The sequence below is a fragment of the Eggerthella sinensis genome, from assembly GCF_003339815.1.
Taxonomy (GTDB): domain Bacteria; phylum Actinomycetota; class Coriobacteriia; order Coriobacteriales; family Eggerthellaceae; genus Eggerthella; species Eggerthella sinensis.
Map to the genome: position 1 here is coordinate 113,670 of NZ_PPTT01000002.1, position 57,671 is coordinate 171,340.

General features: G+C 65.1%; 46 protein-coding genes (1 of these 46 only partly in view). 21 read left to right on the forward strand and 25 right to left on the reverse strand.

The annotated features are described in order from the left end of the window. On the reverse strand, nt 1-1,678 hold the 5' portion of the coding sequence (locus C1876_RS01510) for an FAD-dependent oxidoreductase (RefSeq protein WP_158544532.1). The gene continues 107 nt to the left of window position 1, outside the view; 1,678 of the gene's 1,785 nt are visible here — the first part of the coding sequence; it begins with the start codon at nt 1,676-1,678; its stop codon lies beyond the left edge, outside the window. 251 nt (nt 1,679-1,929) lie between these two features. After that, nucleotides 1,930-3,381 carry a helix-turn-helix transcriptional regulator gene (locus tag C1876_RS01515; protein ID WP_114544963.1) on the reverse strand — a complete coding sequence of 484 codons (1,452 nt, stop codon included), beginning with the start codon at nt 3,379-3,381 and terminating at the stop codon, nt 1,930-1,932. Nucleotides 3,382-3,580: 199 nt separating this feature from the next. Between C1876_RS01515 and C1876_RS01520 the strand changes: the two genes are divergently transcribed. From C1876_RS01520 to C1876_RS01555, 9 genes are all read left to right on the forward strand, one after another. Next, a complete protein-coding gene (locus C1876_RS01520) occupies nt 3,581-5,296 on the forward strand; it encodes an FAD-dependent oxidoreductase (protein WP_114544964.1) in 1,716 nt (571 codons plus the stop codon). A 214-nt stretch (nt 5,297-5,510) separates the two neighbouring features. Next, complete coding sequence (locus C1876_RS01525) at nt 5,511-7,004, forward strand: aldehyde dehydrogenase family protein (RefSeq protein WP_114544965.1); 1,494 nt, start codon at nt 5,511-5,513, stop codon at nt 7,002-7,004. 147 nt (nt 7,005-7,151) lie between these two features. Further along, nucleotides 7,152-7,559, forward strand: coding sequence for a CheR family methyltransferase (locus C1876_RS18095; RefSeq protein WP_274542565.1), 408 nt, complete (start codon nt 7,152-7,154; stop codon nt 7,557-7,559). Beyond that, a complete protein-coding gene (locus C1876_RS18100) occupies nt 7,490-7,963 on the forward strand; it encodes a CheR family methyltransferase (RefSeq protein WP_274542564.1) in 474 nt (157 codons plus the stop codon). Before C1876_RS18095 ends, C1876_RS18100 begins: the two co-directional genes overlap by 70 nt. After that, entirely contained in the window at nt 7,960-9,675 is a 1,716-nt protein-coding gene (locus C1876_RS01535; protein WP_114544966.1) for a methyl-accepting chemotaxis protein, read from the forward strand. The genes C1876_RS18100 and C1876_RS01535 overlap by 4 nt, the downstream gene beginning before the upstream one ends. A 3-nt stretch (nt 9,676-9,678) precedes the next feature. Further along, nucleotides 9,679-10,308 carry a GGDEF domain-containing protein gene (locus tag C1876_RS01540; RefSeq protein WP_114544967.1) on the forward strand — a complete coding sequence of 210 codons (630 nt, stop codon included), beginning with the start codon at nt 9,679-9,681 and terminating at the stop codon, nt 10,306-10,308. A gap of 1 nt (nt 10,309) precedes the next feature. Beyond that, complete coding sequence (locus tag C1876_RS01545) at nt 10,310-11,821, forward strand: chemotaxis protein CheA (protein WP_114544968.1); 1,512 nt, start codon at nt 10,310-10,312, stop codon at nt 11,819-11,821. Then, complete coding sequence (locus C1876_RS01550; RefSeq protein WP_114544969.1) at nt 11,814-12,299, forward strand: hypothetical protein; 486 nt, start codon at nt 11,814-11,816, stop codon at nt 12,297-12,299. The genes C1876_RS01545 and C1876_RS01550 overlap by 8 nt, the downstream gene beginning before the upstream one ends. 56 nt (nt 12,300-12,355) lie before the next feature. Beyond that, the gene (locus C1876_RS01555; protein WP_114544970.1) at nt 12,356-13,177 is read left to right on the forward strand and encodes an alpha/beta hydrolase; all 822 of its coding nucleotides are present in this window, start codon (nt 12,356-12,358) and stop codon (nt 13,175-13,177) included. 44 nt (nt 13,178-13,221) lie between these two features. On the opposite strand, the gene C1876_RS01560 is transcribed toward C1876_RS01555, so the two are convergent. The 3 genes from C1876_RS01560 to C1876_RS01570 form a co-directional block, all read right to left on the reverse strand. Further along, on the reverse strand, nt 13,222-14,313 hold the full coding sequence (locus C1876_RS01560; protein WP_244909988.1) for an alpha/beta fold hydrolase: 1,092 nt from the start codon (nt 14,311-14,313) through the stop codon (nt 13,222-13,224). Between the two features lie 40 nt (nt 14,314-14,353). After that, nucleotides 14,354-14,776, reverse strand: coding sequence for a helix-turn-helix domain-containing protein (locus C1876_RS01565; RefSeq protein WP_114544972.1), 423 nt, complete (start codon nt 14,774-14,776; stop codon nt 14,354-14,356). 132 nt (nt 14,777-14,908) lie between these two features. After that, complete coding sequence (locus C1876_RS01570) at nt 14,909-16,372, reverse strand: DHA2 family efflux MFS transporter permease subunit (RefSeq protein ID WP_114544973.1); 1,464 nt, start codon at nt 16,370-16,372, stop codon at nt 14,909-14,911. Nucleotides 16,373-16,500: 128 nt separating this feature from the next. Here C1876_RS01570 and C1876_RS01575 point away from each other — a divergent pair, with 128 nt between their 5' ends. Together C1876_RS01575 and C1876_RS01580 are read left to right on the forward strand one after the other, a co-directional pair. Then, nucleotides 16,501-17,094 carry a TetR/AcrR family transcriptional regulator gene (locus C1876_RS01575; RefSeq protein ID WP_114544974.1) on the forward strand — a complete coding sequence of 198 codons (594 nt, stop codon included), beginning with the start codon at nt 16,501-16,503 and terminating at the stop codon, nt 17,092-17,094. An 86-nt stretch (nt 17,095-17,180) separates the two neighbouring features. Further along, nucleotides 17,181-17,480 carry a DUF2316 family protein gene (locus C1876_RS01580; RefSeq protein ID WP_114544975.1) on the forward strand — a complete coding sequence of 100 codons (300 nt, stop codon included), beginning with the start codon at nt 17,181-17,183 and terminating at the stop codon, nt 17,478-17,480. Nucleotides 17,481-17,534: 54 nt separating this feature from the next. Here C1876_RS01580 and C1876_RS01585 read toward each other — a convergent pair whose 3' ends face one another. The 3 genes from C1876_RS01585 to C1876_RS01595 form a co-directional block, all read right to left on the reverse strand. After that, nucleotides 17,535-18,152 (reverse strand): cytochrome c3 family protein, encoded by a 618-nt coding sequence (locus tag C1876_RS01585; RefSeq protein WP_114544976.1) that lies wholly within the window; start codon nt 18,150-18,152, stop codon nt 17,535-17,537. A gap of 141 nt (nt 18,153-18,293) precedes the next feature. Then, nucleotides 18,294-20,078, reverse strand: a complete 1,785-nt coding sequence (locus tag C1876_RS01590) for an FAD-dependent oxidoreductase (protein ID WP_114544977.1) — start codon at nt 20,076-20,078, stop codon at nt 18,294-18,296. Nucleotides 20,079-20,238: 160 nt separating this feature from the next. Then, nucleotides 20,239-20,463 carry a helix-turn-helix domain-containing protein gene (locus C1876_RS01595; RefSeq protein WP_114544978.1) on the reverse strand — a complete coding sequence of 75 codons (225 nt, stop codon included), beginning with the start codon at nt 20,461-20,463 and terminating at the stop codon, nt 20,239-20,241. A gap of 119 nt (nt 20,464-20,582) precedes the next feature. On the opposite strand from C1876_RS01595, the gene C1876_RS01600 reads away from it, so the two are divergent. Beyond that, nucleotides 20,583-21,506, forward strand: a complete 924-nt coding sequence (locus C1876_RS01600) for a LysR family transcriptional regulator (RefSeq protein ID WP_158544534.1) — start codon at nt 20,583-20,585, stop codon at nt 21,504-21,506. Between the two features lie 47 nt (nt 21,507-21,553). Here C1876_RS01600 and C1876_RS01605 read toward each other — a convergent pair whose 3' ends face one another. The 7 genes from C1876_RS01605 to ptcA form a co-directional block, all read right to left on the reverse strand. Beyond that, nucleotides 21,554-22,102, reverse strand: a complete 549-nt coding sequence (locus C1876_RS01605) for a glutathione peroxidase (RefSeq protein ID WP_114544980.1) — start codon at nt 22,100-22,102, stop codon at nt 21,554-21,556. 233 nt (nt 22,103-22,335) lie between these two features. Continuing rightward, nucleotides 22,336-22,854, reverse strand: a complete 519-nt coding sequence (locus tag C1876_RS01610; protein WP_114544981.1) for a LytR C-terminal domain-containing protein — start codon at nt 22,852-22,854, stop codon at nt 22,336-22,338. 109 nt (nt 22,855-22,963) lie between these two features. After that, a complete protein-coding gene (locus C1876_RS01615) occupies nt 22,964-27,670 on the reverse strand; it encodes a 2-hydroxyacyl-CoA dehydratase (protein ID WP_114544982.1) in 4,707 nt (1,568 codons plus the stop codon). Between the two features lie 39 nt (nt 27,671-27,709). Beyond that, a complete protein-coding gene (locus C1876_RS01620) occupies nt 27,710-28,333 on the reverse strand; it encodes a TetR/AcrR family transcriptional regulator (RefSeq protein WP_114544983.1) in 624 nt (207 codons plus the stop codon). Between the two features lie 173 nt (nt 28,334-28,506). Then, complete coding sequence (locus tag C1876_RS01625) at nt 28,507-29,829, reverse strand: MFS transporter (RefSeq protein ID WP_211309481.1); 1,323 nt, start codon at nt 29,827-29,829, stop codon at nt 28,507-28,509. A 32-nt stretch (nt 29,830-29,861) separates the two neighbouring features. Then, a complete protein-coding gene (locus tag C1876_RS01630; RefSeq protein ID WP_114544984.1) occupies nt 29,862-31,322 on the reverse strand; it encodes a Na+/H+ antiporter NhaC family protein in 1,461 nt (486 codons plus the stop codon). A gap of 43 nt (nt 31,323-31,365) precedes the next feature. After that, the gene (ptcA, locus tag C1876_RS01635) at nt 31,366-32,406 is read right to left on the reverse strand and encodes a putrescine carbamoyltransferase (RefSeq protein ID WP_114544985.1); all 1,041 of its coding nucleotides are present in this window, start codon (nt 32,404-32,406) and stop codon (nt 31,366-31,368) included. A gap of 323 nt (nt 32,407-32,729) precedes the next feature. On the opposite strand from ptcA, the gene C1876_RS01640 reads away from it, so the two are divergent. The 3 genes from C1876_RS01640 to C1876_RS01650 all read left to right on the forward strand — a co-directional run bounded on the left by C1876_RS01640 (nt 32,730) and on the right by C1876_RS01650 (nt 36,284). Beyond that, a complete protein-coding gene (locus tag C1876_RS01640) occupies nt 32,730-33,698 on the forward strand; it encodes a response regulator transcription factor (protein WP_158544536.1) in 969 nt (322 codons plus the stop codon). 103 nt (nt 33,699-33,801) lie between these two features. Then, nucleotides 33,802-34,746, forward strand: a complete 945-nt coding sequence (locus C1876_RS01645) for a biotin--[acetyl-CoA-carboxylase] ligase (RefSeq protein ID WP_244909989.1) — start codon at nt 33,802-33,804, stop codon at nt 34,744-34,746. A gap of 173 nt (nt 34,747-34,919) precedes the next feature. Continuing rightward, nucleotides 34,920-36,284, forward strand: a complete 1,365-nt coding sequence (locus C1876_RS01650) for a PFL family protein (RefSeq protein ID WP_114544988.1) — start codon at nt 34,920-34,922, stop codon at nt 36,282-36,284. 37 nt (nt 36,285-36,321) lie between these two features. On the opposite strand, the gene C1876_RS01655 is transcribed toward C1876_RS01650, so the two are convergent. After that, nucleotides 36,322-38,118 (reverse strand): ABC transporter ATP-binding protein, encoded by a 1,797-nt coding sequence (locus C1876_RS01655; protein ID WP_114545052.1) that lies wholly within the window; start codon nt 38,116-38,118, stop codon nt 36,322-36,324. Between the two features lie 265 nt (nt 38,119-38,383). Here C1876_RS01655 and C1876_RS01660 point away from each other — a divergent pair, with 265 nt between their 5' ends. Both C1876_RS01660 and C1876_RS01665 read left to right on the forward strand, forming a co-directional pair. Beyond that, the gene (locus C1876_RS01660; protein WP_158544548.1) at nt 38,384-40,225 is read left to right on the forward strand and encodes an FAD-binding protein; all 1,842 of its coding nucleotides are present in this window, start codon (nt 38,384-38,386) and stop codon (nt 40,223-40,225) included. A 153-nt stretch (nt 40,226-40,378) separates the two neighbouring features. Further along, nucleotides 40,379-41,752 carry a helix-turn-helix transcriptional regulator gene (locus C1876_RS01665; protein WP_114544990.1) on the forward strand — a complete coding sequence of 458 codons (1,374 nt, stop codon included), beginning with the start codon at nt 40,379-40,381 and terminating at the stop codon, nt 41,750-41,752. A gap of 39 nt (nt 41,753-41,791) precedes the next feature. Here C1876_RS01665 and C1876_RS01670 read toward each other — a convergent pair whose 3' ends face one another. After that, nucleotides 41,792-43,351, reverse strand: a complete 1,560-nt coding sequence (locus C1876_RS01670; RefSeq protein WP_114544991.1) for a response regulator transcription factor — start codon at nt 43,349-43,351, stop codon at nt 41,792-41,794. A gap of 192 nt (nt 43,352-43,543) precedes the next feature. On the opposite strand from C1876_RS01670, the gene C1876_RS01675 reads away from it, so the two are divergent. Next, the gene (locus tag C1876_RS01675; RefSeq protein WP_114544992.1) at nt 43,544-45,430 is read left to right on the forward strand and encodes an FAD-dependent oxidoreductase; all 1,887 of its coding nucleotides are present in this window, start codon (nt 43,544-43,546) and stop codon (nt 45,428-45,430) included. A 154-nt stretch (nt 45,431-45,584) separates the two neighbouring features. Here C1876_RS01675 and C1876_RS01680 read toward each other — a convergent pair whose 3' ends face one another. Together C1876_RS01680 and C1876_RS01685 are read right to left on the reverse strand one after the other, a co-directional pair. Then, nucleotides 45,585-45,950 (reverse strand): YccF domain-containing protein, encoded by a 366-nt coding sequence (locus C1876_RS01680; RefSeq protein ID WP_114544993.1) that lies wholly within the window; start codon nt 45,948-45,950, stop codon nt 45,585-45,587. Next, nucleotides 45,934-46,350 (reverse strand): transporter, encoded by a 417-nt coding sequence (locus C1876_RS01685; RefSeq protein ID WP_114544994.1) that lies wholly within the window; start codon nt 46,348-46,350, stop codon nt 45,934-45,936. The genes C1876_RS01680 and C1876_RS01685 overlap by 17 nt, the downstream gene beginning before the upstream one ends. A gap of 248 nt (nt 46,351-46,598) precedes the next feature. Between C1876_RS01685 and C1876_RS01690 the strand changes: the two genes are divergently transcribed. Further along, the gene (locus C1876_RS01690; RefSeq protein WP_114544995.1) at nt 46,599-48,248 is read left to right on the forward strand and encodes an FAD-binding protein; all 1,650 of its coding nucleotides are present in this window, start codon (nt 46,599-46,601) and stop codon (nt 48,246-48,248) included. Between the two features lie 95 nt (nt 48,249-48,343). Here C1876_RS01690 and C1876_RS01695 read toward each other — a convergent pair whose 3' ends face one another. The 4 genes from C1876_RS01695 to C1876_RS01710 form a co-directional block, all read right to left on the reverse strand. Continuing rightward, nucleotides 48,344-49,864, reverse strand: coding sequence for a helix-turn-helix transcriptional regulator (locus C1876_RS01695; RefSeq protein WP_114544996.1), 1,521 nt, complete (start codon nt 49,862-49,864; stop codon nt 48,344-48,346). Next, nucleotides 49,861-50,613, reverse strand: a complete 753-nt coding sequence (locus C1876_RS01700; protein ID WP_114544997.1) for a TlyA family RNA methyltransferase — start codon at nt 50,611-50,613, stop codon at nt 49,861-49,863. The genes C1876_RS01695 and C1876_RS01700 overlap by 4 nt, the downstream gene beginning before the upstream one ends. Before the next feature lie 28 nt (nt 50,614-50,641). Continuing rightward, nucleotides 50,642-51,226, reverse strand: coding sequence for a sugar O-acetyltransferase (locus tag C1876_RS01705; protein ID WP_114544998.1), 585 nt, complete (start codon nt 51,224-51,226; stop codon nt 50,642-50,644). A gap of 169 nt (nt 51,227-51,395) precedes the next feature. Next, nucleotides 51,396-53,186, reverse strand: a complete 1,791-nt coding sequence (locus C1876_RS01710; protein WP_114544999.1) for an FAD-dependent oxidoreductase — start codon at nt 53,184-53,186, stop codon at nt 51,396-51,398. Between the two features lie 211 nt (nt 53,187-53,397). On the opposite strand from C1876_RS01710, the gene C1876_RS01715 reads away from it, so the two are divergent. Both C1876_RS01715 and C1876_RS18105 read left to right on the forward strand, forming a co-directional pair. Continuing rightward, nucleotides 53,398-54,825 carry a helix-turn-helix domain-containing protein gene (locus C1876_RS01715; protein ID WP_158544538.1) on the forward strand — a complete coding sequence of 476 codons (1,428 nt, stop codon included), beginning with the start codon at nt 53,398-53,400 and terminating at the stop codon, nt 54,823-54,825. A 128-nt stretch (nt 54,826-54,953) separates the two neighbouring features. After that, nucleotides 54,954-55,085, forward strand: a complete 132-nt coding sequence (locus tag C1876_RS18105; RefSeq protein ID WP_264465146.1) for a hypothetical protein — start codon at nt 54,954-54,956, stop codon at nt 55,083-55,085. Nucleotides 55,086-55,152: 67 nt separating this feature from the next. On the opposite strand, the gene C1876_RS01725 is transcribed toward C1876_RS18105, so the two are convergent. Together C1876_RS01725 and C1876_RS01730 are read right to left on the reverse strand one after the other, a co-directional pair. After that, nucleotides 55,153-56,202 carry an aspartate-semialdehyde dehydrogenase gene (locus tag C1876_RS01725; RefSeq protein ID WP_114545002.1) on the reverse strand — a complete coding sequence of 350 codons (1,050 nt, stop codon included), beginning with the start codon at nt 56,200-56,202 and terminating at the stop codon, nt 55,153-55,155. 157 nt (nt 56,203-56,359) lie between these two features. Continuing rightward, complete coding sequence (locus C1876_RS01730; protein WP_114545003.1) at nt 56,360-57,640, reverse strand: aspartate kinase; 1,281 nt, start codon at nt 57,638-57,640, stop codon at nt 56,360-56,362. Nucleotides 57,641-57,671 lie beyond the last annotated feature (31 nt).

Consider the following 57,671-nt stretch of genomic DNA (forward strand, 5'->3'; position numbering starts at 1 on the left):
CCTCGCCGCAGATGCCGCCGGCCGTGGTGTAGTTGGCGTACAGGCCCGAGATGACGTGGCCCTTCGTGTCGATGACCTGCAGGCTGTCGTTCACGCGCACCCCGCAGAGCGTCTTGCCGAAGTGCCCGCCGATCTTCGCGCCGTAGTACGGCGGATTCTCCAAGCGGTTGAGCCACTCGGGCGGGTACGGGTACAGCAGCTCGTCGTCTTCGCCCTGGTCGCACATGCGATTCCAGTTCTTCACCGCAGCCGTCAGCACGTCGGGCTCGAGGCCCAGCTGCTCGGCCAGCTCCTCGATGGTGTCGGCGCGCTTGATCATGCCGTCCTCGATGGCGGGTTCGATGTCGTCGAGCCAGTTGTGCGAGATGATGCCGTCCGCCTCGGGGTTGAGCGGGTCTTCCGGCACGATGGGCTTGCGCAGCGCGGTCTGCCCGAGCTTGAAGATGTTCTCCTTGAAGTTTGAGTCGAAGATGGTGTAGCTGCGGCGTCCGGGCAGCGACGTGACCCGCTCCACCACCGCCCAGTCGCCCGTGCCGCCGATGAGGTTCGGCCCGCCCTCGCTTGCCGGCCAGGTGCGCGAGTTCGCGTAGTCGTAGCGGCGGCCGTCGCGATCGATGTTGAGCCAGGGGTTGCGGCATAGCTGCACTTCGCCGCCGTAGAAGAAGTTGAACTCCTTGGTGTCGTTGTCGGGCATGGATTCCCACATGCACCACGAGTCGTAGCCCGCCATGTCGGCGCCGAGACCGAGCGCCATGCGCGTGCACTCGCCCGTGTGCGTGAGCACGGGGCCGCCGCACACCATGCCGTCGTAGCCCGTGGGGATGTACTTCTGCAGCATGTCGTAGTTCATGCCGAAGCCGCCCGAGCAGAGGATGACGCCCTTCGCGCCCTTGAGGAACAGCTCCTTGTCGCCGCCGCGGGCCTTGACGCCCACCACGCGGTCACCGTCGAAGACGAGGCCCTCACATGCGGTGTCGAACAGGAATTCCGCACCGGCTTTCACGCCGGCGTTGTAGATGGTCTCGCACGCGGGCTGCATGCCGAGCACCGAGTCCTGCGTGCCGTCCAAGCAGTACGTGGGCACCACGAATGCGCCGGCGCACGTCCACTCGATGCCGTAGTCCTCCATCCAGTCGGCCACTTCGCCGCCCTTGCCGCCCAGCTTCATGATGAGGCGCGGGTCCACGCTGTGATCGTACTCGTCGTTGAGCACCTTCTTGGTGAATTCCTTGATGTCCACGGGGAACACGGGGTAGCCGTACCCCATCTCGTTCTGCTTGCGCGAGTTGCCGGCAATGTTGAGCCAGCCGCTGGCGTGCTTCGTGGCACCGCCGAACGTGCTGCTCTTCTCGATGGCCACGACGGACAGCCCGTTTTCCGCCGCGTGCAGGGCCGCCGCCAAACCGCCGCCGCCCGTGCCCACCACCACGACGTCGTATTCGGCGCTCCACGCATCGGGGACGTCGACGGGGGCAATAGGCTCCGCGTCGGGCAGGCTCGATGCCGCGCTGGCCGCGTCGGCGGATGCGGCGCCGCCCGTCGAGCCGGACCCGGCCGGCGCGCATCCTGCGAGCGCCGTCGCGCCTACGGCCATGGCCCCGAGCACCGCGCCGCCCTTGAGGAAGTCCCTCCGGCTGTATGCGGAGCGTTCCTCTGCTGCGTTCTCCTTCGATTTCATTCCCTCTCCTTTCGTCGTTGCTGAAGACGGGATCATCGTAGAAGGCACCAGGCCGCGCCGTCTGTCATCGAGTCGACTCGATTTGGGGAAAAGCGTGGATTTCCCTGTCATCGAACCTGAGTACACAGGGGTGGACGGAGCGGACCGGCGGGGCCGAGGGCCCCGCCGTTCGGGAGGGAGGGAGTGCGGACGAGGATCATGAGCGCCTGGGCAAACGGGCGGCCGTGCCCCCGTTTGACATGCTCGCGCTCTTACGCTCCAACCATGTCCTGCAGCTCGCGCTTGCTGTGCACGTCGAGCTTCGCATACAGATGCTTCGAATGACCCTTCACCGTGCTTTCGGCTATGAACAGCGTTTCCGCAATGTAGGCCTTCGACCGGCCCTTGCAGATCATCTGCATGATCTCGACCTCGCGGGGACTTAAGCCGTGCTGGCCTCCCAATGCCACGCATCGCTCATCGATGGACGAGAAATCTTCCGGTGCCGTGCTGATTGCGTTGAGATCCGAGAACAGGTAACGCAACCCCGAATCGCGATCGCCCAAGCACACCGCGATGACCGCCGCCATCGCGTACATGAGCACGAACGCCAGCTTAAGATCGTCGTAAGGCCCGAGTGCAAGCGACGCGGTGAGCAGCGCGCCGCCGAACAGCGGCACCGCATAGGCCAGCCATCCGCACGCGAACACGAGCATGGGGTCGAGGTCGCTGCGCCGGGCGACGTCGGCGCACGTCAGCCACACGAACAGCGTGATGAAATTAAAGGAGGCCGAAATGAGCGCGTCTTCGAAGCGCACGTCGCCCGCCAGCACGTTCAGCAGCAGCACCGTTCCCAAGGCGAACAGGATAAAGCGCCACAGCTGCGCGAAATCGAATGAACGCCCCCAACGAAACACCCATAACAGCACGAATAGCGAAAACACCACTTCCACCGCTCGCCCCACGGCGAACAGCGTAGGCGCCGTGGTTTCAGCCGGACCGGTGAACAGGGACAGCAGCACGGCGTTCGCCAAACTGAACGTCACGACGACCGCGACTACCTTCCCCAAGCTCGCATAGCTTTTCGAACGGTAGCGCACGCGCGGCGCTTCGCTTTTCGGCACCGCCGCAAGAGATCGGCGCAAGCACCATGCAGACAAGAACGGCAGGCACGCGATGGCGGCAACGGTAACGGGAAACGGTAGGAAAAACAGCAGCATCTTGACAATCGAAGCCACGATACCGCCCCCGAACAGGTACGCAACGGCCGCCTTGACGCTCACGCGCGAGAAAAACAAACCCCATTGCAGATACGCGCACGCGATGCCCATGCCGCCCATCACGAGCGACGCCGCAGCCAGCGCCTCCGCCGTCGCGCCCGGTAGCACTGCCGCGCCCGCGGCGCTGAACGTCGATAATGTCATGAGCAGTGCAGCCGCGCCCAGCGCCGTCGGCTTCGCCAGAAACCGCTCGCCGCACGAAACACGCACGCGGCGCCGAACGAACGCTGCCGCAATGGCGGCCGCAAACACGATCGACATCACACCGAACAGCCATTGCCACGTCACGCCGGACGGCAAAGGCCCGAAGTTGTTGCTTATCCACAACCGCCAGACATAGAGCGCCCACAGTCCGAAGTAGAACCAGCGAAGCGGCACGCATTCGGCATCGCCCGCCGGCTTCGCACCGCTCGCGCTGACCGCTTCGCACCCGTTCGTCCGCATCTCCCCTCCCCCTTTCCGATCGACGCGCCCAGTGTAGCGCTTTTGAATGCAAGCCACGCTGCCAGTTAGGCCCGAATCGAAAACACCCCTTTTCGGGGGAGGTACGCACCCCCTTCCGGAGCTGGCACGATGGCGTCGAACCACGCAAGATGGATCCACGTTCCATCATGCAATTCACACCAGGGAAAGGGGAAGCACCATGCAGTACAATCCCAGCAGGCGCACGTTCTTGAAATCGACCGGCATCGTCGCCGCAGGAGCGGCGGGCGCCGCAGCCTTCGGACTGTCCGGCTGCTCGGCGAGCGCCACGGCGAAAGAGGCTGCGAGCGACGAAACGTATCCCGAGGGGTTCTCGGCTAAGGACTACGCCGACTCGAGCGTCGTCTTCGAGCCCATCGACGACATCGCGGAAGAAAAGACCTACGACATCGTCGTAGTAGGCGCTGGAACCTCGGGTCTGCCGGCCGTGCTGACAGCGCTCGAGGAGGGCGCGAGCGTCGCCTGCCTGCAAAAAGAACCTACCGCGATCGCGCAAGGCGGTGGAGACGGAGGCATCTGCCTGGAAGAGTCGACCGAAGCCGGCGTGCTCATATGGCTCCAGGCATGGCGCGAATCATGCAACTATCGCGTGAACATGGATCTCGCACGATTCTTCGCCTACCACTCGGGCGAAACGTCCATGTGGATGGCGAAGCAGTCAAAGGCCGCCGGCTATCCCCCCGCCGATTCGTGGTCGCTGCATTTCGACTTCGCAGACGGGCAGTACGTGACGCAGACGAAGAACGCGTTCGGCGTCAAGCCCGAGAACAACGGCAACCTCGTTCGAGCGTTGGCCGACTACGCCGCGTCGTTGGGTGCCGATATGTACTACAGCACGCCGGGCGTGCAGCTCGTACAGGACGGCGAACGCGTTACGGGAGTCATCGGCAAGGCAAAAGACGGCTCCTTCATTCGCTTCAACGCCGAGAAAGCCGTCATCTTGGCGACGGGCGATTACCAGAACAACGGGAGCATGATCGCCAAATTCGCTCCCGACCTGGCTCGCTTCACCTGCAAGCAAACGAACAAAACCGGCGACGGCATCCTCATGTCGGCTGCGGCAGGCGGCTACATGACGCCCGTCGGCCACAGCAAGCAGATGCACGACATGGACGCCGGCCCCTACATGATGATCGACATCCCGTTCCTTGCCGTCAATGAGAACGGCGAACGCTTCATGAACGAAGAGGTTCCCATGCACTACTGGGACGAGGCGCTGCGCTTCCAGGACGCCGAGGACCCCGGCAAGTTCTGCCGCATCTTCGACAACAACTACGTCGAAACCGCTACGAGCTGGGGATTCAAGCCCACCGATCGCGATTCGCTGCTCAAGTACGTGCCCGGCGCGGTCGAGAACCCCACGGGCGTCATCAAGGATCTCATCGACACGCACCGCTGCGACACGCTCGACGAGCTTGCCGACGAACTGGGCATTCCCGCCGACAACCTCAAAAAGAGCGTCGAGCGCTACAACGAACTGTGCGCGCAGGGTGCCGACACGGACTTCGGCAAGCAGCAGCAGTACCTCGCGCCCATCATCGAACCGCCGTTCTGGGGCATCCACCAGTGGATCCGCCTTACCGCCATGTGCTGCGGCATCGCCGTCAATGGCACGTATCAAGTGGTCGATCGCGAGAACGACCCCATACCCGGCCTATACGCCGTGGGCTTCGGTGCGGGCGATCTGTGCGGCGACGGCGACTGGTCGCTGTACATGGGCAACATGTCGTGCGGCTCCTGCATGACGTCGGGCCGCTACGCCGTTATCCACGCCCTCACCGGAGACCTCGTGCCCAGCCACCCGGCCACCTGGGAGGAGACGAAGAACGCAGAGGGCTACCGTAAGGACGAATGGCTCGCCGCACGCGACGCGTAACACGACGCGACCCTTCGCACCCCGCGCTTCCCTGCTCGTCGACGGTGCCCCCACGACCCACCGTGGGGGCACCGAGCGGCCAGCGTGTCGAAGCCGCAACCGTTCTCTGACGGCACGACGCGGGAAACGAAACCCTGTTCAGGCGTTTCTATACTGAGCATAGAAACGAAATCGAGGGCGCGCCCAGCGGCACGCCCCAGAACAGGAGACGCCCATGAAGCCCGATCAGCACGCTTCCACCGCACCCGCCCCCTACGACCACCTCGATAAGCTCTTCATTGCCGGCGCGTGGCGCGACGGCGGCAGCGGCACGACGCTTGAGGACGTGAACCCCTACAACCAGGACGTTCTCGCGTCGCACGCGCTTGCCAACCGCGCCGACGTCGACAAGGCGTACGCCGCCGCGGCGCAGGCGCAGCGGGAATGGGCGGCCGCCGCGCCGCGCGAGCGGGCCGGGGTGCTCATGCGCGCCGTGCAGCTGTTCGACCAGCGCCACGACGAGCTGGTGCGCTGGTGCCAGCTCGAGTCCGGCAGCATCCGCGCGAAGGCCGAGTTCGAGGTGGGCGCCGCACGCGACATCACCGAGGAGGCCGCGTCGTTCCCCTACCGCATGCACGGCGGCATCTTCGCCTCCGACACGCCGCACAAGGAGAACCGCGTATACCGCCAACCGCTGGGCGTGGTGGGCGTCATCAGCCCGTGGAACTTCCCCATGAACCTGTCGAACCGCTCGGTTGCCACGGCGCTGGGCTGCGGCAACGCCGTGGTGCTCAAGCCGGCCAGCGACACGCCCCTCACGGGCGGCCTGCTGCTTGCGAAGATCTACGAGGAAGCGGGGTTGCCGAAGGGCCTGCTGTCGGTGCTCATCGGGCGCGGCAGCGACATCGGCGACTACTTCGTGGAGCATCCCGTGCCGAAGCTCATCACGTTCACCGGCTCCACCGCCGTCGGACGCGGCATCGGCGCCAAAACCACCGGCGGCCAGCACATCAAGCGCGTGGCCCTCGAGCTGGGCGGCAACTGCCCGCTCGTCGTGCTCGACGACGCCGACGTGGCGCACGCCGTGGACATCGCCATCATCGGGCGCTTCCTGCATCAGGGGCAAATCTGCATGAGCACGAACCGCATCATCGTGGATGCCTCGCTCGCCGACGACTTCACCGAGCGCTTCGTGGACCGCACGAGCAAGCTCGTGTGCGGCGACCCCCTCGACCCCGCCACCGATATCGGCCCCATCATCAACGAGGCGCAGCTCACCGGCCTGCTGGAAAAGATCGAGCGCGCGCAGCAACAGGGCGCCGAGGTGCTGCTGGGCGGCGAGCCCGACGGCCTCGTGCTGCCGCCCGCCGTGTTCGGGGGCGTCGATCCCACCTGGGATATCGCCATACAGGAGAGCTTCGGCCCGCTTGCGCCCATCATCGTGGCGCACGGCGAGGACGAGGCGCTACGCTTCGCGAACATGAGCGACTACGGCCTGTCCTCGGCCGTCGTGGGCACCGACGTGGAGCGCGCCACCGCGTTCGCCCTCAAGATCGACGCCGGCATGACGCACGTGAACGACATGACCGTGGCCGACGAGCGCAACGTGCCCTTCGGCGGCGAGAAGAACTCGGGGCTGGGCCGCTTCAACGGCGAATGGATACTCGAGGAGATGACGCGCACGCACTGGACGAGCGTGCAGCACGAAGCGCATCCCTACCCGTTCTAAGGACGTACGTTGCCACATTCGTTCTCCATGGCAAAAACACCTTTTCACCAGCCCTAAACGGAAAACTATGTATAGCTTTGCACCCCTCGTCATGCTATGCTCTGAGCCGTCACATCGGCCCCGTTGTAAGTGGCAGCCTTGGAGCACATGAACGATATCGAATTTGAACGCGTGCGCTCCTATGCAGCCCGAACACATGCGCTCGACCTCAGTGCGAAACGCATTCTTCTCGAGTGCCGGCTTTCGCGCGAGCGTCAGCGGTTCGGCGCCGCGTCGTTCTCCGCCTATTTCGACCTCGTCGAGCGGGGCGACAACCCCGAAGCGCAGGCGCGGTTCGTCGATCTCATCACGACGCACTACACGTACTTCATGCGCGAGAGCAGCCAATTCGCCTTCCTCACGGAAACGGCGTTTCCCGAACTGGAACGTCGCCGCCCCGATCGCACCTGGAACATCCTGTGCGCCGGCTGCTCGACGGGCGAGGAATGCTATACGCTGGCCATGCTCGCGGAAGACTTTGCAGTAAAACGTCGTACCCCCCCCCAGTCCGAATAACGGGCATCGACCTCTCTGAACCGGCGCTTGCACAGGCGCGCCGCGCAGGCTATCCGCCCGCACATGTGGAGAAGGTACCGCAGCGGTGGCTGAACGCGTACTTCACCTACCGCGACGGGGAATACTTCGTCAACGACGCCCTGCGCAATCGTGTGACGTTCCACCGCGGCAACCTGGACGACCCAGCCCTGCTCTTCCGCACGTACGACCTCGTCCTCTGCCGCAACGTGATCATCTACCTGGAGAAGGACGCGCGCGAACGCGTGATCAACCTGCTGGAACAGCATCTTGCAACCCAAGGATACCTGCTGCTCGGGCACGCCGAAATCGTGCGCGACAACCCTTGTCTGGCCTATCGGGGAAATTCCATCTACCAAAAGCACAAGAGAGCGACCGCCCTATGAAAAGCCATTCGGGATTCTTCGCACGTATGCGCATTGGCACGACGTTGGGCGTATCTTACGTCGTGGTCATCGTGCTCCTGCTCATATCCATTGCGGTGTCGTTCGTCGCCGTCCAGCAGAATGCCGCCGCAACCGCCGAGTTCTATCGACGGCCGTTTCACGTGACGAAAAGCGCCCTGACGCTGCACGGCACGTTCGAGCAGACGGCTCTCTACCTTCGCGAGCTGGTCAACGAGCCCGACGCGGAACAACGCGCCGAGTTGCTGAGCAGCATCAAAGAGCTGGCGAACGTCCGCACCGAGGAGTTCGAGTTCATCTCCTCGACGTTCGTCGCCGACCTCGATCTGCTCGACAAGTTCAAAACGGCGAACGACGACCTCGTTGCCACTCGCGATCGCGTGGTCGACGTCGCAACATCCGGCGATCTCGACAAGGCGCGGGAGCTGTTCCAAACCGAGTACGTGCCCAAGAAGGAAAACGCCATGGCGCTTGCCTCGGATATCGTGGACACCGCCGACGGCGTGGCATCCGACTTCGTCGATCAGACCGTTACCACGAAATACCAGACCTACATCATCCTCAGCATCGTCGCCGTCATCTTCATCGGCATCGCCGTCTTCACCTGGAGAAGGATCTCGCTCGCCATCGCCGCCCCCATCTCGGAGATCGAAAAGGGAGCGCGCCGTTTGGCGGAAGGCGACCTCACCACCTCCATCGACTACACGTCGGGCAACGAGCTGGGCATGTTGGCCTCGTCGCTGAACTCGTCGGTGGCATCGCTGAAAAGCTACATCCATGAAACTGACCGTGTGCTCACGCGCCTCGGCGACGGACAGCTGAATGCGGTGCCGCGCATCGAGTACGCCGGGGACTTTTCAGCCATCGGGGCATCGCTCGAGCGCGTGACCGTCTCGCTGCGCGATACCGTGGAGCGCCTGAGCGCAGCGGCCGAGCAGGTGGCGCGTTCGTCAGCGCAAATGTCCGACGGTTCGCAAATCATCGCGCAGGGTTCCGCCGAGCAGGCCATGGCCATCGAGGAGCTTGCGACCAGCATCCAGAGCATCACCCGCGTGGTGGGCGAGAACACCGAGAGCGTGTTCGTGGCCAACAACGGAGCCATCGAAGTGCTGTCCTCCGTCGAAAGCGGCAACGACCAGGTAACCAAAACCGCCCAGATCATCGGCGAGATCAAGCGCAACTCGCTCAACATCTCCCAGCTGGCGAACGCCATCGAAGACATCGCCTTCCAAACGAACATCCTCGCGCTGAACGCCTCGGTGGAGGCCGCCCGCGCCGGGGACGCGGGGCGCGGCTTCGCCATCGTTGCCGAAGAGGTGCGGCGCCTCGCCGCTCAGGCGAGCGAAGCGTCGAAGGACGCCGACGGGCTGGTGGCACGGACGCTGTCGAGCGTTGAGGAGGGCGACGCCATGATCGAGGTGGCGTCGAACAACATGGGAGAAGCGGTCGCTTCGGCCGAGAGCGTGCGCAAGATGATGGCCACCATCACCCAAACCTCGACGCAGCAGCTTGACGCCATCGCGCAGATTCGCGAGAGCATGGATCGCCTGTCGGAGGTTGTGCAGGAGAATTCGGCCGCGTCGCGCGAAAGCGCGGCGGTGAGCGAAGAGCTTGCCGACCAGGCCATCGACCTCAAGCACCTGCTCGACCGGTTCAGCCACGACGACCAGCCGCGCGCCGAAAGCGACCGATAAGCAATGGAGCAGTCTTCCCTCGCAGCCCCCGAGCTCGCCGAGCCCACCGCGCTTGCGGCGCTCGTCGCGCAGCTGCGCAACGACAACGACACGCTGCGCGAGGAGCTGGGGTTCATGCGGGGGCAGGCGTTCCGCGATCAGCTGACGGGCCTGTTCAGCCGCCGCTACCTGACCGACCACCTCATCCAGGAGATCATCGACACAAGCAAGGACGCCAACGTGGTGCTGGCGCTGTGCGACATCGACGACTTCAAGGCCATCAACGACATCCGCGGGCACCAGTCGGGCGACATCGCCATCGTCTGCATCGCCGATATGCTGGACGACCTTGCCGGCGGACACCCCGTCATACGGTGGGGCGGCGAAGAGATGCTCGTGGTGTTCCTGTCCACTCCCGACCATGAGGCGCTGCGCACCTGCGAGGACATGCGGGCGCAGATTGCCGCGTATCGTATTGACGATGGCATGGGCGAGGTGTCGTGCACCGTCACCTTCGGCATGGGCACGTACGACCCCCGCCTCACGTTCGACGAGAACTTCGTGCGCGTCGATCAGGCGCTGTACCGCGGCAAGGAAACCGGCAAGAACTGCTGCGTGTTCCCGCATTTCGGCGCGACCGGGCAGACGGCGTAGCATGAAGCAGCCCGAGACCATCGTCCGCGTGCTGTTCAAGCCGAACTGCGGTTTGGAGAACACGCGCGCCTCCCTCATCGTGCGACGCATCGCGCCCTTGTGCAGCGTCGTTTCAACGTATCCCGAACACGTGAAGAGCGATCCCAGCACCATCCCCTACCTGCGGGACAACGGCCTGTTCGTGCGGTTCACCTGCACGACGCCCGAATGGGTGCTGCTCTCCATCAAGAACTCGTTTTTCGTCGAGCAGTGCACGCTCGTTGACGACCCGAACAGCATCCCGCCCTTCGTGCAATCCGATGATCAGGCGAAACGTCGTACGAGGAACCAGGAACACGAGGGCGGACTCTCGCCGTTCGCCAATGCGGACGAACGAGACGACGAGCTGAGCGACCTGCTGAACCGGCTGTGCGAGAACCGGCGAGCGTTGGGCGCGTACGCATCCGAACACGAGCGCAGCTTCGAGTTCGACGCCATCATGTTCGAGCAGGACCGCGTCATCGACGATCTGCGCAGTGCGGTTGCCCGCGCGCGCATCGAGCAATTCGGCAGCATCGCCGCCACCCTGCATGCCGTGGTGGTGGACCACGCCTCGCGCGCGAACGTGCAGGTGGCGCTCGAGCTGGAGGACAGCCGCATCGCCATCGACCGGGCGTCCCTCATCTCGCTCGAGGAGGCCATCAAGCGCACGTTGCGCGCGTGCATCCGCGGCAGCATCGAGCGTCCCGACGAGCGCATCGCTGCCGGCAAGCCGCCGTGCGCAACCATTCGTCTCGGGGTCGAGAACGACGGCCCGAGCGTCGCCTGCCACATCGAGCACGACGGCCGCCCTTTCGACGTGCGCATCATCGGCGAGCTGGCCGAAGAGCACGGCTTGCTCACCCACCCGTTGAGCCGCTACACCGACGACGAACTGAGCACCATGCTTCCCCTGCTCAGGGCTTCGTTCGCCGACATTCAGGAAGAGGAGCAAAGCTCTACGTTCGAGATTTGCGAGATATGCGCGGCCCTGCAGCGCATCGGGGGCAGCGGCGAAACGCGCAACACGGGCCGCGGCACGGTCGAGATCTGCCTGCACGTTCCCGTGCCGCTCACCGCGTTCGAGATTGCGCAGGTGAGCGCCGGCGGCGCGCGGCTTGCGCTGCCGGCTCAGCACATCGAGCGGTTCATGGCGTACCGCGACGCGGCCGAGCCGGAAAGCGGGCGCGTCGTCATCGACGGAACGTCCTACCGCATCGCGAACGGGCCGGGGTCGGGGTCCCCTTTCGAAACGCAGCACCCGGCGCTCATCGTGCTGCTGAACGCGTACGAGCAACACGTGGCGCTCGCCCTCGACTCCGCCGACGGATACGAGTACGTCCCGGTTCGCCACCTGCCCCGCCTGCTCGACGGCTCCACCATGCGCCGCGCTGGCTGCCGAGGATACGCCACCATGTCCGACGGTACGCTGCGGCCCGTGCTGAACGTGCGCCACCTCAACCCAACCACGCGCGAGGAGGCGTCCCATGCGTAATCGAGCGGAGCGGCTGGCATGGATCGAAGACCTGTTCGGCGAGGTCGCTGCCGGAGAGGCGCAGGCGCTCGTTGCCCGGGGCATCGTGGTGCCATCGGCGTGGGGGCTGCTGTGCGTCGCGTTCCCCTCGGTGGTAGAGGTCATGGCGGCGAAGAACCTCAAAACGCTCTCGTTTCTGCCCGAGGAGTTCTGCGGCGTCATCGACCGCGGCAGCTCCCTCGCGCCCGTCATCGACGTGTGCGACGGGGCCGAGGCAACCGTGCCGAAGGTGCTGCTCATGCGCGGCGGCGAGCACGAGCTGGGATTGCGCTACACGGGCACGCCCCAGGTGATCGACCTCGACGAATGCCCGGCGGAACCCGGGCGCGACCTGGCGATGCCCTTCCCCTTCGTGGCCGCAGCGCGCCTCGTCACCCCGCACGGCTCCGCCGCGCTGCTGGACGCAACCGCCACCACGGAGCGCTTGCTGGAACGCTAGCCGCGCACTCGTGGTAAGCTTTCGATCAGCAGGTTTCCCAAGCGAAAGGAACGCCCATGCAGATCAACGAGCACTCGTACACCTTGCAGGCCGCCGATGGCATCCAGCTGGTCGGCCGCGTCGACGCGCCGGACGAGCCGAAGGCCGCCGTGGTCATCGTGCACGGCCTGTGCGAGCACTTCGGCCGCTACGACTACGTGGTGGAACAGTTGATGGCGGCCGGATACGCCGTCGTGCGGTTCGACCACCGCGGGCACGGGCGCTCCATGGGCAAGCTCACGTACTTCGCCGACCGCACGCAAATCGTCGACGACACCCACCTGTTCGTGGAAGATGCGCGCGCCCGCTTCCCCGAACTGCCGCTGTTCATGATCGGCCACTCCATGGGCGGGTTCGGCGCGGCCAGCTACGGCACGGCGCACCCCGGCGAGCTTGACGGCTACGTGCTGTCCGGCGCCTGGACGCGCGACCACCGCGGCCTCGCCCTCGTGGACGACGCGCTGCCCGCCGACGAATACGTGCCCAACGCGTTGGGAGCGGGCGTGTGCTCCGACCCGGCCGTCGGCGAGGCGTACGCGGCCGACCCGCTCGTGGCCAAGGAGTTCTCGGTGGGCCTGCTGCGCGCCGTGCACGACGGCCACGACTGGCTGCGCGCGAACGCCGCCGCCTTCGTCGATCCCGTCAGCATCATGCACGGGGGCGATGACGGCCTGGTGGACCCGCAGGACAGCATCGACTTCTTCGAGGAAATCGGCTCCACCGACAAGTCGCTGCGCATCTACGCGGGCCTCTGCCACGAGATATTCAACGAGTTCAAGCGCGACCTCGTCATCCGCGACGCCATCGACTGGCTCGACGACCACGCGGTGCGCGGCTAGCGAACGTTGGATCCCCGCCCTCACAAACCGGCGCGGGCGGAAGGTCACGCGATGCGGTTGAGGGCGGCGGCGAACTCCTTGGGATGCTCGTAATGAACGTCGTGGCCGCCCTCGATGCGCTCGGTTTCGCAATCGGGCACCAGCTGCTGCACGCGCGCGGCATCCTCGTCGGAGTTCGCCGCGTACAGCAGGCCGTCGTCGCCGTAGCGCGTCTCCACCTTCAGATAGATCGTCGGGCATTGGATGCGGCTGAGGATGTCCGCCTGGTCGACGCCTTCGAAGAACGCGCCCGTGTAGAACGCCTCGCTGAAGCGCGGGTCGAAATCGTCGAAGAAGTACATGCCGCGCACCCAGTCGTGCGGCACCCAGGTCAACGCGACGTGGCCGTCGGGGTTGGCCGCGCGCTCGGCCGCCGTCCACTCCGCAATCTTCGGCTGCAAGCCTCCGAACAGGCCGAACAGGTAGCTGTGCTGCGCGTAGAACACGGCGTAGTCATCCACTTCATCCTGATTGAGAAAGGCGTGCGTCACCTCGAAGCCGTCCTTCCACACGAAGCTGCCGGGCGCGGCCTGCATCTCGGCAGGCGTCACGCGGAAGAAGGGCGGGTCCTCCAACAGGCACGCGGTCACGCGCTCGGCGTCGTTCGCCGCGAGCCAGGCGGCGATGATGCCGCCCGACGAGTGGCCCGACACCGCGTACGGGCCGCCCACAACCTGCGCGGCGAACGCCTTGAGGGCATCGCCCTGCGCAGTGAGGGAGTACCGCGCGGGATCGTGCGTCGATTCGCCGTGCCCAAAGCAGTCGACGGCGAACACGTGGTATCGTTTTGCCAGGTCGGGCAGCACGCGGGCGTAGTCTTCCCACTGCATGCCCTGCCCGTGCACAAGCAGCAGCGCCGGGCCGTTGTCGGGGCCTTCGCCGTAATTGACCGTCGCGCCGCCAATGGCAACCTGCCGCTCGACGAAGCCCGCGGCCTGGGCTTTCGCGTTGTCGCGCTCCTCGCCGTGCCGATTGTTGTCCACGTACACCGCCAACGCGACGCCGGCCGCCACGAGCACCGCCACGAGCACGATTCCCACGATCATGAGCACCCTCTTCTTTCCCCGCATCTTCGTGCGGCTTCCGCCTCGGTCCATGCCGGCCTCCGTTCCGCCCGCATCGTCCGAGGAAGCGGGCTCAAGAATCGATCATCGTACGGAGTAGCGCCACGCGATCCATGAAGTCGTCGGCTTTGAGCACGGCCAGGCCCTGCTCTTCGTCGCCCAGCACCAGCATGGTGTCGCCCGGCTCGATGCCGAACAGCTCGCGCGCCTGCTTCGGGATGACGATTTGCCCGCGCTCCCCCACGGTGACGGCGCCGAACAGGTGCTTTCCGCGCGGGGGCATGGGCAGCACGGTGCCCTGCGGATCGTAGGACACAAGGTCGTCCAGCGACACGTCCAGCACGTCCACCAGCGCGGCCGCGTTCGCCAAGTCCGGCGTCGACTCGCCGGCCTCCCACTTCGCCACGGTCTGCCGCGAGACGCCCAGACGCTCGGCCACCTGCTCCTGCGTGAGCCCGATCATCTTGCGCCTGCTCTGAATGTTTGCACCGATCATGTTTTTCATACTCCTTGGCCGTTATCGTACCCCGCCCACCAGCGACGTTCCACCAACCGATGATGACAGTTCCCGGAGCATTTGTCGCGTTTCGTTGACATGCAGGCAAAAGCACGCAGAAGCGCCCAGGCATCACGCCTTCGAACTCAGCGCCTCGTTGTCGGGCGCTTGCACCTCGTCCGGTGCCGGGCGCGGTGCGGGCTTGCGCAGGACGACGAGCGAGACGACGAAGGCCACCACGCTGAGGCCGGCCATCGTCCAGAAAGCGGCGTCCACGCCTGCGAACGGGGCGTTCGCGTCGCCCGCCGCCGCAGCCGACGAGGTGACGCCGGCCATGATGGCCACGAACACCGCCGTGCCCAGCGCGCCCACGATGGAGCGCATCGTGTTGTTCATGGCCGTGCCGTGCGGAATCATCGCCATGGGCAGGCTGTTGAGCGCCGCGGTGGTCAGCGGCATGGATACCATCGACTGGCCCGCCATGAGCAGCGCGTAGGCCAGGCCGATGAACAGCGGCCCCGTTTCGGCACTCACCTGCGCCAACATGAGCGTGGCGGCCACCACGAGCGCGAGGCCCGCCGGCGCCAGCACGCGCGCGCCGAAGCGGTCGAACACGCGCCCGTTGATGGGCGACAGCACGCCCATGACGATGCCGCCGGCCATGAGCGTCATGCCGGACGTGAGCGCCGAGAAGCCCGCCGCGTTCTGCATGTACATGGGCAGCATGGTGGACGCGCCCATGAACGAGGCCCAGGCCAGCACCACGAGCAGCAGCGACACGGTGAACGTGCGGTGCTTGAACACGCGGAATTCCAGCATGGGCGTCTCGAGGTGCAGCTGCCGCACGATGAACCAGACCACGGCGCACACGGCCACGGCCAGCACGATGAGCACCTCGGGATTCGTCCAGCTGAGGGTCCCCGCCACGCTCAGCCCGTACAGAAGGCCGCCGAACCCGACGGACGACAGCACCACCGACAGCAGGTCGAACGCGGGGTTCGAGCGCTCCGTCACGTTCTTCACCACGAAGAACGCCACCACGAGGTCCAGCGCGATGATGGGCAGCAACAGCAAGAACAGCGCCTGCCAAGGGAAGAAGTCGACGATCCACCCCGACAGCGTGGGGCCGATGGCCGGCGCGAACGCGATGACGAGGCCGAAGAAGCCCATCGCCGTGCCGCGCTTGTCGGGCGGGAACACCACGAACAGCACCGTCTGCATGAGCGGCATGGTGATGCCCGCACCCAGCGCCTGCACCACGCGCCCGGCCAGCAGCATCTCGAAGCTGAACGCAGCCGCGCACAGCGCCGTGCCCGCGCCGAACAGCCCCATGGCCAGGAAGAACAGCGCGCGGGTGGAAAAGCGCCGCAGCAGGAACGCCGTGACGGGAATCATGATGCCGTTCGCCAGCATGAACGCCGTGGTAAGCCACTGCGCCGTGCTGCTGGGAACGTCGAACACCACCATGAGGCTGGGGATGGCCGTGGTCATGAGGTTCTGATTGAGAATGGAGACGAAGGACCCCACCATCATCACCGCCACGATGGCGATGGACGTGCGGGAGACGTTCGCGGTGTCGAGCTGTGCTTGCTGCATGGTGCCGCCCCTCAGCGTTGCGCTTCGCGTGTGCATACGGTATCATATCCGGAGAACTCTCCGGATATAGTAAACGGAGTGCTCTCCGCTTGTCAAGCAGCAAACCGTGCAGGGAGGAAGGATCGCCGATGACCGAAGCACCGCAGCGCCGCGAGCGTCAAGACGCCGTGAAGAACCGCGGCCACATCCTCAGGGTTGCCCAGGAGCTGTTCGACCGCTTCGGGGTGGAAACCGTCAGCATGAACCGCATCGCGCAGGAGGCGGGCGTCGGCGCCGGCACGCTGTACCGCCACTTCGGCAACAAGAGCGAGCTGTGCTTCGCGCTCATCCAGGATCGCATCGCCACGTTCTCGGAGGAGCTCGCCGCGCTCGTGGCGGCCGACGAGGACCCGCGCGTGACGTTCGGGCGCATGGTGCGCAGCTACCTGCGCTTCAAGGAGAGCAAGGCTCTCCTGTTCAAGGGTATGGAGGAAGCCGCCGCGCACACGGGCGGCCCCAAGCAGAGCCCGGCGTACCACATCATGCGCCAGCCGTTCGTCGAGCTGTTCGAGCGGGCGGCGCGCGTCGAGGGCATCGAAACGCCCGTGAACCCCGTGTTCCACGCCGATCTGCTGCTGTCGGCCCTCATCGGCGACGCGCTGCGCTACCAGCAGGAGGAGCACCACCTCACCACCGAGGAATTCGCCGAGGGCGTCTGCCGCGTGTTCTACCCGCACGGGTAGGGCGCCGCGCGGGGTGCCGCGCCCGCACGCCCCGGATGTTTCACGTGAAACATCCGTTCCCTTTTCCGCATCGCGAAAGGATTGCTATGTCGCTCACACACCAGCAAAAAGCTGCGACCATCAACGAGTTCGCCCGGAACATCGAGCTCCTCGGGCTGTCGCCCGCGCAGATCGCGCACGACCTCGACACCACCGAGCAGCACGTCAACGAAGTGGCGCGCCTGCGAAGCGGCGTGCTCGAAGAGCCGTGGGTCCTGCGCAACTACCTGCTGAGCCAGGCCGCACGCGCCGGCATCGAGCCCGTGCCCTTCACTGCGCTCGTCGGCGACCACCACACCTACTGGTTCCTCGACGCCGACGCCATCGACCGCGGCCTGCTCGGCTAGGGGCGCCGCCGCTCCATGCGCCAGCACCCCTCCCCGCCTCGCCCCGCCGCTCCGCTACGCGTGGCACGTGTTGCACTGGTAGACGCCGGCGTGGTGGCACGAGATGCAGAACGCGGGCGCGCTTTCGGTGACGGGCTCATCGCTGTGCATGACGTGGCAGTCGGCGCAGGTTTGATCGGCATGGCCCTCGCCGTCGGGGCGCGCGTGCGGGTTGACCACCGTGCCCTGCGAGTCCGTCAGCAGGGTTGACGAGGCGGTTTTCTCGGCCAGCTCGTCATAGCTGCCGTGGCACGAGAAGCATGCGTCCTCGTCGATGGTGGTGTCGCGCAGCTTCGTCGCCTTCTTGACGGCATCCTCCGGCGTGGCGCCTTCGTGCGCCTTCGTCAAACCCTGCACGTCGGTATGACAGGTGCTGCAGGTGTTTCCCTCCTGCTCGTGCGTTGCGGCCAGGCACGACGCATCCGTCATCGACGCGTCCTCCTTCGCGTGGCACATCGCGCAGTCTGCCTCGGCCGACCACGTGAACGCAACGGCCACCGGCTGATCGCCCGCGTCCCCGTTGCTGCCCTCGGTTGAGGACGGCGCTTGCGGCGCGCACCCCGCTGCAGCGAGCGCCGCCACAAGGCACCCCGCGCACACGAAGGCCGCCATTCCGATTTTCGCGCTTCTCATAGTGCTCCTTCGATGATTCGGACGCGAAGCCAGCCGCGCGGCGGGAAGAGGGAGGGAGGGTTCCCCGCCGGCGGCATGGCTCGCACGCGTATGTTCCGCGCGTCCACCTGCGTGGACGGCTTCAAGGGGTCGAGTTCGGTGCTACTTGGCGTCCCAGGCCGTTTCGGCTGCGGCGTTCTCGCCCGCGATGCGGCCGCACACGATGCATTCCGTCACGTTGCCGCCGCCCTGGTACACGAACTTGAAGCACGACGAGATCTCGCCGGCCGTATACAGGCGCGGAATCACCTCGTTGTTCCAGTCGATGACGTGGCGGTCGCCGTCGGCCTGCAAGCCGCCCTTCGTGTTCGGACCGCCCGCCACAAGCGGCATGGCGTAGAACGGCGGCGTGTTGATGGACTGGAAGCCGGGGTCGGTCACCTCGCCCGTGAGCGAGTTCTTGATGGCGCTCACGCGGCCGAATTCCTCGTCGACGCCCGTGTCCACCATCGTCTGGTACTGCTCCATCGTGGCGGCGAGGACGGGGGGGTCCATGCGTCCCTTGTTCAGGTCGTGCGAATCGCGAATCTTCGCAGCCAGCTCTTCGATGGTGTCGGCCTTGATGAGCCATCCCTTGTCGATGGCGTTCTGGTTGTCCTTGTCCCAGTCGATGATGCCGAATCCGCAGGTGGACAGCGTGGTGTTCACGAGCGCGCCCTGCGTGCGCTTCGTCTCGTCGATGATCATGTACGCCGGATCGTTCGGGAACTCGAGCGAGATGATGTCCATGTGCACGGCGTTCTTGTACGAGAAGTAGCGGCTCGGGTCCTTCGTGATAAGCGTTTCGTCCATGAAGCGCTTGCCCTCGGCGTTCACCACCACGGTGCCGGCGCCGCCCACGGAGTCGGTGATGGACCCCACGTTCATCGGCCCCACCTGCACGTCGGGGCACGACCAGATGAGGCGCGAGGCGGCCTTGCCCACCTTCGCCAGCTGCGCGCCCACTTCGCAGCCCATGCGAATGCCGTCGCCCTCGTTCGACAGCGTACCGTAGAACGCCCAGCCCGTGATGCCCTGGCCTTCGAGGAACGCGCGGCGCATCTCCTCGTTGTACTCGTAGCCGCCCGTTGTGAGGATGACGCCCTTGCTGGCCTTGATGCGGATGTCCTTGCCGTCCTGCGTGGCCACCACGCCGATGATTTCGCCCGCCTCGTTCGTGATCAGGCTCTTGCCCGGCGTTTCGTAGGCGAGGGTGATCTTGTCGGCGCGATCGGCAACGCCCGTCTTCAGGCAGTTGAAGAACGCGAGGCCCGCAGCCGTGTCCTCCTTCGGCAGGTCGAGCGTGGGGTAATCGGGGCCCGTCGCCGACTTGCCGTACGTGGAGTTGTAGCTCTTGTACTTGCTCGCCTCAGCGCCGGGGAAGGTGGGGAATGCCGCGCCGCCGCGCTCGATCACCTTGAAGTCGGGGTCGAGACTCTGCATGAACTCGACGTTCTGCGGCTCGTATTCGGCGAACTTGTCAACGATGCCGTCCACGAACAGCGGAGACTGCTCGCCTTCGGACTTCGTCGGCAGATCCTCGCCGCTGAACATGGCCAGCAGGTACTGCTTGAGCGCCGCCTTGTCGCCGTCCTTGTCGGGGCTGTGGAAGATGCCGCCGGACATGACCGTGTTGCTGAGATGCTCCGCCTCGGGGTTCTTCTCGAGCACGAGCACCTGCGCGCCCGCGTCCGCCGCCGCGATGGCCGCGCACGCACCCGCGCCGCCGAAACCGACGATGACCACTTCGGATTCCTGATCCCAGGTCTCCCCCGATGCCGCTTTGGCATCGGTGCCGCTCGAACACCCCACAAGGCCCATGCCGGCCGTCGCCATGGCGGCACCCGCCGCGGCAACGCCCGCGCCCTTGAAGAAATCTCGACGCGATACTCCCTCATGCTGCGCCATACTACTCCCCTTCCTCCTTGCTCGTTCGGATACGCGGCTCCCCTCGCGTTATCCGCATCCTCCGCTAAAGGAGCCTGCGTGGCGCAGTATACGCAGGTTGACCTGCATAGATGAAATACGAGTGTGACATAGGGGTATACGCGGGGCGTATGCGGCCCGCTCAGAAGTAGTCGGAGGCGAAGAATTCCTCGAGGGATACGCCGAGGCCCGTGACGATTTTTTCCAGGTTGAGCACGGCCACGTTGCGCTTGCCGGTTTCCACTTCGCCGAAGTACGAGCGGGACATGTTGATGTGGTTCGCGAACTCTTCCTGACTGAGATCGCGCTCCATCCGCAGCTCTTTGATGCGCAGGCCGATCTTGACGCGTATGTCGTATGTGCTCATGCAGCCCTCCCTTTTCCCACATGATTTACTTCATGCCGAAATAAGTTGACCCGCTATAAGTGGCATTTGATGGTAGGATGCAAGGGAGAGAACGCAATCGTACGATTACAGGGAGGGGCATGGATTTTAGGATATTCCACGAGTTCGTCGAACTCGTGCTGCAAGGAAGCTATTCTTCGGCAGCGCGCACGCTCAACGTGTCGCAACCGACGCTGAGCCGCCACGTCAGCACGATGGAGAAGGAATTGGGGACGAAGCTCATCGCCGACGTCGTACCGGTGCGGCTGACCCCGGCGGGCAGCGCCGTGTTCCAGGCCGCGCTGCAAATGGACGATCTGTACAGCGGCCTGCGCGACGACCTGGCCGCCCTGCGGCGCGTGCAGCCGACGCGCGTGCGCATCCACGACACGCTGTCCCTCAAGCCGCTCTCGTCGCGCATCGTGTCGGCCTCAAGCCGCATGGCGCACGCGAACCCGTCCATCAAGTTCGAGTACACCAGCCCGCCACCGGGCCTGATGCCGGCGGAAGCCATCGCCCAACGCGCCTGCGACCTGTCGTTCGTCCAGCTGTTCGGGGCGCATGAGCACCCGCTGCTGCCCGCCGGGGTGCAAGCGCGCCAGCTGGGAGCATTCGCGGGCCGGGCGCTGGTCGGCGTGCCGAAGGGGTTGCCGCTCGCGGGGCGCGCCGCCGTGCAGCTTGACGACCTGAAGCACGAGCCCGTGCTCATGCTGGCGTTGAAATCGAACGCGCCCTTCAAGGCAACCTTCGTGGACGCGTGCCTCGCGCACGGCTTCCGCCCGTCCATCAAGATGATTCCCTGTCGCCTGTTCGAGGAGTTCTACCTGGTCGATCACGGGGAGGGCCTCTACGTGCTGTCGGAGCGCGACCTCGCGGCGAACGCGTCGCTGCGCGAGAGCCTCAGCGAGCGGCTTGCCCTCATCCCCCTCGCCGCCGAGGGCGCCGTCATCACCTGGCACGCCCTCTACCGCACCCCCGACCGCGCCCTCGCCACCCAATTCGCAGCGGCCATGGGGGAAGAGTAAACCACGAGGGGAGCCGGCGGTGCCGGCTCCCCTCGTGGACGTTCGCGTTACAGCAGCTCTTCCACGGCCGGGGCTACCACGTCGGGGATGCTGGCGGTGGGTTCGAAGCGGCGGATGACGGCGCCGTTGCGGTCGACGAGGAACTTCGTGAAGTTCCACTTGATGTCCGGCTTCGACGCGAAGTCGGGGTCGTTCTTCGACAGGAGATCCTCGAGCACGGGCGTCAGCTCATGGCCCTCGTCAAAGCCCTCGAAACCCTTCTCCTGCTGCAGGTAGGCGAACAGCGGGTCGGCGTTCGGGCCGTTCACCTCGATCTTCGCGAACTGCGGGAACGTCACGCCGAAGCGGGACGTGCAGAACGCGGCAATCTCCTCGTTCGTGCCCGGCGCCTGATGGCCGAACTGGTCGCACGGGAAGTCGAGGATGTCGAGGCCGCGCTCGTGCAGGTCGCGGTACAGCTCCTCGAGCTGGGCGTACGTCGGCGTGAAGCCGCATTCCGTGGCGGTGTTGACAATCAGCAGCACGCGGCCCTCGTAGTCGGCGAGCGCGGCTTCGTTGCCCTGCTGGTCCTCGACGGTGTAGTCGTACAGGCTCATGGGTTCCTTCTTCCATCATCGGTTTCGTTTCATGGTCCCATTGTACGACATAATGTTATTGGTTTAGTATCAATTAGGTAACCGGCCGGCAACTAGGGCCCGTGCGCAATTTTTGCGAAGGTGGAGCCGGAAAGCCCGTTTCTCGCTCCGACGGCGGCCCGCCGTCCGCGCATCCCTCAATGCGACAAACTCATCGCTTGCGGGGCGCATGTTTCACGTAAAACATTTGTTCGTTAGGCGGGGACGGGATATATCGCGCCGGGCTCGCCGAGCATGACGAAGATGTCGTAGTCCATGCTCCAGCCGCCCGTCCAGGCGTCTTCGTAGCAATAGGGGTCGTAGGGCGGAAGCGAGTCGAACAGCGCCGCGACCTCGTCCACCTCCGCGCGATGCTCCTCGTGGTGGTACGACACGCGATTCCCCTTTTGGTGATGCGTGGCGTTGTCAACCGTAACGCGCTCGAAGCCGAGCGCTTCGATGTCCTCGGCAGCTTCGCCCGCCGCGCCCTCTTCGCCGCTTGCGTTCAGCACGAGCACGGTGATGTCGGCTTTCCCCGCGCGAAGCTCCTGCTCTTTGACGGGTGCCGCCGTGGGCGGATTCGGCTTCGCCTGCTCAGCCGGCGCCTCCTTGGCAGCCTGTTCGCTCGCTACGGAGTCCTTCGCGGAGTTTTGCGGCTCATTGCCCGAAGCGCATCCGGCCAATGCCGCGCATATCGCGCCAACGACGACGATCCCGATCATTCGCTTCAGCATCTCGCGCCCCCTCGTTTCGATGGTTCTGCAAGTATACCTCACGCAGCACGTGCCGCGCTCGACTCCGCATGCAACGGGGGGCGACCCATGGCCGCCCCCCGCGTAATCGTTATGCTTGCTTGGTCTCGATTTCCAGCTCGCCGGCTTGTTCTTGCTTCGCGTGCGGACGGCCCGCGTCGACGAAGCGGTCGCGCTGCTTCTTCGCTTCGGCCTCCTTGTCGGCCAGGTTCGCCTTCGCCACCGAAATCATGAGCTTGATGCGGTTCAGCTGGTTCACCTCGGACGCGCCGGGGTCGTAGTCAACCGCCACGATGTTGCTGTCGGGGTAGCGGCGGCGCAGCTCCTTGATGACGGCCTTGCCCACCACGTGGTTCGGCAGGCATGCGAAGGGCTGCGTGCACACCACGTTCGGCGCACCAGTTTTGATGAGCTCCACCATCTCGGCCGTGAGCAGCCATCCCTCGCCCATCGAGTTGCACAGCGACAGAATCTCGCTCGCGTACTCAGCCAGCTCGAAGATGTCGGCCGGCGCCTCGAAGCGGCTCGAAGCCTTGAGCGCGTTCGTGATGGGCGCGCGCAGCTTCGCGACGGCCCACAACCCGATGCGCGAACCGACCGCGCCCTTCGCCGAGCGGCCGAGCGGGTCCTTCTGGAAGATGCCGCCCGCGATGCCGAACAGGAAGAACTCGGCCAGACCGGGCACGACGGCCTCGCAGCCCTCGCGCTCGATGACGTCGACGATCTGGTTGTTCGCCGTCGGGTGGAACTTCACGAGGATCTCGCCCACCACGCCCACGCGCGGCTTCGTCCCCTCGCCCTTCAAGGGCAGCGTGTCGAAATCCTCCACGATGCGGCGCACCGTGTCCTTGAAGTCGCGGCGCTTGATGCCGCGCAACAGCTGCGCCTTGCAGGTGGCCATCCAATGATCGTACAGGCGATTCGCGCTGCCCGGCTCCGCCTCGTAGGGACGCGTGCGGTACAGGGTCATCATGAGCAGGTCGCCGTAGAAGATGGCGTAGGCCGCCTGCAGCAGCATGGCGGGCGTCACCTTGAAACCCGGGTTGTCCTCGCCGAGGTCCTTGAACGACAGCGCGATGACCGGGATGTGCGGCAAGCCGACGGCGGCAAGCGCCTTGCGGATGAGCGAGATGTAGTTCGTGGCGCGGCAGCCGCCGCCCGTCTGCGTGATGATGACGGCCAGCTTGTCGGTGTCGTAGCGACCCGACATGACGGCCTCCATGATCTGGCCGGTGACCAGGATGGACGGATAGCAGATATCGTTGTTGACGTACTTGAGGCCCGCGTCCACCGCACCGTGGTCGACCGACGGCAGCAGCTCCAGGTTGTAGTCGTTCTTCTTGAAGATTTCCACGAGCAGCTCGAAGTGGATGGGCGCCATCTGCGGGCACAGGATAGTGTAGCCCGCGTCCTTCATCTCCTGCGTGAACACGGCGCGCGGGAACTCGGTGGTGGCGCCTTCGCGCTGCTTGAAGCGCTCGGCCACCTCGGGCGCCGCCTTCTCGGTGAACGTCTCGGGCGTGGCGCCGGTGAGCTTCGACGCGATGGCGGCCTCGGTCCGGCCCGTCTTCGCCTCGATGGCGGCCTCCGGCGAGGCTTCGAACGTGTCGGGGTCGAACGTCACCGCCGGGCAGCCGCGCGGCATGCGCTCGGCTTCGGCGCGCTCGTCGGCCTGGTCCTTGAGCGCGGCCAAGAGCGAGCGTACGCGGATGCGCGCCGCGCCGAGGTTGGACACCTCGTCGATTTTGAGCACGGTGTACACCTTGCCCGCCTGCTCGAGGATCTCCTGCACCTGGTCGGTGGTGAGCGCGTCGAGGCCGCAGCCGAAGCTGTTGAGCTGGATGAGGTCGAGGTCGCGTCGCTCGGTGGCCACCTTCGCCGCCGCGTACAGGCGCGTGTGGTACATCCACTGGTCCACGAGGCGGATGGGGCGCTCGAGCGTGCCGAGGTGCGCAATGGAGTCTTCGGTGAGCACCGCCAGGCCGAAGCTGGTCAGCAGCTCGGGGATGGCGTGGTTGATCTCGGGGTCGTTGTGGTACGGACGGCCGGCCAGCACGATGCCGTGCGTGCCCGTGGCCTCCATCCAGGCGAGCGTCTCCTCGCCCTTCGCGCGGATGTCGCGCTTGAAGGCCTCGTCCTCGGCCCATGCGGCGTCCACGGCAGCGTCCACGTCGGCCTGCGTCGGCGCGCCGGCCGCCCCCATGAGCTCGGGGTGCGCCTCGATCAGCTCCACGAACAGGCGCTTCTTGAGGTGCTCCTTCTGGTCGTACGGCAGCCACGGCGTGAGCAGCTCCACGTCGGACGTGCGCAGCTCGTCGATGTTGAGGCGCAGCGCCTCGGGGTAGCTGGCCACGATGGGGCAGTTGAAGTGGTTGCCCGCGCCCTCGTCTTCCTGGCGCTCCCACTTGCTGCACGGGAACCAGATGAAGTCGGGCTTCTTGTCCAGCAGGTTCATGATGTGGCCGTGCGACAGCTTCGCCGGATAGCACACGCTCTCCGACGGCATGGACTCGATGCCCGCCTCGTAGGTTTTCTTCGTCGAGGGATCGCTCAGCACGACGCGCCAACCGAGCTTCGTGAAGAAGGTGAACCAGAACGGGTAGTTCTCGTACTGGTTGAGCGCGCGCGGGATGCCCACGGTGCCGCGCGGCGCGTCCTCGGGCGCGAGCGGCTCGTAGCCGAACAGGCGCTGGCTCTTGTACTCGTAGAGGTTCGGCACGGCGCTCTTGCTCTCGTCGAACGTGCCGGCACCCTTCTCGCACCGGTTGCCCGTGATGAAGCGGCGGTGCTTGCCGGTGGTCTCGTCCACGCCGAAGTCGTTGACGGTGAGCAGGCAGTGGTTCGAGCACGCCTTGCAGTGCACGGTCTTGTGCGTGGGCGACAGCGCGGCAAGCTGCTCGATGGACAGCAGCTTCGTGCCCACCTCAACCGGCGCCGGCGCGTCCTCGAACTCCGAGCTCCACGCCGAGCCCGCCTCGGCCTTGCGCGCCTCCAACGCCACGGCCGAATGGTAGCGGTCGCGCGCGAGCAGGGCCGCGCCGAACGCGCCCATGTTGCCGGCGATGTCGGGACGCACGGCCTGCACTTCGGACAGCTGCTCGAACGCGCGCAGCACGGCGTCGTTCAAGAACGTGCCGCCCTGCACGATCACCTTCGTGCCCACGTCGTGCGGGTCGCGGATTTTGATAACCTTGAACAGGGCGTTCTTGATGACGGAAATGGCCAGGCCCGCGGCGATGTCGCCCACGGTGGCGCCTTCCTTCTGCGCCTGCTTCACGCGGCTGTTCATGAACACGGTGCAGCGGCTGCCCAGGTCGACGGGGCGCTCGGCCTTGATGGCGGTCTGCGCGAACTCGGCCACGTCCAAATTGAGGCCCGTGGCGAAGCTCTCGATGAAGCTGCCGCAGCCCGAGGAGCACGCCTCGTTCAGCATGATGTGGTCGATGACGCCGTCCTTCACGCGCAGGCACTTCATGTCCTGCCCGCCGATGTCGAGGATGAACTCCACGCCCGGCAGCATTTCTTGCGCGCCGCGCAGGTGCGCCACGGTCTCGATCTCGCCCGAGTCCACGCGCAGCGCCTCGAGCAGCAGGTGCTCGCCGTAGCCCGTTACCGTGGAGTGGCCGATGTGCACGAGCGGCGCCCCCGTGTCGGCGTCCACCGGCATCTCGTTGTACAGGTTGCTGAGCGCGGCGCGGGCGCAGCCCAGCACGTCGCCCTTGTTGCTGGCGTAGTGCGACCACAAAAGCGCACCGTCCTCGCCGATGAGCGCGGCCTTGAACGTGGTGGAGCCGGCGTCGATGCCCAGGTACGCCGTGCCCTCGTAGTCGATGAGGCTGCCGCGGCGCACGCATTCGGCATCGTGGCGGCTCTTGAACTGGGCAAGCTCGTCGTCGTTGGCGAACAGCGGGGGCAGGCGCACCACTTCGGAGCCCTGGATGTCGCCGAGGTTCTTCAGGCGGTCCACCACGTCGGACAGCAGCTCGGCCTTCACCGTCTCGCTTGCGGCGCCCGCGATGGCGCAGCCGCTCGCCACGAACAGGTGGGCGTTCTCGGGCACGATGGTGTGCTCGTCGTCCAACTCGAGCGTCTCGTAGAAGCGCTTGCGCAGCTCGGGCAGGTACTGCAGCGGGCCGCCGAGGAAGGCCACGTAGCCGCGAATGGGGCGGCCGCACGCCAGGCCGGAGATGGTCTGCGTCACGACGGACTGGAAGATGGACGCGGCGATGTCCTCCTTGCGCGCGCCTTCGTTGATGAGGGGCTGCACGTCGGTTTTCGCGAACACGCCGCAGCGGCTGGCGATGGGGTAGATGGTGGTCGCCCCCTGCGCAAGCACGTTGAGGCCGCCCGCATCGGTGTTGAGCAGCGCGGCCATCTGGTCGATGAACGCGCCCGTGCCACCGGCGCACGTGCCGTTCATGCGCTGCTCGATGCCCTGGTCGAAGTAGATGATCTTCGCGTCCTCGCCGCCTAGCTCGATAGCCACGTCGGTTTTCGGGATGAACGTTTCCACGGCCGTTTTGGAGGCGATGACCTCCTGCACGAATTCGATGCCCAGCCACTGCGCCAGCAAGAGCCCGCCCGAGCCCGTGATGGCGATGGTCATGCGCTCGCCTCCGAAGTCGGCCGCGGCCTCGTCGAGCACCTCCACGATGGTGGCGCGCACGTCGGCGTGGTGGCGGCGGTACACCGAGAACTTGACGTTGTTCGCCTCGTCGAGGATGGCCAGCTTGACCGTGGTCGATCCCACGTCGATGCCGATATGGAGGCTTCCCTGGATGCCCTGTTCGTTCGCCATGACGACTTCCTTCGTATCTTCGCTCATACTTTTGAACTCCTACAATTCAATCGGCTTGCCCGGCTTGATGAACAGCAGCCTCATTGCGATGAGGGCCATCTCCTCCGAGCTCTCGTGCATGCCGGTTTCAATCCAACGCTCGATCACCCCGAGGTACGCCGACGCGTAAAACGCCACGTAGTACCTCACGAACGGCTCGGGGTCGTTGCGGTAGCGCTCGTGGAGGATGGACTGGATGAGGTTCGTGCACACCGAGTCGCGCAGCCGCGGGCCGAAACGGATGTCGCCGCCGGGGCCCAGCACCGCGTGCATGAAGTCGCCCTGCTCGCGCAGGTAGTCGAACAGCTCCACGAGAAACGGCAACGGGCGCTTGCGGGCGCGGTACTTCAGCAGCTCGCGCACGGTGAGGTTCTGCATCTGCGCCTGGAAGCACTCGAGGTGGCACATGACCTCGTCCTCGAGCGTGGCAAGAAGCGCTTCCTTGTCATGGAAGTGGTTGTAGAACGTGCCGCGGTTGAGGTCCGCGCGCTCGCACAGGTCGTTCACCGAGAAGCCGTCGAAACCGCGCTCCTCCATGAGCTCGATGAGCGCCGCACGCAGGGCGCGCTTCGACCGCGTGATGCGGCGGTCCTGCGGCGCGGCTGGAGCCGTGGTGACAGCCATACTCCTCCAATTGAACGCTTCGATCAATAATCAACAAGTTGTTCATTAACGCATTGTACCGGGAATCCGCCCCGCTGACAACCGAGCGACCCCCTCGTCTCCGCAAAAAAGCCGCACGCGTTTCCGCGTGCGGCTCCGTCCGCTCTTCGTAGGTTCGCGACGCGCTTGCCGCGTCAGACGCCCTGCGCCCCACCCCCTTCAAGCGCGGGCGCGCGCTCGGCAACCGCCGCATCCTCGCCGCGCTTCCACGACAGGCCGCGCCCCGAGCGCATGGCCACGATTGCCAGCACCGCAATGGCCACGTCGCACACGATGCAGAACACCCACACCGAGGAGAACCCGCCGGTCTGCTCGTAAATAGCCGTGAGCAGCGGTGCGCCGATGCTTCCCACCACGTAGCCGATGGCGGGCACGAGCGAGTAGATGCGGCCGTAGTCCTTGCGTCCGAATATGGCCATCGTGAGTGTTGCCATGCCCGTGCCGAACACCGCGTACATCGAATCGTTCAGCCCCGCGCCCAGGCACGCAAGCGCCGGCGACGACGGGCTTGCCAACAGGCATCCGAACGACACCACGGTCACGCACGCCCACAGCAGAATGGCCTTCGCCGGACCGAACTTGTCGCACGTGATGCCGATGAGCGGGTTCCACGCGATGTCGCACAGCATGGCCGCCGACACCATGAGGCTGCCCACCGTCGGGTCGAACCCAACCGAAGACCCGTACATCGGAAACAGCTGATTCGTCACCGTCGTCATGACGATGAGGCACATGGCTCCCACGAGCGCAAAGAACGCGGGCGACCTCACCGCCGAGCGGAAATCCACGCCCTCAGTCTCGGCAGCACTCCCCTCCCCTTCGCCTGCCGCGAGCGCCTCTTCGTACCCATAGGGTTTCATGCCCTTGTCGGCCGGCGACAGCCGCAGCAGAAACACCGTCGAGGACAGCATGATGCACGCGCTGACCGCCGCCAGGGCAAGGTAGCCCGCCCTCCAGCCGATGGCCCCGATGACCTGCGTCACGATGGGGCTCATGATGGCGTTGCACACGCTTGCGATGGCCCATGCCATGCCGATGGCGAACCCGGCGCGGCGCACGAACCAGTTGTTCAGGATGATGGCGATGCCCACCGACGTGTTGAAACCCATGCAGAAGCCGATCACCGCACCCGACACGTACCACATGGACACGTCGGTGTAGAACGCCATAGCCGCCCCGGCCAACGCCTCGACGGCGCAGATGAGGGTCATGTGCACGGGGATGTTCATCCGCGGCACCAACCGCCCCGCAAGGGGCATCGAAATCGCCTGACCTAGGGACACGATGGTCATGTACCAGGCCAGCGTTGATTCCTCGACGCCCAAACTCTGGCTCACCGGCACGTAGAAACTGCCGGCAACCACGGTGAAGAAGCCAATCGATCCGGAGATCATCAACCCGCAGCCAATCATCACGATCCACGCATAGTGCCTGTTCTTATGCTTTGTTCCGTTCATATCATCGCCCGTCTCAGGTCGAACCTACCTGGTTAGAATGCGCCCTCGCGCTCCAAGCTTCCTTCGCTCACCGGCACCGCCGTGGCGTGCGTCACGGCGTCGGGTGCGCCAATCCACCCCAGCTTCTTCCCGAACAACACGCCCGCCACCACGATGACCAGCGGATACAGGTAGCAGAAGAAGGCGTAGGGAGCGTAGGAGACACAGCTCACGCCCAGCACCGTCACCATGTACACGGCACAGGTGTTCCACGGCACGAGAACCGAGGTGATGCCGGCGCTCGAGTTGACGATGTTGCCCCACACGTCGTTCTTCACGCCGAGTCGCCGGAACTCGTTGCGGTACATCTGGGTGGACAGCGTGATGGCGGGATACTGATCGGGAAGCAGCACGTTGAACAGCGCGCCCGAGAACACCGTCACCGAAACCAGCTGCCCGAAGCTCTTGAGCTTGCTGACGATGGGTTCAACCATCGAATCCATGAGCTTGGTGTGCTGCATGATGCCGCCGTACGCCATGACCAGCACCACGATGGAGATGGTGCTCATCATTTCCTGGATGCCGCCGTTGCTCAGCAGGGTGTCGAGGCTCTCGAAGCCAGTCGCGCTCACCACGCCCACGTTCGCCACTTCCACCACCTGAGCGAGATCGGACCCTTGCAGCAGGACGGCCTCTCCCATGCCGATGGCGATTGCCACGAGAAACGAGGGCAGCGCCGGAACCTTGAGCACGACGCAGACGATCATGACGCCGAGGGGAATGAGCGTGATGGGACCGATGTTGTACGCCTCATCGAGCGAGACGAGCAGCGCATCCACCTGGCTCGCACCCGTCGCCGTGGAGGCCACGTCGAGGTTCATGCCCATCAACAGGTAGATGCCGGCGCAGGCGCCGCACGTGACGAGGCACAACACGAGGAAGCGCTTGCACAGGTCGAACACGCTGCAGTCGGCGATGGCGGCGGCGAGATTGGGACCGTCCACCAGCGGCGAGATGATCTCGCTGACGTAAGCGCCCGCAACCACGGCGCCCGCCGCCATGCCGAGAGGGATGTTGAGCGCTGCGGCGATGCCCAAAAAGGCGATGCCGATGGTGCCCGCCGCGCCCCATGAACCCAGCACGATGCCCACCGCACACGTCACCAGAAACGTGATGGGCAAGAACAGCTGCGGGCTGACCACCTTGAGGCCGTAGTAAATCATGGTGGGCACGGTGCCCGACTGAATCCACACGCCCACCAGCATGCCGATGGCCATGAGGATGAGCACGGCCTCGAGGGAGTCGGTGATGCCCTTCACCATGCCCTCGAGCACCGCATCCCACGTGTAGCCGAGGTACATCGCGATGCCACCGGCAATGGCGCACCCAATGACCAGCGGAATTTGCGGCTCGGCGCCAAGCCCTACCACGCAGGCGAACATCACAACCGCGAGCAAGCCGAGAGCCAGCACCCCGTGGCGGAACTTCACCTCTTTCATCGCTTTTTCCTGCATGATCGTACTCCTTTCGCTCGACGCGCGTCCGCGTTCCTCCTCGTTAGCCGATCTTGCTCAGCACCGCGTTCATGCGGGCCTCGGCCTCGTCGGCGACGGCGGCGTCCTCCTTCGTCTTGGGGCACAGGTAGGCGAGGATCGCGCGGATGGAGTGCTTGCGGTTCTCGGCCTCGACCCAGCACAGCGAGCGCTCGGGATGGTCCATGACCTCGTCGACCACTTCCTCGCCGCGGGTGGCCGGCAGGCAGTGCATGAACTTGGAGTCCGGGCCGGCATAGTCCATCATCTCCATGTCCACCTGGTACGTGGGGTAGAAGACGTCCATGTAGGAGGCGCCGCCCTCCTCCTCGTCGTAGAGGCCGTACCACACGTCGGTGTAGACGAAGTCGGCGCCCTTGATGGACTCGACGTCGTCGGACACGGTGACCGTGCCGCCGGACACCTTGCAGTTCTCCTCGGCGATCGCCATGATGTCCACCGTCTTGTCCACGACGAGGCCGCCGTCGGTCACCTGGTGGCCCTTCGGGCCGTAGTGCACGAAGTCCATGCCCATCTTCGAGGCGATGAACATGAGGGAGACGCACACCTGCGTGGCGTCGCCGACGAAGGCGAGCTTGCAGTCCTCGATCTTCTTGCCCTCGGGCAGGTTCTCGATCATCGTGAGCAGGTCGCCGAGCTCCTGGGTGGGGTGGTTGTAGTCGGACATGCCGTTGATGACGGGCGCGGCGGAGTTCTTCGCCAGCCCGACGACGTCGGGGTGGCGGTTCACGCGGGCCATGAGGACGTCGACGAGCGAGCCCATGACGCGGGCGGTGTCCTCGAGGGTCTCGTGGCCGCCGAGCTGGATGGTGCCCGGGCCGAAGAACTGCGCGTGGCCGCCCAGGTCGGTCATGGCCGTCTCGAAGGAGATGCGGGTGCGGGTGGACACCTGCTGGAAGATCATGCCGAGCGTCCGGTCCTTCAAGATGAGCGGGTAGCGGCCGCCCTCCTTGATCATGGTCTTCATGGAGCGGGCCAGCTCGATCATGTCGAGCAGCTCTTCTTTGGTGAAGTCGTTGGTGTCGATGTAGTCCTTGGTTGCCATGGTGAACCCCTTCCGATAGGTGCGTTACCGTGCAGCCGAGCCAGGTGGCCGGCTGCGTTCTGAGGTGCACCATGGCGGGAGGGCCGGGGGTTGAGAAGGAGGAAAGGGGTTCATGTTCGCAGCCGCGCGGGCTCTACCGAAACCAAACCGCGCGCACCGTGCCCCCATCTGGCCCGACACAGAAGCGTCACGCGATCATAAAACCTTGCATGAACCTTTTTAAACTACCTGAAACGCGTTCCTAAACACGCATCGGCGCCATCGGTATAGTATGATGTGCCGCGTTCGGGGAGACTTCGCACGCCGAGGAGATGCGTATTTCAATGGAAGCTGCCTTCTATTTCTACACCATCGTCGTCATGTTCCTCTGTATCGCCGCGGCGGTATCCTCGGCCTCTTCCTACCTCGTCACGCACAACCATCTGTATCTCCCCATCGTCATGTTCTTCTTCCTGTACTTCGTCGACCTGATGTTCATCTTCCAAAACGAATACTTCAATCGCGGCGAAGTGCTCACCCAGCAGATGTTCTACGGCATCAACTACCCCTTCGCGAAAACCTTGCTCGCCGCGGGAATCCTCGAGTCGCTCTGGCTCACCGTGTGCACGTACATCGGAACGACCAAACTCGCCCTCAAGGTGATCCCCGCCGTGGTGTTCGTGGCAACGGGGTGCGCCATCATCGTGCTCATGCCCGAGGGCGCATGGCGCCAGTGGTGCTTTTACAGCATCCGGGAGGCGTTTCTCATCTGGGTGCTCGCCTACACGCTCGCGCGCTATCTGAGGGCGAAGAAACTCTCCTTCCGCACGCGGCTGCTGCGCCATCGTGCGCTGTTCGTGGCCACCGCGGTGCTGTGCCTCTGCATCACCGTCGAGAACACCATCATGATTCTCATGTGGAACCCGTCCGATCAGATCATGCCGTCGGTGGCGGTGCTGTACATCTCCGAGCGCAACTTCTCGGAGAACATCCTCATCGCGGCGTTCGCCCTGCTGGCGCTGCGCCACGGGCTCGACCTGCTCCGGCTGCGCCGCACGAATCCGCCCCATGCAGACCAGCCCGACTACGAGCAGCACATCGAGCTCATTTTGGACTCGTACTGCGAGAAGCACCGGATCACCAACCGCGAGCGCGACGTGCTGCGGCTCATCCTCATGGAGAAGGACTACCAAAACGTGGCAACCGAGCTGCAGCTTGCAGTGGGCACGGTGAAGTCGCACACGCACAACATCCTTCAGAAGACCGAGCAGAAAACGCGCAAGGATCTCATCCGAGACGTCTGGCAAAGCTGAGCGGCCTCGCTCGATTGTCACCCGCGGATGCTTCGATTGTTGACACGAGCGGGGGCGCTCTCCTACCATGCGAGGGATGGGAACGAAGGAACAACTGCTGCGCTTGCTGGAGGAGAACCGCGAGCGCTACGTGTCGGGCGCGAAGCTTGCGCAGGCCATCGGCGTGAGCCGCAACGCGGTGTGGAAGGGCGTCGAGGCGCTGCGCGCCGAGGGGTACGCCATCGACGCCGTCACGAACAAGGGCTACGCGCTGTCGCAGGAGAACGACCTGCTGTCGCCGCAGGGCATCGAGCGGTTTCTGCCGCAGGAGCACCCCTTCGGCATCGTGGTGCGCAAGCGCGTTGATTCCACGAACGCCGAAGCGCGCCGCCGCGCGCTCGAGGGCGCGCCCGAAGGCACCGTCATCGTGGCCGAAGAGCAGACCGCCGGCAAGGGGCGTCCTGGCAAGTCGTTCTTCTCGCCGTCCGCAACCGGGCTTTACCTGAGCATCGTGCTGCGGCCGTCGCTCGCCGCCGACCGCGCGCAGTTCATCACGTGCGCCGCCGCCGTGGCCGGAGCGCAGGCCATCGAGCAGGTGACCGGCAAGACCGCGCTCATCAAGTGGGTGAACGACATCTACTGCGACGAGCGCAAGGTGGCGGGCATCCTCACCGAGGGCGTCGTGGACATGGAGTCGGGGCGCTTCGAGCACGCGGTGCTGGGCATCGGGGTGAACGTGAAACCGCCGGCCGACGGGTTTCCGTCCGAGATCGCCGACGTGGCGGGCGCCGTGCTCGACGACCGCACGGGTGCCGTGCGCTGCGAGCTGGCCGCCGCCATCCTCACGCGCTTCTGGGACCGGTACCGGCACATGGACGACGCGCCGTTTTACGACGAGTACCGCCGCCGCTGCTTTTTGCTGGGACAGCCGCTCGTGGTGCGGCAGGGCTCCTCGCGCGTGCGAGCGCGCGCCGTCGACCTCACCGAGGACTTCAAGCTGGTCATCGAGCTGCCGGACAAAACGCGCCGCGCGCTGCCCTACGGCGAAGTGAGCACGGGCCGCGCGTAGCGCCCCCGTGCCGCCGAACGAATGTTTCACGTGAAACATTCGTTCTCTTTTCCGTGCATCCCCTGAGAAGATACGCCGAAAATGGACGAACCGCGCGGTTGCCGCCCGCGCGGTTTGCTATGCTGGTTCGACACGTTTCACCGCACGACAATCCGAGAGAAAGATGGGGCATCATGCAGATCACGCCTGCTGAAATCGCCGAGACGCTTGCCATGGTGAGCAAGCAGCACCTCGACATCCGCACGATCACGCTGGGGCTCAACCTGCGAGGTTGCACGGATGCCGACATCGACGTCATGGCGCGCAAGGTGTACGACCGCATGACGAGCGCCGCCGAGCGCCTCGTGCCCACGGCCGAGCAGCTCGAGCGCGAGTTCGGCATTCCCATTGTGAACAAGCGCATCTCCGTCACGCCCATCGCCGAAATCTGCGCCGCCACGAGCGCCGCCGACCTCACGCCCATCGCCGTGGCCATGGACAAGGCCGGCAAGGAAGTGGGCGTCGACTTCGTGGGCGGCTTCAGCGCGCTCGTGCACAAGGGCGCTTCGACCGCCGACCACAAGCTCATGGACTCCATCCCCCATGCGCTGTCCGTCACCGACAACGTGTGCTCGTCGGTGAACGTGGGCTCCACGCGCGCGGGCATCAACATGGACGCCGTGCTCAAGATGGCCGGCATCATCAAGGCCACCGCCGAGGCCACCGCCGACCGCCAGTGCATCGGCGCGGGCAAGCTCGTGGTGTTCTGCAACGCCGTGGAGGACAACCCCTTCATGGCCGGCGCGTTCCACGGCTCGGGCGAGGCTGACGAAGTGGTGAACGTGGGCGTGTCCGGCCCCGGCGTGGTGCGCGCCGTGCTGGCCGACCTGCCGAAGGACGCCGACATCACCTCCGTCGCCGAGGCCATCAAGGCCACCGCGTTCAAAATCACGCGTGCGGGCGAACTCATGGCGCGCGAGGCCTCGCAGCGCCTGGGCGTGCAGCAGGGCATTCTCGACCTGTCGCTGGCGCCGACGCCGGCCGAGGGCGACTCCGTGGCCGAGATCCTCGAGGCCATCGGCGTGGGCCAGTGCGGCGGCCCCGGCACCACCGCGGCGCTCGCCATGCTCAACGACGCGGTGAAGAAGGGCGGCGTCATGGCCTCGTCGTCCGTCGGCGGCCTGTCCGGCGCGTTCATTCCCGTGTCCGAGGATGCCGGCATGATTCGCGCGGCCGAGGACGGCGCGCTGTCCATCGAGAAGCTGGAAGCCATGACCTGCGTGTGCTCGGTGGGCCTCGACATGATCGCCGTGCCCGGCGACACGTCGGTCGAGACGCTGTTCGGCATCATCGCCGACGAGTGCGCCATCGGCATGATCAACTCGAAGACCACCGCCGTGCGCATCATCCCCGCCATCGGCAAGCAGGTGGGAGACCAGCTCGACTTCGGCGGCCTGCTGGGCTACGCCCCGGTCATGCCCGTCAACCAGTACGCCGGCACCACCTTCGCCCACCGAGGCGGCCGCATGCCCGCCCCCCTAAACTCGCTGAAGAACTAGGAACGCGCACCGAAGCAACGAACAAGCGGCAACCGCCCTACTCGTTGCCCAAAAAGGAGCCGGACTGGCGGTCCCAGAGGTGGGCGTACTCGCCGCCGGCTTGCACGAGGTCGGCGTGGGTGCCGTCCTCGATGAGCTTGCCGTCGCCCAGCACCACGATGCGGTCGAGGCTTGCCACGGTGGACAGGCGGTGCGCGATGACGATGGACGTGCGGCCGCGCATGAGGTTCTCCAGCGCGTCTTGGATGAGCCGCTCGCTCTCGGAGTCGAGCGCCGACGTGGCCTCGTCCAGCACGAGGATGGGCGCGTCGGTGAGGATGGCGCGGGCGATGGCGATGCGCTGCCGCTGCCCGCCCGACAGCTTCACGCCGCGCTCGCCCGTGAGCGTGTCGAAGCCGTGCGGAAGCTTCTCGATGAACTCGAGCGCGTTCGCCTGACGGGCGGCTTCGACGATGTCCGCATCGGAGGCGTGCGCGCGGCCGTAGGCGATGTTGTCGCGGATGGTGCGGTGAAACAGCAGCGGCTCCTGCGGCACGTAGGCAATTTGGCGGCGCAAGCTCGTCTGCGCCACATGCGCGATGTTCTGCCCGTCGATGAGGATGCTGCCTTCCTGAATGTCGGCCAAACGCAGCAGCAACGTGGTGAGCGTCGTCTTGCCCGAGCCCGACTTCCCCACAAGACCCACCCGCTGACCGGCGGGGATGTACAGCGAGAAGTCGTCGAACACGAGGTCGTGCTCGTCGGCGTCGGCGTAGCGAAACGTCAGGTCGTGGAAGTCGATGGCACCGCGCTTCACGTGCAGCTCGGGCGCGCCGGGGTCGTCGGCCACGAGGCGCGGCTCGTCGAGCACCACCGTCATGTCGTGCGCGTCGCCGAAGGCGCGGTTGATGGTTTGGAACGTCTGATTCAGCCGGTTGAACTGCATCGTGAGCGAGTAGGTGTACGTGAACATCATGACGAGCGTGCCCGCGCTGATGCCGAACCACGCGTTGCCGCCCGACACGAACACCACCAGCAGCCCCATGATGAGCACGGTGATGGAGCTCGTGGCCACGCCGCGCAGGATGGTGGCGCGCATGCGGCGGGTGTCGGCGGCCTTCACCTGGAGGTTCGCCCGGTCGTACAGCTCGCGCTCGTACGACTCGCGCCCCGACGTCTTCACCGCAAGGATGTTCGTGATGCTGTCGGACAGCTCGCCCGACAGCGCGTTCTGCGCCGCGGCGGTCTGCTCGTTGAGGGGCAGGATGCGCTTGTACAGCTTGTACGCCACCAGCACGTACACCGCCAGCAGGCACACGAGCAGCGCCACGTACGCCGGCACGAGCGGCGTGAGCAGCACCACCGTGTACACCGCGCCGCACACGATGGGGATGACCGCATACACGAAACTGTCCATGAGCAGGGTGTACGCGCTGAGGAACTTCTGCGCCTGGCTGACGAGCGAGCCGCCGAAGCGGTTCGAATGGAACGTCATCGACTGGTTCGACAGCGTGTCGAACGTGCGCGTGGCCAGTTCGTACGACGCACGGATTTCCACCTTCGAGGCGAAGTAATCCTGCAGCTTGCTGCACGCCTGCCCCAGCACGTTCACGCCCACGAGCGCGAGCATGAGCGGCCCGAACACGGGCAGCACCTGATCGGGCTCCACGCGCCCGGCGCTCACGAGGTCGATGATCTTGCCCATGATGAAGGGGTTCATGTACGACAGAAAGAAGACGAAGCCCATCGTCACCAGCACGGCGCACAGGAACAGGGGCCATTGCAGCGCCGTCACCTGCCAGTAAAAGTGCAGCGTGCGCAGCGCAACGGGTGGTTTGTCGTTCGTTCGGCTCATGCCCTCATCGTACATGAACAAATCCCGGCGCTCGAATACGTTGCCGGAGCGGCGAACCATCGCAACGCGATCGAAAAACGCGTCATGCCTCAGGGGTGATCTTTCGTTTTTCCTGTTCGCAGGCAATTTCACCTCTGAGGAATGACGCGCTCGGCGCGCCTCATCGGCATGATGCACCTCGAACCTTGGCAGCGCCGCCGCCCCTCGCACGACGAGGGAGGCGGCGAACAGGAGGGCCAAGATGGGGAACGAAAGGACCAACACCATGGAACGCAAACAACAGCACGGCACGCACGGCCTGTCTCGACGCAGCTTCCTCACCGGCGCCGCGGTGACGGGCTTGGCCGCGGCGGCAGGCACGCTCGCGGGATGCGCGCCCAAATCGGCCAGCAGCGCGAATGCGGCCGAAAACGACGGCAGCGCCGCACCCGAGCACCGGTGGCAAAGCCAGGCTGCAGCCGACTGGCGCGTCGCGCCCGAGCCCGTCGACGAAGCGAGCATCGCCGACGGCGGCACCTTCGACATCGTGGTGGTAGGAGGCGGGCAGGCGGGCACGTGGACGGCGCGCTCGGCGGCCATGCAGGGCGCCAGCGTGTGCGTGGTGGAAGCGCAGCCCGAGGACAGCTTCTTCTACATCGGCGGCGAGGTGGCCATCGTCAACAGCGAGTGGGCCCTCGAGCGCGGCGCCGACCGTATCGAGAAGGCCAACTTCATGACGAACTGGCTCGTGCGCAACGCCAACCGCAGCAACCAGCGCCTCATCCGCAACTTCGTGGACTACTCCGGCCAGATCATGGACTGGAGCATTTCCGAGATCGACGAGGTGGACCCCGACTTCTATCACAACACCGACCGCGTGAACCTTTACTCGGCCGAAGCCGACGACCGCATGGTCATGGACCCGTCGGGCTACCAATTCTACAAGTCCACCATCGTGCACCGTCCCGTCACGGGCGGCGGCGCCGATTGGGAATGGGGCTCGCTCGTCATGACGCACCATCGCGAGAAGGCCATCGAAGAGGGCGCTGTCTGGAACTTCAACACGTACGCGGAGTACCTCGAGAAGGACGATGCCGGACGCGTGGTGGCCGTCGTGGCGCGCAAGCAGGACGACGACAGCTACGTGCGCTACACCGGCACGCGCGGCGTGGTGCTGACGGCGGGCGATTTCCAGTCCAACGAGGACATGCTGCGCGACATCAACGACGAGTACCGCCACCTGGCCGAGAACTACGGCAACATCGAGCTGGCCACGTCGGGCGGCATGGGCGTCAAAGACGGCGCGGGCATCAAGCTGGGCGTGTGGGCCGGCGGACACGTGGAGGCCGGCCCGCGCACAGGCATGAACACCGGCCAATCGGGCCCGTGGGAAACCACGCCGTGGGGACCGGGCTTCATGCTGCTCAACCAGCGCGGCCTGCGGTTCTGCAACGAGTGCTCGGGCGGCACCGAGGGCTCCGGGTACCAGTCGAGCCGTCAGCCGAAGGGCGTCATCATCTCGGTGGCCGACGCGAACTACCTCGACACCATCGCCTGCATGCCCCCGGCGCACGGCGCCATCAACCTCACCTCGAAGGTGACGTTCCACGGCATCGACCCGCTGCAGGAGCAGATGGCCGCCCTCGACCCCTCCTCCGCAGAACCCAGCAAGGAGGGCGTGTACTGCGCCAACACCTTCGAGGAGCTGCTTGACAAGATCGGGTGCTACAACGACGAGCAGAAGGCGAACGCCCTGGCCGAGTTCGAGAAGTGGAACCAGTACGCCGAAGCGGGCTTCGACGAAGACTTCGCCATGGACGCGCGCATCATGAAGCCGCTCACCACGCCGCCCTTCTACGCGGTCACCGGCAACGCCGAGGACATCTACGTGGGGCTGTGCCAGACCACCGGCCTCGACACCGACTTCAACGGCTGCGTGCTCGACGACGACCTCTTCCCCATCCCCGGCCTGTATGCGGCCGGCAACAACTCGGGCAACCGCTACATCGTCAACTACTGCACGCCCATCAGCGGCATGAGCTTGGGCCTGTGCATGACCGAAGGCGTGCTGCTGGGCCATCGCCTCGCAACGACGAAGCCCGAGGACGTCGAGCAGCAGAAGGCGTAACCGCACCCTCCCCTCGAAGCGTTCGGGCTCCCCCTCCCTCAGCCCGAACCATCAGGCGCGGCCCCTCCGGGCCGCGCCTTCGTCTTGCCGTCGCGTCCGCGCCGTTTTTGCCTATAATGGAAGCTCCCGGAGGGAGCGGAGAAGGAGGGGCGCTTGGCGCGCGAACAAGGGGCCGCATCGTGGCTGTACATCGGCAGGGGCCTGTATCTGGCAACCCTGCTGCTCGTCCTGTCGCCCACGCCGTCGCTGGGCGGCGGATTCACCGACGAAGGGGCGCTCGTCGCCACGCGCTTCGCGTTCTTCTGCGCGCTTGCCTGCTCGGCGTGCCTCACCACGCTGCTCTACCGGCGACTGTCGCCCGTACGCCTGCACTCCGGCGTCATCGTCGCGGCCATGGCCGTCGAGATCGTGGGAGGGCTCGGCTACCCGCTCACGGCCGCCGGCGTGCTTCCGCAGCAGTTCCTCGCCGTCGACCTGCTGCTGTCGGCCCTCGTGCTGCCGGTCATCGACCTGGCATGGAGCGAGGCGTACGCGCAGCTGCCCCTGCGCACCATCATCAGCCGCACCGCCGGCTCGCTCGCGCTTGCCGTCGTCGTGCTCGCGCTCGTGCAGGTGCTGCCGCCCGCATGGTCGTTCGCGTTCATGAAGCTGCTGCCGCTCGGCTCGGTGCTGCTCATCATCGTGCTGCGCCGCTCGCCGTCCGTGCCGCCCTACCAGGCGCCCTCGTGGAATGTGCGCACGATGCAGCCGTCGTGGAAGTTCCTCGCTGGCATCTTCTGCGCCCTCGCCGCAAGCGCCATCCTCCCGGGATCGGCCGAGGCGGGCGGATTCATCTCGTGGTGGTCCATCATCGGCGGCAACGCGGTGGCCGCCGTGCTCATCCTGCTGCTGCTCGCCTCGAAGCGCCAGGGCGATTTCCAGAAGGCCCTCATGGTGTTCGTGGGCATCATGGCCGTATGCTATGCGCTATCGGGCCTGTTCATCGGTGCAGATTCGGGTACGACGTCCACCCCCTTCAAGGTGGCGCAGCACTGCGTCATCTTGGCCACGCAGCAGTGCGTGTCCATCGCCATGTGGTTCGTGTTGCTCGACATCGCGCAGAAGACGCGGGTCAGCCCGTTTCTCATCTGCGGGCTCGGCCTCATCGCCGGCGAGCTCGGGCGCGCGGCCGGCACCGGCATCGGCATGGCGGCCCCGCTCGACCCGGCCGCGCTGTCCATCCTCGCGCTGCTCATGCTGGTGCCCAGCATGTACTTCTTCGCCACGAGCGACCAGCCGAAAGAAGTGATCGTCAACGCCGAGGAGGTGCTGCAGCGACGTCTCGACCGCATGGCCGACACCGCCGGGCTCACGGCGCGCGAGCGGGAAATCCTCGAGCTGTGGGTGACGGGGCACCGCCTCGATTACGTGGCCGAAGCGCTGTTCATCTCGAAGAACACCGTCAAAACGCACCTGCGGCACATCTACCAGAAAACGCAGACCGGCAACAAGGAAGAACTGCTCGTGCTCTTCGAGCAGCAAGCGTAAAGCCCCGGAGCTCAGCCACGGGTCGGCGAGAAGCAAGCTTCATCGAATCCGCTTCGCGCGCCAATTCGGATGCGAGCTGGACCGCTCGGGCAGTCGGGTAGGAAACTCGGCGCGCGCTATATCCAACAGCTCCTGCTGCGAGTGAATATCCATTTTCGCGAACGCGTTCTTGATATGGGTATTCACGGTATTCAGCGAGATGAAAAGGGTATCGCGGATGTAGGGGCGATTCCTTCCCGCCAGGAGATACGCGACGATCTCCTCTTCACGCGGCGATAACTTGTATGACACGGCCATGCGCCGCGCCTGGTCGCTCAGCATCGCGTCAAGCGCATCCACCACTCCGTCTTCAGCTAGCTGCCCCGCGCGACTTTCGCTCGTCGTCCGGACATCCCCTTCAACCCCGAACGAGCGAGATCGCTCTTCGAGCGCCATCACCACGGCTACCACCGCGGCAGCGACGAACGGCAAAGACAGCTGAGCAAGCGTCTCGCCCAACAGCGAAGCCGCCAGCAAACCACAACATTCGCCGAATGCCATGCCCAGCCCCAGCCCGATCAGGTAGCACGAAAAGAAAAAGGGGGCGCTTCCAGGATGGCGATGGGCCACCTTCGCCAGCAGTATCCAGAAGAACGCCTGCAAAACGATGGAAACAACGGAATTGGCCAGACGTGACCACAGGTGCCCGACCGACGCGTCTACCGGCACAAGGGCGAAAGCGAGCAGCAGCACGGGGAGCGTCCAACGCGTTACAAGGGAAGACGTGATGGAACGCGCGGACGTGAGCGCGAGCACGACGAACACCCCGAACACCGTTACGGGAACGAACAGCATCAGCAGGACGTACCACCATCCTTGCGCAGCAGGACCGTCCGCGGCAATGCGAATCACGCCGTATCCGAACCGAAACACCATGAGCATGGCGGTCGCCGCAACGATGCCGCGCGTCTCCGAGAAAGGACGGATCGTGCTGATCGAACCACCGGTCTGCATGCTTGAAGTTGCGCGAACCCTTTCCAAATCTTCGCTCGACGACGAACGGAAACGCAAAAAGGCAGCCGAAACGAAAGGCAGTGCGACCATGACGGCAAATGACGCAAACGGATCGAGCAAGCCAAGGGCGGCGTAGATTATCCGTGCGATTATGAACGACATCGGTACCGAGAACTCGATCATCGCTTCGTCATACCGTGAAACCCTGCTTCCCCACAGCACCGTGAGCAACGAGAATCCCCCAGCCACGGGGATCACACACAGCACGATGACGAGAGGTGAAGCAACCTCGTAGCGTCGGCAAAGCCCGACGAGCACCATACCAAAAGCGCAGAGCAAAGCCGCAACGATAGGCAGCCATCGTCTCGATTCGAGCATGACCGCCGACCGTCGTCTGCACGCGAAGAAGCCGACGAGACCCAGGAGTCCCGAAAGCAGCATCGACGCGATCCAAGGAAGCTCTGATATCGCTACGTTTTCACCGCTCCACACCATCGAGGAGTAGAACGTCCCGTAGATCCAAGCCATCAGAAACGAAAGGCCGAGCGGGCCTTTCGCATAGGATCTCACCAGGGCACCAACGCTGTCAGACCCGAGCTTCACCATGAGTTTCCTTCTATCTTTCCAGGTCAAAAGCCACCCTCACCAGATCGGGGCGAGGGTGGCCGTCAGGTCGCGAAACCGATTATCACCACATCGCAGCGATGGGCGAGATTGCCGAACCCGATTATAACAGGCTCAGAGCCGGCACAAGCATGTGCGACGGCGCAGAAGTAAACCGTGAACAAGGAGGGAACCATGAACATCGCAGCAAGATCATCATCCACGACCGGACTCACCCGTCGCCGTTTCCTGACAGGAGCCGCAACCATCGGCGCCGTTTCGGCACTGAGCTTGGCAGGATGCGCGCCCACCGGCGCATCGTCAGCCGCAGACGCAGACGCGCTTGCTACCGGCGATGCGATGATCTACACCGGTTCGGGATCCGGCCGGATGGGAAACATCCTGGTGAAGGTAGGCATCTCCGGCACCGCGATCACTTCCATCGAGGTCGTCAAGCAGCACGAGACCCCGATGATCGCCAACTCCGCACTGTCGCGCATTCCGCAACTGGTCATCCGCAACCAGTCCCTCAACGTCGATGCGGTGACAGGCGCCACAATCACGAGCTTCGGACTGAAGGAGGCAATCGCCGACGCGCTTTCACAAGCGGGATTGAGCGAGAGCGATCTGGCGAAGACCGGCAAGGAGACCGGCATCGTGCCGGAAGACCCGATCGAGGCAGACATCGCGGTTGTCGGGGGCGGGCTGACAGGACTCACCGCAGCCGTGCGCGCGCTTCAAAACGGCAAAACGGTCGCACTGTTCGAAGAAACGGCCCACCTGGGCGGATCATCCTGCGTCTCAGACGGCTGGATAACCGGCGCGGGTACCATCATGGAGCGCGCCGAGGGAATAGAGGACTCTCCCGAGAAGTTCTACTCCTTCCTCACCCAAGGCAGCGACGATCCGGCCGTCGTCCCCTTCCCCGAGAACACGCGCACGTACGCCGAGACGTCAGGAGAGCTCATGGATTGGCTCGACACGTATGTCAACGTCGACTTCGGCGAACGCAAGGGCGGCTACGGTCTGTACACCCCGCCCGACGAGCCGCGTATCTACGGCGTGAACAACGGGGGAGGTGCAATGGACATGGCGCTGATCGAAATCATCCAGGACGAGGTCCAAAAGGGAAACGCCTCCATCATCTTGGAGTCGCGCGCGACGAGCATCCTGAAAGACGACGGTGGCGCCGTTTCCGGCCTGGAAATCACCTACGCCAACGGAGACGTCAAGGAATTTCCGTTCAAGGCCGTCATTTTGGGCACGGGCGGCTACAGCCACAATCAGGAGATGATGCCGTACAAAAATTGCGGCAGCTGTTCCCCCTCCACGGCGTCCGGCCATGGTTGGGAGCTCGCTGAGAACGCAGGCGCGAAGATGATCGAGCGAGCCGTGTACGCGCCGTACGCCGGTGGCATTCCGAACGCCGGATTCGAAATGCGGTACCAAGCAAACCTCAAGCTTCCCGGCATCATATGGATCAACCAAGAAGGAACCCGTATGGCGAACGAGGACAAGCCGCTTCTCGCCAAAGCGGCTTGGGGTAAAGCGAGCGACAATATCGGGTTCGTCGTGTTTTCCGAAGCCCAGCTCATCGACGGGCTCCGTCCCATCGTACTCACCAGCTACCTTGAAGGGGAGCTCACGCCCTGGCAAAGCGTTGATTTGCTGAACAGTTTGATAGACAAGGGCGAAGTGGCGTGGAAGGCCGCTTCGGCAGAAGAGCTCGCCAAATCGGCCGGCATCGATGCCGCCGCGTTCGTCGACACCATCGAAACGTACAACGACCACTGCGACGAGGGCGTCGATCCCGACTTTGGGCGCGAAGGCATGCAGAAGCTAACCGGCATCCTCTATGCGATCAAAACCGTACCCTACCAGCTGCAGTGCACGGGTGGAATGCGCGTAAACGAAGACGGCAACGTTCTCGACGAAAGTGAAAAACCCATACCGGGCCTGTACGCAGGCGGTGAAGCAATTGGCATGCGTCAAAGCTCGGCCGGCGGCCAAGGAGGTTGCGGACTCGGCAACGCAGCGACATGGGGTTACATCTCCGCCAACTCCGCTAGCGCATACGTATAGTAGCATCCTCTCTTCCTCCTTGAAGGCTCGCCCGCGACGCCATGCGAGCGGGCCTTCGCCCTACCGAACATCGTGGTGGCTATCTCGCAATGCCTCGCCCGAATATGCAGCGAAAGCGTCCGTACCGTGCGCTTGCCGGCCTCGCAACCTTCCCCTACTTTCCGCGCACCACCGCGCCGAAGGGCAGCAGCGCCAGCTTCGCCTGCTTGAAGCACTGCATGCCGAAGGGGATGCCGATGATGGTGATGCACAGCAGCACGCCGTTGAGCAGGGCCTCAAGCGCCAAGAACACGCCACCGAAGATGAACCACAGCACGTTGAGCACCGCCGACCCCGCGCCGCCGCCGTACTCCACCTCCTTGCCGAAGGGGAAAAACGCGAGCCCCGCCATCTTGAAGCACTGCGTGCCCACGGGAATGCCCACGATGGTGATGCACCACAGCAACCCCACGAGCAGCCAGCTTACGCCCTGCCAGAATCCCGCGAATATGAACCACAGTATGTTACCGATCACGCTCATGACGATCGTCCTTTCCTAACGCCAGCCGCTCCTCCGCATCGCGCTGAAACGAAGCGCGCATGAACTCGGAGAACGCGAACACGATGGACACGATGGTCAGCACCGACACGATGAGCTGCGACATGGCGGTAGCGTACTCGGCCTGCGACGCGTCCACCGCCCCCAGCACCAGGTAGTACCCGCACCAGACGAAGCCCAGCGCGAGCATGATCATGGTGACGTACTTGAGCACCGCCGACACGTTCTTCCTGAACGCCGCGCTCTTGCGGTACTGCGCCTCGCTGTAGCGATGCTTCTCGGGCCGTCGGGCATGGGCCCGCATCTTCAAGCCGCCCGCCAAAAACCCGAAGATCACGCCCGCCGAAAGCGCGCAGCACAGGGTGAACAGGGTGCTCATCATGGCCGTCCTTTCCGTTTTCCCAGATCATATACCTTATCATGCACGACCCCGCAAAATGCGGGGGTGCGGGCATTCCCTATCAAAACGCTGCACTTAGGGTGTGCCGCACGTTCGCTGCGATGGATAGCATACTCCTTGTCCGATGCGTGGGAACCATCGCAGCATCCGAGCAATCGGCGGGGAGCGGATGGATGCGCACGGGCCGGAAGGCTGCATCAGCAGCATCGTCGCAACAGGGAGGAACCATCATGGAAGACAGCACGAACCTGCTCAAGCAGAGCCGCCGCACGTTCTTGAAGACGGCCGGCGTGGCGCTTGCCGGTGCCGCAGGGCTCGGCATCGTGGGGTGCGCGCCGCAGGGCGGCGGCGCGAGCGGCAGCAACGCCGCATCCACGGCCGCCGGCGCCGACACGAAGTGGGACGAAGAGTTCGACGTCGTGGTTGTCGGCGCGGGCTGCGCCGGGCAGGCCGCAGCCATCACCGTCGCGCTCGAGGGCGACGGCGCAACGTGCCTGCTGGCCGAGAAGGGCACCATGCCCGGCGGCAACAGCCCGTACTGCAAAGGCACCGTCGTGTACGCCGAGGACGAGGACGCGTTCAACCAGTACATGCTGGAAATGCGCGGCGAGGAGGGCACCACGCCCGACGATGTGATTGCCGCGTACGCCAAGGGCGCCGTGGAAAACTACCCCTGGGTGTTCGACACGCTGGGAGGCGTGGTTGAGGAAGCCTCCATCATCGCGCCCACCACGAAGGACGACCCGCTCGCGTCCACGCCCGAGTGGCCCGAGTTCGAGCACTGCTATTCGCTGGGCAAGCTGACCATCGCCGGCAAGAAAGACGCCGAGATCAAGGGCGACAAGCACATCACGAAACTGCTCGACCGCGTCATCGCCGATCACAGCGACGTCATCGAGTACCGCACGGGAGCGCCCCTCGAGGAGCTCATTCAGGACCCGTCAACGAAGCGCATCCTGGGCGCGGTCATCGACGGCAAGAACGTCAAGGCGAACCGCGGCGTCATCATGTGCACGGGCGGCTTCGAGGCCAACCCCACCATGCGCCAGGACTTCATCGGGCAGGGCGGTGCGCACCCGGCCGTCGAGGAGCTGAACACGGGCGACGGGCACAAGGCCTGCATGAAAATCGGTGCCGACTTCTGGCACATGGAGCACGTGGCCGGCTTCTGGATGGCCGGGCGCGACCTGGAGAACACGAAGTTCACGAACAACCAGATCATCTCGCCCTGCCCGAAGCAATACGGCATCACCGTGGGCGTGAACGGCCGCCGCTACTACATGGATTGGGACGGCTACAGCAACAAGTCCGAGATCGAATATAGGGACGACCCGTCGGTGGCCGTGGGCAGCCGTCACGGGCACATGCAGATCGGCGGCGAGTGGCCGCATCTCGCTCAGCCCCGCAAAGCATGGTTCGTGTTCGACCAGGCGGGCCTCGAAGCGGGCGCCATTCCCGCCGACACGACGAGCGATCCCGTTGCCGACAAGCTGGCCTACGCCGCCGACACCATCGAAGAGCTTGCCGCGCAGATGGGCGTGCCGGCCGACGAGCTGGCCACCACGGTGAACCAGTGGAACGAATGCTGCGACAACGGCGTTGACGTGTACTTCCACCGCCCGGCCAAGACCCTGACGCCCGTGGCCACGCCGCCGTTCTACGCGCAGCTGTGCTGCCCCTCGTTCCTCAACACCGACGGCGGCCCCGTGCGCAGCGCCCAGGGCGAGATCCTCGACCCGGACGGCAAACCCATCCCCGGTCTGTACAGCGCCGGCGAGTTCGGCTCGGTATGGAGCGGCGTGTACCAGGGCGGCGGCAACATTGCCGAGTGCCTCATCTTCGGCCGCATCTCCGCGCGCGGCGCCATCGCGAACGCCTAGCCGCCTGCGCACCGCACACCTCGCGACATCCCTCCCCTCCCGCGAGCCCCGCCTACCAACAGGCGGGGCTCGTCTCATGCGGGGAGCGCGTGGCGCTACAGCGCCTTCACGAAGTCGATGACGTCCTGCTTGGAGTGCACGTCGAGCTTCTGATAGATGTTCTTCACGTAGCTGCGCACGGTGTTTTCCGACAGCACGAGCTCGCCGGCGATGTAGGATGAGCTGCGGCCCTCGGCCAGCAGCATGAGCACCTCGGCCTCCCGATTCGTCAACCCGTAGCGCTCGCGCACGAACGCCTCGCGCGGGTCGGGCCCGTCCGCGCACGAGTCGGCCGTCGCCGGCGCTTCGGGGCGCCACACGCGCTCGTCAACGTGCGCCAAGCGCCCTTCGCGCAGGGCCGCCTCCGTCTCCTGCCGGAAACGGCAGCGCCCGCACACCTCGGCGAACAGCGGTCGCACGCGCGGGATGGAATCGGTGAGCAGGAACCCCACGCTCACGGCCAGCAGGCACACCATGCCGGCGATGATCAGCATTTCCTCCATGTCGCTTGCCCCGCCGAGCCACCACATCGCCAGCCGCCCGCTCTCGCGGAAGAACAGGTGCAGGAACCAGAAGAAGCCCACGATGAGGTACGGCGGCAGCGCGCGATGCCGCGCCACGTCGTAGGACACGAACCACAAGAAGCCCACCTGAAACAGGTTCGTGATGGCGATGAGCGTCGCGCCCACTTCGCTGACCAGCGGATCGAGCGTCGACAGCAGGATGACGCCCACGGCCAGTGCGGCCAACTGCGCCTGCCACAGCACCGAGAACTTCACGCCGCGCCCTTTCACGAGCGCCCACCAGATGATGCCCAATCCGATAGCCGTCACGCCGAGGTGCTGCACAAGGTGGAAGAGGGGCGACAGCTTGATGGATTCCCCGAACGGGAATCCGCGCGACACGCCCAGCACGAAGCTGAACAGGGCGATGCCCACCACGAGGCGCACGATGGTCGAGCGCGGCTCCGCAGCGTACACGTTGTCGGGAGGCGGCGCCACCACGCCCCGCGCCTCGCGCACATCGAGCGTCTTCTGCGCCTGGAAGAACATCACGAGCGTCACCATGGGCAGCAGCATGCTGATGAAGAACGCCGTGCTCTCCTCCACCACGCCGATGAACATGCCGATGGTGGTGGACAGCGCCAGCGATGCGAATGCCACGAGCAGCGCCTCGCGCAGGCCCAGCCGTATGTAGAAGGTGATCCACATGCCGCCGCCCCAGGCCAGGCCCACGCCCGAGCACACAGCCGCCGCCATGGTGAACGGCAGCGACGGGAACAGCGATTGCACGAAGAACAGCAGGCTGCCCGCCGTCATGAGCACAGCGGATATCCAACTGAGCGCGGTTTGGAACTTCGGCGAGAACGCGCGGCGCAGCGCGATGGCGCCCAGCACCACGATGCAAGCGCACCGGGCGAAGTTGATGGCGACGGTGGTCAGGCCCGAATCGACCCAGATGTAGCGCGCGTAGAGGATGCACTGAATCCAAACGAGCACGAGACCCGTCCCCAGAAACGAGAACGAGAACCCCGGCAGGTACGTCGCCGCGAACGACTTGAAATCGCCCTTCGTCACGCGCCGACCACGCTTCCCCGCTCCGAGAACACGGCGCGCACGAGGTACTCTACGTTGCCCTCCGGGCCCGTGATGGGCGATTCCACCACGCCGGTCACGTCGAACCCGGCATCCACGAGGGCGTCGCGCACCTCGTCCACCGTGCGCTGCCGCACCGATTCGTCACGCACCACGCCGCGGTCCGTCTCGCCCGCATGCGACTCGAACTGCGGCTTCACCAAACCGATGAACACCGTGCCCGGCTGCGAGAAGCGCGCGAACGTGGGCGCGAGCGCCGCGAGGCCGATGAAGCTGAGGTCGGCTACGAGCACGTCGAAGGGCGCGCCCAGCTCGGCGGGATCGGCCAGCTTGATGTTCACGCGCTCGAACACGGCCACGCGCTCGTCCTGCCGCAGCTTCCACGCCAGCTGCCCGTAGTTCACGTCGACGCACGCCACGCTTCCCGCGCCGGCCTGCAGCAGGCAGTCGGTGAAGCCGCCGGTGGACGAACCGATGTCGAGGCACCGCAGGCCCCGCACGTCCTGGCCGAACGCGTTCAGCGCCCCCTGCAGCTTGTGGCCGCCGCGCGACACGAAGCGCTTGCGGTTCTTCACCACGATGTCCGCATCGGGCGCCACGCGCTCCGCCGCGCTCGTGGCGTACACGTCGTCCACCTTCACCTCGTGCGCGAGCACCGCGCGCAGCGCCGCGCCCGCATCGGCGAAGTACCCCTGCTCAACCAGCAGCGTATCCAGTCTCGTTTTCTTCATGCCCCCAGTATACCGCGACCAGACAAGCTCACCGGTTGTCGTGCATGACGCGGCAGGGGTTTCCGTACGCCACCGTGTTCGAGGGGATGTCCTTCGTCACCACGCTGCCGGCGCCGATCACCACGTTGTCGCCGATGGTCACGCCCGGCAGGATGACGGTGCCGCCGCCCACCCACACGTTGTCGCCGATGGTCACGGGCGCCGTAAGGGTTTTGCAGAACGCGAACGACCCGTCTTCGCGCGGTTCGCTGAAGCGGTCCTGCGCCCGCTGCGGATGGAACGCCGTGTAGATGTGCACGCCGGGGGCGATGAGGGCGTTGTCCCCGATGACGATCTTGTTGTCGTCAAGGAACAGGCAGTTCATGTTCACCTCGCAGTTGTCGCCGAAGAAGATGTTGCTGCCGTAGTCCGCGTAGAACGGCGCGGCAATCCACAGGCGCGCACCGCGCCCGCCCAGCAGCTCGCCGAGGATGCGGTCCTTTTCCGCCAAATCCTCCGAATCGGTGCGGTTGTAGTCGCGCGTGAGGTTCTTCGCCTCGTGCCAACGCGCCATCAACTGCGGGTCTCCGCAGTCGTACACCTCGCCCGCCAGCATCTTCTCCCACTCGGTCATCTGCAATCCTTCCGCCGCCGCCGTCGTGTCGCCGCGCACAATGCACCGCGCACCATCCGCCCAGTATAGCGTACGGATGTTTCACGTGAAACATCTCCCACACGAACTGCGGCCGCCCGGGAAGGGCGACCGCAGCGGAGGGAGGAATGGGCTGGGGAGAATGAGGGTGCTACAGCTCGGCGAGATCGCGCCCGAGCAGGTACGACAGCGTGCCGCACACCGCGCCGAGGTTCTGGCCCGGCATGACGAAGTTGTACGTGTTCGCGTAGAAGTCGCCCGTCATGATGCCCGTGTTGTACAGGCCCTCGATGGGCGTGTCGTCCTCTTCGCACACCTGCATCTTATCGTTCGTGCGCAGGCCGCCGCACACGGTGAGGAACGTCGCGCCCGTGATTTTCGTCGCGTAGAACGGCGGCGTGGAAATGGGGTACAGGATGTCGGGGTTCACGTGGAACTGCTCGTCGAGGCCGGCTTCGGCGTAGGCGCTGTACTGCTTGATGGTGGCAAGCGCCTGCTCCTTGTCGATGCCCTCCATCTGCTCGACCAACTCTTCGAGCGTGTCGGCCTTGTAGTACGTCGCGCCCGTGCCGATGGACGACTTGCCCTCGGTGGCCGCCGCGTCCCACGACGCGATCATCTCCTCGGGCGTGCTCGGCATGATGCCGTTCTCGTAGTCGATGCAGCAGCCGAACGCTTCCCATTCGTCTTGCGTGTACGCGTACGCCTTGTCCCACACCGCGTACGCGGTCTTCTGCGGAAGCTGCAGCACCGAGATGGCGCCGTACGCGAAGTTCGTGCATTCGTTCTGGTAGCGCTCGCCATGGATGTCCATGTTGAGGCCCCAGAAGTTGGAGATCACGCCGTGCGCCGGGCCCGACGCGCCGCCGTTGATCATGGGCGGCACCGGGTACGTCTTCTGCCACGCGGCCCCTACCCACAGGCCCATCTTCTGCCCGTCGCCCGGCATGAGACCCGAGTACACGAGCTCGGCATCGTAGTCCACATCGCCGAACGTGAGCGAGTCCTTGAAGTTTTCCCAGGCCCACGGGCTGTACTTCGCCATCATGTCGGGGTTCTTGGAGAAGTCGCCCGTGGCCAGCACCACGGCCTTGTTCGCCACGTACTTCACGTACGACCCGTCCTCGCGCTGCGCCACCACGGCGGACACGCGCCCCGTGTTGTCGTTGTCGCGAATGAGGTACTGTCCCACCGTCTTGTAGTGAATCTCGCCGCCGAAGTCGTCGGTGAAGATGTTCGCGTAGGCATGCGCCTCGAGCGGTGCACCGAACAGGGCACCGAAGGGCTGCTCGTCGGTGTAGAAGTTGTGCGACGCGGGCGGCACGGTGATGGTGCCGTCGGGGTCGGTGTAGCCCGGTTCGAGGCAGCACTTGAGGCCCTGCTTCTCCATGTGGTCGATGGTCCAGTCGATGGACTCGCCGGAATGGTTGATCCAACGCTCCCACTTCTTCTTGTCCATGAGGTACGTGCCGGCCGTCTGCTCGGCCTTCACGATTTCACGCGCGGCCTCGGGCGAGTAGTCGATGCCCTTCTCCTTCTGATATTTCGACCCGATGGCGTGGTTCGATCCTCCGCGCGAGATGGGCTTCGAGCTTGCCGAGAACACGATGACGTCGGCCCCCTGCTCGGCTGCGGAAACGGCCGTGCACAGCCCGGCCATGCCCGCGCCCACGATGACGATGTCGTGCGTGTACGTCTCCGCGATGTCCGCGTCGGCCACCGGCTCGGGCGGAATCTCGAAGCTCCACTTCATGTCCTGGTAGTTGTCGGCCGTCAGCACGCTGCCCGACGCGGACGACGAGCCTTCGGCGCCCGTCGCCTTCGCGTCGGAGCCGCCGGATGCGCCGCCCGCCGGCGAGCAGGCCGCAAGCGCCGTGCCCGTGGCCGCCAACGCGCCGGTTGCCAATGCCCCTTTAAGAAAATCTCGACGATTCAGTTCCATGTCTTTCCCTCCTGTGATCGATGCCGGAACCTGCCCTCAGTGTTGCACCGAACGCCCGGCCATGCGCTCACACGGGGCTGGTGTTTCGCCGCGCAAGGGGTCACATGGATCAGGTGAATTCCGCAAACGGCCCGCTCGCGCCTCAACTTTTAGCCGCCGCGAACGGGCATCGCACCGGAATTTCGCCTACAATAAGCGCTCGGGAGGGGATATGGCGCATACCAGAAAAGCTCAGCTGTTTTTGGTCGGGATAGGATTTGCATCCTTCCTGGCCATGAACTCGTTTTCCCTGTGGGGCTTCTCATTTCTGCCGCAATCGGTGTTCGGCGAGAACGCGCAGGCGCATTGGAGCACCCCGCTGTACGTGAGCAACATCGTGGCGTTCTTCGGCTACTTCCTGGGCACGACGCGCTTCCCGCACCTGTTCAACCGCGCGCCGTTCGTGGAAGCGGTGCTGCTCATGTCGGCCGGCATGATCTTTCTGCTGGGCTACTTCCTCACCTGGTCGCTTCCCATGCTCAGCGCGTCGGGCGTGCTCGTGGGCCTGGGCACCACCTGCTGCTTCATCAGTTGGGAGAAGGTGCTGTCGCTCAGCGTGTTGCGCGAGGCGAAGAAGCAGATCATCCTGGGATCGGTGCTGTCGCTGCTGCCGTTCGGGCTGTTCTTCGCGTTCGGGCAGTCGGGGCTGTTGTTCACCGTGTCGGTGCTCGTGTTCTGCAACCTCGTGCTGCTGTTCGTGGCGCTGCGTTTCCGCGGCGACGACCCCGCCGAGCTCGACCCGCTCGAGGCACCCGCCGCCTACCGCAACGTGCGCGGGCAGTTCTGGAAGCCGCTTTTGTGCATCATCATGATTGGCATCGTGTCGCCCGTGCTGGGGTCGGTGGCCTTCACCGGCGAGCTTGCCTTCCTCGACAACTGCGTCATCGTGTTCTCGGCAAACCTGCTGTCGGCCGCCGTCCTCGCCATCGTGTGGCTGGCGCTCGACCGCGCCACCACCATCTCGAAGGCGTACGTGGTGCTGTTTCCCGTGCTCATCACCGCGTTTCTGCTGTTCCCCTTCGTCCCCGAGCGCTATCGCGTGCTCATCCTGTTCGTGGGCAGCTTCGGCTTCACCCTGTTCTCCATCGTCATGATGATGTCGTGCATCTCCATCGCGCGCGAGAAGCGCATCAGCCTCGTGTTCGTGTATTCCCTGTTCGCCGGCGTGACGTACGTGTCGCGGCTCATCGGCGAAGGGCTTGCCACCCTCATCGGCGCAAGCTCGCTGTCGCAGGAGACGCAAATCGTCACGAGCGTGTTCGTGCTGCTGTACGGCTGCTCGCTGGTGATGTTCATCCTCGTGCGGAAGAACGCGAGCGCGAAGTCGTCGGCGGCGCAGCCGGCCGGCGTCGACGTGCTGCAGCAGGCGTGCGCGCAGCTGTCGCAGGAGCGCGGGCTTTCGCAGCGGCAAACCGAGGTGCTCGACCTGCTCGTGCACGGCTACGACGTGCCCTCCATCGCGAAAAAGCTGTTCATCTCGGAGAACACCGTGCGCACCCACACGAAGAAGGTGTACGCCCTGCTCGACGTGCACAGCAAGCAGGAAATCGTCGACCTCGTGAACGAGCGCACCGTCGCCCCCGAGGAGGATGCGCTGTAGGGCAGCGGGCGGCGACGCGGCCCCTCCCCCTCTTCCCTTAACGCAATCCTTGCAACAGCGCCCGGATCTTTTCGGCTTCTTTAGCTTCGCCGCAGTACGCTGTGCGCATCGGAAAGGAGCTTGGAGCGATGAATTCGGGAGTTGAATGGGTGACGGCGCTCATCGCCTTTATAGGGTGCGCATGCTCGGCGCTGTTCCTGATAGGATTGCTGTTCGTCGAAACAACGGACACGGGCTGGCGCATCAAAGCGCCTTGGTAGCCCCCCTCCTCATGCACGACGGCCGCCCGTGGGGCGGCCGTCGCGAGCATGCGGTACGAGATGCGCCTTACGGCAGCAGCAGCTGGGCGATCTGCACGGCATTGAGGGCCGCGCCCTTGCGAATCTGGTCGGCCACCACCCACATGGCCAGGCCGTGATCCACCGTGTCGTCGCGGCGCAGGCGGCCGACGTACGTCTCGTTCGTGCCGGCGAGCAGGCCCGGCATGGGATACGTGTTCGTGTCGCAGTCGTCCATGACCACGATGCCCGGGAAGGCCTCGAGCGCGGCGCGCGCGGCGTCCATGCTCACCTCGTCGGCGAACTCCACGTACACGGCCTCGGCATGGCAGCGCAGCACGGGCACGCGCACGCACGTGGCGGCGACGCGGATGTTCTCGTCGCCCATGATCTTCTTCGTCTCGACGACCATCTTCCACTCTTCCTTCGTGGAGTCGTCTTCGAGGAACTTGTCGATATGCGGGATGCAGTTGAACGCGATGCGATGCTGGAACACCTCGACGGTGAGCTCGTCCTCGGGCGTGCCGTCGAGGAATTCGCGCGTCTGGTCGTACAGCTCGGCCATGGCCGGCGCGCCGCCGCCGCTGGCCGCCTGGTAGGTGGACACCACCACGCGCTTGATGGGCGACAGGTCGTAGAGCGGCTTCAACGCCACCACCATCTGAATGGTGGAGCAGTTCGGGTTCGCAATCACGCCGTTGTGCCACGCCGCGTCGCCGGGGTTCACCTCGGGCACGATGAGCGGCACGTCCTCGTCCATGCGGAACGCGCTCGAGTTATCGATCATCACGGCGCCGGCCGCGGCAACGGCCTCGCGCATCTCCTTCGACACGCCCGCGCCGCACGAGAACAGCGCGATATCCACGCCCTCGAACGATTCCGGCGTCATCTCCTGCACCACGAGGTCGCCCGCCGGCACCTGGCCGCAGCCCAAGAACGGCAGCGTCTTGCCCGCCGAGCGTGCCGACGCGAGCGCCCGCACCTCGGAAGCCGGGAAGTCCACATCGTGCAGCACCTGCAAAAACTCGGCGCCTACCGCGCCCGTGGCCCCCGCAATCGCCACCACCGGATTCGCCGGCATCTCCTTCGTCCATGTCATGGTTGCTCTCCTCCTTGGGTTTACCGGCTAGCGCCGCCGGGGATCCTTCGACTCGCTACGCTCGCTCAGGATGACAATGCATCACGTTTGTCATCCTGAGCGAAGGCGGCGCAAGCCGCCGCAGTCGAAGGATCCCGCACGGCGTCAGCGCAGAATACTAGCGGCCTTTTGCCATCTTCGCGGCGATTTCTTCGGCGGACAGCTGGGTTTCCTCGAACACGCTGTCGGAGTCCAAATCGAACGCCTTGTGCAGGCAGCGCACCGCGGCTGCGGCCTGCGCGCCGTCCACCACCACGGACAGGCGGATGGGCGACGTCGAAATAGCCAGGATGTTGATCTGGTTCTCGCCCAACGTGGAGAACGCGCGCGCCGCCACGCCCGGCGACGACTTCATGCCCGTGCCCACGAGGCTCACCTTCGCGATATCCTCGTCCACGTCGTAGTCGCGTGCGTTGATGTCGGGCAGGATGCGCTCCACCGTCTCCTTCGCGCGCGCCAAGTCGGCGCCGGGGCACGTGAAGCTGATGTCGGTGATGCCGTCTTCGGAGATGTTCTGGATGATCATGTCCACGTTCGCCGCGTTGCCCGCCAGCGCGCTGAACACCTTCGCAGCCACGCCCGTCATATCGGGCACGCCGCGGATGGTGAACTTCACCTCGGACGTGTCGTGGGCGATGCCGGTGATGACAGCTTCCTCCATCATGTCGGTCTCCTCCTTGATATAGGTGCCCTCGGCATCGGAGAACGCCGAACGGGAATGGATGACAACCTCGTACTTGCGTGCGAATTCGACGGCGCGCATCTGCAGCACGCCCGCGCCGGCGCTCGACAGCTCCAGCATGTCGTCGTACGAAATGGCGTCGAGCTTCTTGGCGCGCGGGCACACGCGCGGGTCGGCCGTGTACACGCCGTCCACGTCGGAGTAGATTTCGCAGACGTCAGCGCCCAGCCCGTGCGCCACCGCCACCGCCGTGGTGTCGGAGCCGCCGCGACCGAGCGTGGTGATGTCGCCGTTGGCGTCGATGCCCTGGAACCCGGCCACCACCGCGATGATCCCCTTGGAAACGGCCTCCATGATGCGCTCGTTGTGCACCATCATAATCTTGGCCTTCGCGTGCGTGCCGTCCGTCTCGATGCCGGCCTGGCGGCCCGTGAAGCTCATGGCCTTGTAGCCGCGCGCTTCGATGGCCATGGCCAACAGCGTCATGGATACCTGCTCGCCGGTGGACAGCAGTCGGTCCATCTCGCGCGCAGGCGGATTGTCGTTGAGCGAGGCGGCGAGGCCTACCAGCTCGTCGGTGGTCTTGCCCATGGCGGACACCACGGCTACCACCTGGTGGCCCGCCTGCTTCTTCGCGATGAGCTTCTTCGCAACCATCTGAATGCGCTCAGGCGAAGCGACGGACGTGCCCCCGAATTTTGCAACGATTAGCGACATGGTGCTCTTTCTCGTGCGTGATGAACCCAAT

Coding starts and splice junctions, on each gene's coding strand:
- C1876_RS01515 (WP_114544963.1), bottom strand. CDS start 3,381: ATGCGGACGAACGGGTGCGAAGCGGTCAGCGCGAGCGGTGCGAAGCCG.
- C1876_RS01520 (WP_114544964.1), top strand. CDS start 3,581: ATGCAGTACAATCCCAGCAGGCGCACGTTCTTGAAATCGACCGGCATC.
- C1876_RS01525 (WP_114544965.1), top strand. CDS start 5,511: ATGAAGCCCGATCAGCACGCTTCCACCGCACCCGCCCCCTACGACCAC.
- C1876_RS18095 (WP_274542565.1), top strand. CDS start 7,152: ATGAACGATATCGAATTTGAACGCGTGCGCTCCTATGCAGCCCGAACA.
- C1876_RS18100 (WP_274542564.1), top strand. CDS start 7,490: ATGCTATACGCTGGCCATGCTCGCGGAAGACTTTGCAGTAAAACGTCG.
- C1876_RS01535 (WP_114544966.1), top strand. CDS start 7,960: ATGAAAAGCCATTCGGGATTCTTCGCACGTATGCGCATTGGCACGACG.
- C1876_RS01540 (WP_114544967.1), top strand. CDS start 9,679: ATGGAGCAGTCTTCCCTCGCAGCCCCCGAGCTCGCCGAGCCCACCGCG.
- C1876_RS01545 (WP_114544968.1), top strand. CDS start 10,310: ATGAAGCAGCCCGAGACCATCGTCCGCGTGCTGTTCAAGCCGAACTGC.
- C1876_RS01550 (WP_114544969.1), top strand. CDS start 11,814: ATGCGTAATCGAGCGGAGCGGCTGGCATGGATCGAAGACCTGTTCGGC.
- C1876_RS01555 (WP_114544970.1), top strand. CDS start 12,356: ATGCAGATCAACGAGCACTCGTACACCTTGCAGGCCGCCGATGGCATC.
- C1876_RS01560 (WP_244909988.1), bottom strand. CDS start 14,313: ATGGACCGAGGCGGAAGCCGCACGAAGATGCGGGGAAAGAAGAGGGTG.
- C1876_RS01565 (WP_114544972.1), bottom strand. CDS start 14,776: ATGATCGGTGCAAACATTCAGAGCAGGCGCAAGATGATCGGGCTCACG.
- C1876_RS01570 (WP_114544973.1), bottom strand. CDS start 16,372: ATGCAGCAAGCACAGCTCGACACCGCGAACGTCTCCCGCACGTCCATC.
- C1876_RS01575 (WP_114544974.1), top strand. CDS start 16,501: ATGACCGAAGCACCGCAGCGCCGCGAGCGTCAAGACGCCGTGAAGAAC.
- C1876_RS01580 (WP_114544975.1), top strand. CDS start 17,181: ATGTCGCTCACACACCAGCAAAAAGCTGCGACCATCAACGAGTTCGCC.
- C1876_RS01585 (WP_114544976.1), bottom strand. CDS start 18,152: ATGAGAAGCGCGAAAATCGGAATGGCGGCCTTCGTGTGCGCGGGGTGC.
- C1876_RS01590 (WP_114544977.1), bottom strand. CDS start 20,078: ATGGCGCAGCATGAGGGAGTATCGCGTCGAGATTTCTTCAAGGGCGCG.
- C1876_RS01595 (WP_114544978.1), bottom strand. CDS start 20,463: ATGAGCACATACGACATACGCGTCAAGATCGGCCTGCGCATCAAAGAG.
- C1876_RS01600 (WP_158544534.1), top strand. CDS start 20,583: ATGGATTTTAGGATATTCCACGAGTTCGTCGAACTCGTGCTGCAAGGA.
- C1876_RS01605 (WP_114544980.1), bottom strand. CDS start 22,102: ATGAGCCTGTACGACTACACCGTCGAGGACCAGCAGGGCAACGAAGCC.
- C1876_RS01610 (WP_114544981.1), bottom strand. CDS start 22,854: ATGCTGAAGCGAATGATCGGGATCGTCGTCGTTGGCGCGATATGCGCG.
- C1876_RS01615 (WP_114544982.1), bottom strand. CDS start 27,670: ATGGCGAACGAACAGGGCATCCAGGGAAGCCTCCATATCGGCATCGAC.
- C1876_RS01620 (WP_114544983.1), bottom strand. CDS start 28,333: ATGGCTGTCACCACGGCTCCAGCCGCGCCGCAGGACCGCCGCATCACG.
- C1876_RS01625 (WP_211309481.1), bottom strand. CDS start 29,829: ATGAACGGAACAAAGCATAAGAACAGGCACTATGCGTGGATCGTGATG.
- C1876_RS01630 (WP_114544984.1), bottom strand. CDS start 31,322: ATGCAGGAAAAAGCGATGAAAGAGGTGAAGTTCCGCCACGGGGTGCTG.
- ptcA (WP_114544985.1), bottom strand. CDS start 32,406: ATGGCAACCAAGGACTACATCGACACCAACGACTTCACCAAAGAAGAG.
- C1876_RS01640 (WP_158544536.1), top strand. CDS start 32,730: ATGGAAGCTGCCTTCTATTTCTACACCATCGTCGTCATGTTCCTCTGT.
- C1876_RS01650 (WP_114544988.1), top strand. CDS start 34,920: ATGCAGATCACGCCTGCTGAAATCGCCGAGACGCTTGCCATGGTGAGC.
- C1876_RS01655 (WP_114545052.1), bottom strand. CDS start 38,118: ATGAGCCGAACGAACGACAAACCACCCGTTGCGCTGCGCACGCTGCAC.
- C1876_RS01660 (WP_158544548.1), top strand. CDS start 38,384: ATGGAACGCAAACAACAGCACGGCACGCACGGCCTGTCTCGACGCAGC.
- C1876_RS01670 (WP_114544991.1), bottom strand. CDS start 43,351: ATGGTGAAGCTCGGGTCTGACAGCGTTGGTGCCCTGGTGAGATCCTAT.
- C1876_RS01675 (WP_114544992.1), top strand. CDS start 43,544: ATGAACATCGCAGCAAGATCATCATCCACGACCGGACTCACCCGTCGC.
- C1876_RS01680 (WP_114544993.1), bottom strand. CDS start 45,950: ATGAGCGTGATCGGTAACATACTGTGGTTCATATTCGCGGGATTCTGG.
- C1876_RS01685 (WP_114544994.1), bottom strand. CDS start 46,350: ATGATGAGCACCCTGTTCACCCTGTGCTGCGCGCTTTCGGCGGGCGTG.
- C1876_RS01690 (WP_114544995.1), top strand. CDS start 46,599: ATGGAAGACAGCACGAACCTGCTCAAGCAGAGCCGCCGCACGTTCTTG.
- C1876_RS01700 (WP_114544997.1), bottom strand. CDS start 50,613: ATGAAGAAAACGAGACTGGATACGCTGCTGGTTGAGCAGGGGTACTTC.
- C1876_RS01705 (WP_114544998.1), bottom strand. CDS start 51,226: ATGACCGAGTGGGAGAAGATGCTGGCGGGCGAGGTGTACGACTGCGGA.
- C1876_RS01710 (WP_114544999.1), bottom strand. CDS start 53,186: ATGGAACTGAATCGTCGAGATTTTCTTAAAGGGGCATTGGCAACCGGC.
- C1876_RS01715 (WP_158544538.1), top strand. CDS start 53,398: ATGGCGCATACCAGAAAAGCTCAGCTGTTTTTGGTCGGGATAGGATTT.
- C1876_RS18105 (WP_264465146.1), top strand. CDS start 54,954: ATGAATTCGGGAGTTGAATGGGTGACGGCGCTCATCGCCTTTATAGGG.
- C1876_RS01725 (WP_114545002.1), bottom strand. CDS start 56,202: ATGACATGGACGAAGGAGATGCCGGCGAATCCGGTGGTGGCGATTGCG.
- C1876_RS01730 (WP_114545003.1), bottom strand. CDS start 57,640: ATGTCGCTAATCGTTGCAAAATTCGGGGGCACGTCCGTCGCTTCGCCT.